The following is a 44876-nucleotide window of genomic DNA, read 5'->3' as shown; positions in this document are numbered from 1 at the left end:
AGGCTGGATGTTCCAGCCTCGCCGGCGTTTGAGGCGCGGGGGTCCGGGGGCAGCGCCCCCGGCAGCGGCGCCGCTATGGCCGGCCCTGGAGCTTCGCCGAGGCCGTGCGGGTGGGCGGAAGCTGCGCGTACAACCGCTTGCCCGGGCATTCCGTGGCGAAGCCGTCGCGGTGGCCCGAGATGACGTTCAGCTTGACCGACTGGCCCTTCGGGAAGCGGTTGCCGCCGCCCGACTTCAGGGTCGTCTTCGCCCGCGGGTCCACGCCGAAGAGGCCGAGCTTCCAGGCCGTGAGGCGGGCCACCGCGTCGAGGGCGGCCTTCGGCGGGGCCGTGGAGGTGTAGGTGCCGAGGACCGCGATGCCCATGCTGTCCGTGTTGAAGCCCATGGTGTGGGCTCCCAGGACCGGCTTGGAGACGCCGCCCGCGCGGCCCTCGTACACCGTGCCGCACTTGTCGACGGCGAAGTTGTAGCCGAGGTCGCGCCAGCCGCTGCTGACCACGTGGTAGCGGTACAGGCTGCGCAGCACGGCGGGGGCGTCCTTGCAGGCGTAGTTGTTGCCGGAGGCGCTGTGGTGGACGAAGGCCGCCTTGACCTTGCTCGTGTAGCCGAAGCCGGGCTCGCGCAGGCTCTCGTCGGCGCCCCAGCCCTTGCGGGTGACGATCCGCGGGCGCGGGCCGATGTAGGCGGCTTCGGCCTCGGCCAGGTCGCCGTCGCTCGCGAAGGCCGCGTCGGCGGTGGAGTCGGCCTTGTCCAGGGCGATGATCTCGTTCGCGCCCATCGGGGCGTGCGGGACGTTCGCGGCGGAGGCCTCGGCCATCTCCATCGTCATGCCCGGCACCACCTCGCCCTTGTCGTCGTCCGCGGGGCGGCCGTTCTTGCCGTCGGTGCCCGCGCCGGGCGAGGTGAGGCCGGGGTCGACCAGTTCGATGCGCAGGCCGGAGGGGAGCCGGCCGGGGGCGTGGCCGGTGGTCTCGGTGCCCGGTTCGGCCTGGACGCGGACCTCCACGCCGTCGGACTCGCCGACCCACAGGGGGGCGGTCGCGCCGCGGATCCGGCCGGAGCCGCGTTCGATGGCGTCGGGGTCCGCGGCGTGCTCGCCGTTGTGGGTCTCGACGTCCTGCCAGTCGGACCAGGCCGCGGTGGCCGTGGAGCGGGTGCGGACCTGGACCCGGCCGTGGAGCTGGGTGGCGACGTCGTCCCAGACGACGCCGACCAGCGAGAACGTCTTGACGTCGCGTGCGGCCAGGCCGCGGGTCTCGGGAAGGCGTGGCGAGGCGCTCATGCCGGGGACGCCGGGGGTGCGGTCGGCGGTGGCCGGTCCGATGGGGGCGAGTGGCAGTGACTGGGTGGACCCCGCGACCGCGTCCGGGGACACGGCGGCCAGGGCGGAGGTGGGAAGCACGAGGGGCAGGGCCAGGGCTGCTGCCGTCGCGACGCCGATCGAGGAAGCAAGGAATCCACGCATGAAAAGGATGTTGAGCACGCTCACCATCCGGCGCCATCCGAGAACTGACGCCCCGTCCGGTGCCGCTCGTACACCCCTCCCCCGTACGGAGGATCCGGTGGCCGCCGTACGAGGGACGGGCCCGCGTACCCTTTGGCGGGTGAACGCCACTGACCGCACCCCTGCCGACCTGCTGCGATCCGCGCTCGCCGCCGATCCGGGCCGCCCGCTCGTCACCTTCTACGACGACGCCACGGGCGAGCGCGTCGAATTGTCCGTCGCCACCTTCGCCAATTGGGTGGCCAAGACCGCCAATCTGCTCCAGGGCGACCTGGGCGCCGAGCCCGGGGACCGGCTCGCGCTGCTGCTCCCGGCGCACTGGCAGAGCGCCGTGTGGCTGCTCGCCTGCGCCTCGGTCGGGGTCGTCGCCGAGGTGGGCGGGGATCCGGGCGCTGCCGATCTCGTCGTGAGCGGGCCGGACTCGCTGGAGGAGGCGCGGGCCTGTTCCGGCGAGCGCGTCGCGCTGGCGCTGCGGCCGCTGGGCGGGCGGTTCCCGCAGCCGCCGGCCGGGTTCGCCGACTACGCGGTGGAGGTGCCGGGGCAGGGCGACCGGTTCGCGCCGTTCGCCCCCGTCGACGCGGACGGCCCGGGGCTGGTCGTCGGCGGCGAGGAGCTCTCGTACGCGGAGCTGACCGCCCGCGCCCGCGAGGACGCGGTGAAGCTCGGCCTCGGCGCGGGATCGCGGGTGCTGACCGGGCTCGGCTACGACACATGGGACGGGCTGTCGGCCGGGCTGTACGCCGCGCTGGCGTCGGGCGGGTCCGTGGTGCTGTGCCGGAACCTGGACCGGCTGTCGGAGCAGGCGCTGGCCCAGCGGGTGGAGAGCGAGCGCGTCACCCACACGGTTTAGGGAGAAGGGGCGGCCGTCACCCACACCGCTCAACCTCGACACCGGGCGATTTGTCACCCACATGGCCCTAGACACGCCGTCGCCCCCAGGCTGCCCCAGCGGCCCGGGGGCAGGATCGGCAGTGGCCGTACTCACCCGTACGGCTGGTTGTCGGAGCGGCGAGGGGATGACGCCAGTGACGGACAGCGCGGGCATACCGAACGGTGGGAGCGATGCGGCCGGAGGCGAACCACGACCTCCGCGCAGCCGCAGGCGTCGGCTGCTGCGCTGGATCGGCCTCGGGGTGGCTCTGCTGGTCCTGGCGGGGGCGGCCACCGGGTGGTGGCTCTACAACAAGCTCGACGGGAACATCACGGAGGACACCTCGGCGGCGGCCGAGCTGCGGCGCTACGAGCGCGACCGCCCGGCGAACTTCGCCACGGGCGCCCAGAACATCCTGCTGATCGGCTCCGACTCGCGCTCCGGCGAGGACAACGCCCGGTACGGGCAGGACGAGGGCACCCAGCGCTCGGACACCACGATCCTGCTGCACCTGCCGGCGGACCGGAAGAGCGCGACCGCGGTGTCGATACCGCGGGACCTGATGGTGGACATCCCCGCCTGCCTGAAGGCGGACGGCTCCCGCTCCGGCGAGCGCTTCGCGCAGTTCAACTGGGCCTTCCAGTGGGGCGGGGCCGCCTGCACGATCCGTACGGTCGAGAACCTCACCGGTATCCGCGTCGACCACCACATGGTGATCGACTTCGGCGGGTTCAAGCAGATGGTCGACGCCATCGGCGGGGTGGAGGTCTGCCTCAAGCGGCCGATGGACGACGCCGAGGCCCATCTGAAGCTGCCCGCCGGGCGGCAGACGCTCCGGGGCGAGGATGCGCTCGGTTTCGTCCGGGCCCGCTACAGCCTGGGCAACGGCAGTGACACGGAGCGGATGGAGCGGCAGCAGCAGTTCCTCGGCTCGCTGGTCAAGAAGGTGCAGAGCAACGGTGTCCTGCTCAATCCGGCCCGGCTGTACCCGCTGCTGGACGCGGCGACCTCCTCGGTGACCACGGACCCGGGGCTGGCCTCGCTGCGCGGGCTGTACGAACTCGTACGGGGCGTACGGGACATACCGACCGAGCAGGTCAAGTTCCTGACCGTGCCCCGCCGGCCGTACTTCGCCGATCCGAACCGGGATGAATTGGTCAAACCGGATGCGGCGCGGCTGTTCGGGCAGTTGCGGATGGACCAGCCGGTGACGATCACTCCGCCGAAGCCCGAGGTGGAGACGACCGAGGTCAACGGCGACGGGATCGAGCCGACGGAAGCCGCCGGGGGGCGGCCGACCGCGGGCCGGGTCCACGAGGGAACCGAAGCCACCCCCACCCCCGTCCCCACCTTTACGGGGACGACGGCGGGCACCGCCGACTGCCGGTAAAGCAATCCCAAAAGCCGGTGACCGAACCGAGCGGGATGGGGTGTTCGCCCCGTTATAAGGCCAGTGGAATTCATCACCAGCATGGTTTGCAGCCGCACCTGACGGATAAGGTGAGCGATCCGGTGCCCCGGCCGGACCAGAGGCCGGGCGCCTGCAGCCGGATCGTTGACCGGACGCCTTGGGGGAGGCGCGCCGCGAGGCACCGACGGAGGATCGAGCAACCGTGGATGCGCAAAGCCGTGGGCGGGCCGACGAGATCGACCCCGCAGACCAGTGGGTACTCAACCCCCGCACCGGCCACTACGAACTGCGACTGGGTGACTCCACACCGCAGCAGCGGCCCACGGTCGCCCCACCCCGCGGAACCCGCACGGCGCCGTCCCGTCCCGAGCCCCGCACCTCCCCCTCCGTACCTCAGCCACGACGCGGCGACGGGCCGCCCGGCGGCCGGCGCGGCGGCCGCTCCCGCAAGGGCGGGGGCGGTGGGCGCCGCAAGAAGGCGCTGCTCGTCACCAGCACGACGCTGGCGCTGCTGCTGGTCGGCGGCGGCATCGCGGGTTACCTCTACTACGACCACCTGAACGACAACCTCAGCGTCACCGACATCGCGGGCGCGGGCACCGGTGGGTTCAAGAAGGACCAGGCCATCAACATCCTGGTCATCGGCACCGACAAGCGCAGCGGTGCGGGCAACGAGGGCTACGGGGACAAGAACAGCGTCGGCCACGCCGACACCACGATCCTGTTCCACATCGCCAAGGACCGCTCCAACGCCACCGCGCTGTCCATCCCGCGCGACCTGATCACCGACATCCCGAACTGCCCGACGAAGCAGCCCGACGGATCGACGAAGGAGATCCGCGGCACGAAGGGCACGCGCTTCAACAACAGCCTGGGCCAGGAGGGCCGCGACGCGGGCTGCACGATGCGCACCGTCAAGGACCTCACCGGCATAGAGGTCGACAACTTCATGATGGTCGACTTCAACGCGGTGAAGACGCTGAGCACGGCGGTCGGCGGGGTGCCCGTCTGCCTGGAGAAGGCCGTCGACGACGAGGACTCCAAGCTGAAGCTTCCGAAGGGCGAGCACCGGCTGTCGGGCGAGCAGGCGCTGGCCTTCGTACGGACCCGGCACGCCTTCGGCAACGAGAGCGACCTGGACCGGATCAAGACCCAGCAGCAGTTCCTCGGTTCGATGATGCGCGAGATGAAGTCGAAGGAAACGCTGACCAGTCCGAAGAAGTTCTTCTCGCTCGCGGAGGCGGCCACCAAGTCGCTGACCGTGGACCAGGGTCTGGGATCCATCGGCAAACTCACCGATCTCGCGGGCGAGTTGAAGGACATCGACCTCAAGAACATCACCTTCACCACCGTGCCCGTGCTCGACAACCCGGCCGAGAAGGTCAAGGCGACCGTCGTGATCAACTCGGCCCTGGCCGACCCGCTGCTGCAGATGATTCGGGGGGACGTCTCGCTCACGGAGGTCGAGAAGAAGGAGCAGGCCGCGAAGGACGCGGCCGACGCGGACGCGAAGGCCAAGCAGGACGCGCTGCTCCAGGGCAACCGGGCGGCCGCCGCGGACGTCAGGGTGGACGTGTACAACGGCGGCGGCCCCAAGGGCTCCGCGTCCACCACCCTGAACTGGCTGCAGAACACCAAGGGCGTGCCCAAGGCCGACAACCTCGGCAACGCCCCCGCGAAGGTCGACGCCACACAGCTGGAGTACGCCCCCAACCAGGCGGACCAGGCCCGGGCGTTGGCGGACATGATGGGGCTGCCCGCCACGGCGCTGAAGATGGGGACGACCGACGCGGCGGCGAAGACGCCGATGAAGCTGACGCTGGGGCCGGACTTCCAGCAGCCGGGCGCCCCGCTGGCGCCGCCTGCTCCGCAGGAGCTGCCGAAGGACGTTCAGCAGGCGCAGGCCGACAAGGCAGTCTGCGCCAAATAACGCGCTACGGCCGGGCATACCGGCACAATGCCGAGTAATCAGGATCTTTTAGGGGGGGCTCGTGAGGCACAGCAGCATGCGGGGGGAGGGGGCGACCGCCCAGTCCGCCGGTGAGATATCCGACGGCGGGGCGGGCGCGCCCGGCGCCGTGCCACCACCGCGGGGCGGCTCTCGCCGCAGCCGCCGGTTGGAAGGCGCCCGTACCTCCCGACGGGGCAAGCGGCGCGTGCTGCGCTGGGTGTCGTCCGTCCTGGCCCTGCTCATACTCGGCACGGCCGGCGCCGGTTACCTGTACTACCGCTACCTGAACGGCAGCATCAAGACGGACGCGCTGAACCTCGGCGAGACCAAACTGGGCGGCTCCAAGCCCAACGCCTTCGGGCAGACCCCGCTGAACATCCTGCTCATCGGCTCCGACGCGCGCAACGACGAGGCGAACCAGGCCCTCGGTGGGGCCACTGACACCTTCGACGGCCCGCCGCTGGCGGACGTACAGATGCTGCTGCACCTGTCCGCGGACCGCAGCAACATGTCCGTGGTGTCGATGCCGCGCGACACGCTGCTGATGATGCCCAAGTGCACCGAGCCGAATGGCAAGGTGCACCCGGCCAGCAAGGGGCTCGTCCAGACGAACCAGTCCCTCAGCCGCGGCGGCCCGGGCTGCACGGTCGCCGCCTGGACCGAGCTGACCAAGATCCCCATCGATCACTTCATGATGATCGACTTCAAGGGCGTGGTCTCGATGGCCGACGCCATCGGCGGCGTCCCGGTCTGCGTCGAGGAGAACGTCCACTCCCGCACCCGAGACGGCAAGGGCTCCGGCCTGAAGCTGACCAAGGGCACGAACATCATCCAGGGCGAGCAGGCCCTGCAGTGGCTGCGCACCCGGTACGGCTTCGAGGACGGCACCGACATCGGCCGCACCCACGCTCAGCACCAGTACATGAACTCGCTGGCCCGCGAGTTCCGCAAGAACGCCAAGCTGTCCAACCCCGTGAAGATGAACAGCCTGGCGCAGGCCGCGATCGACGCCATGGTCGTCGACCCCGGCCTGAACAAGATCGACAAGCTGTACGACCTCAGCATGGAGCTCAAGAAGGTCCCGCCGGGCCGGATCACCATGACCACCATGCCGTGGGTGTACAGCACCCGCGAGGAGGGCCGGGTCGAGCCCGAGGCGGGCGCGGCGGAGGCCGTGTTCCGGATGGTCCGCGAGGACGTACCGCTCGACTTCAAGGGCCCCGGTGCCCCGGCGGACGGTGCCCCTCCCTCGCCGGGCGTCTCCGCGACCCCGACTCCTCCTGCCGCCCCGACCACGGCCCCGGCCTCGGCGCCCGCGAAGATCGCGGTGTCCGTCCGCAACGCCACCAGCGGCAAGGACGGCGCCCAGGCCAAGGTTAAGAACCGGGCGAGCGACGTCGCCGCACTGTTGACCGGCAAGGGCTTCACCAAGGCCACCGCCGAGACCCAGACCGCGGGCGAGGACACCACGGTGGTCCGCTTCGCCACCGACGCCCAGGCGGCCGACGCCGCCGCCGTGGCCACCGCGCTGGGCCTGCCGGCCACCTCGGTGCAGAAGTCCACGGACGTCTCCGGGATCGTCCTGTTCGTCGGCAAGGACTGGCGGACCGGTGACGCGCCGGCCCCGCCGCCGCCCGCGCCGACCTCGCTCCCGAGCTCCGCCCACGCGCTCAACGGCGACAACGACGGCGCCTGCATGCCGATCCAACCGGGCTTCACCTGGTAGCCCGTACGCACGCGGAAGGGGCCCGGTGCGAAAGCATCGGGCCCCTTCGTGCGTCGGACCGCGTCGCCCGACCGCGGATCAGACCTGCGAGGCGTCCCGGCGGACCGCCGGACGGCGGCTCGCGATGACCTTGTTCGCCAGCGCGCGCGGGCTCGTCAGGAAGCCGAAGCCCCAGCACAGGTGCATCGTCGCGAGGGCCACGGGGATCTGCGCCCGGGCCTTCAGCGAGAGGCCCTTGCCCGCCGGGACGGAGCCCGCGACGATCGCCGCGAAGTAGCCGGCCGGCACGACGAAGCCCAGGGGGGTGACGGCCACGCCCACGACCAGGCCGGCGGCCATCGCGCAGACGAGGGTCGGCGGGGCCAGGTAGCGCGGGTTGATGGAGCCGGCGTGGTACCGGGCCACCACGTGGCGCCAGCGCCCGTAGTCCTTGTACTGCTTGGCCAGGGCCTTGACCGAGCGCCGCGGGCGGTACTGGACCTTCAGCTCCGGCGAGAACCAGATCAGGCCGCCGGCCTCGCGGATACGGAAGTTCAGCTCCCAGTCCTGGGCGCGGATGAACTCCTCGTTGTACCCGCCCTGCTGCTCCAGCGCCTCGCGGCGGAAGACGCCCAGGTAGACGGTCTCGGCGGGGCCCGCCTGGCCGCCCGTGTGGAACGGGGCGTTGCCGACGCCGATCTTCGAGGTCATCGCGGCGGCGACGGCGTCTTCCCAGGCGTTCTGGCCTTCGGCGTGCATGATGCCGCCGACGTTCTGCGCGCCGGTCTCCTCCAGGAGGCGGACCGCGGTGGCGATGTAGTTCGGCGAGAGCATGCCGTGGCCGTCGACGCGTACCACGATCGGGTGACGCGAGGCCTTGATGGCGGCGTTGAGCGCCGCCGGGGTCCGTCCGGTGGGGTTGGGGACGGTGTGGACTCGGGGGTCCTCGGCTACCAGTTCGGCGGCGATCTCGTCGGTACGGTCCGTGGACGGCCCGAGTGCGATCACCACCTCCATCTCGCCCGCGTACTCCTGTTCCAGGATGTGGCGGACGGAATCGCGGAGGTAGTGCTCCTCGTCGAGCACCGGCATGATCACCGAGACTGCGGGCTGCTGGGCGGGCATGTGGTCCTTCAAGGTCGGGTATCTGTGTCACGTTACCGCGTACGGGGGAACCGGGTGCGCGCCGAGCGAGCGGTACGGACAGACGCTGATCGTATGGGCCTACTGTTCTGACGAATCAGCCGAAGCCTGCGTTGACCTTCCCGAACTCGTCGATCTTGCCGTTCTTGCGACTGTTCCCTGCTGCCCGCGGAGGTGTCCCCCGTGCCCCAGCCGCACCGTCCCCCCCGTCCCGCCGGGCCGCGCCCGGTGCAGCGCGCCCGGCGACGGGGCGACCGGCCCCGGTGGGGGGTGCGGATCTCGGCCGGACTGGCGGTGATGGTGCTGGGCTGCGGAGCCGTCGGGCACGCCGTGATGACCGGCCTGGACACCGGCATCGAGCGCGTCGACCCGTTCAAGGACATGAAGAACCGCCCGCAGGCCGGGCACGGCCTGAACTTCCTGCTGGTGGGCACCGACGGGCGGGAGAAGATCAGCCCGGAGGAGAAGCGCGAGTACCGCCTCGGCGGGGCGCCCTGCCACTGCACCGACACGATCATGCTGGTCCACCTCTCGGCGGACCGGGAACGGGCGAGCGTGATCAGCCTGCCCCGCGACAGCTACGCGGAGGTGCCCGCGCACCGGGACCTCGTCAGCGGCAAGGACCACAAGGCCCACCCGGTGAAACTGAACGCGGCCTACGCGGAAGGCGGGCCCCAGCTGACCGTGCGGACCGTCGAGAACATGACCCGGGTGAAGATCGACCACTACCTGGAGGTCGACTTCACCAGCTTCATGAAGACGGTCGACGCGATGGGCGGAGTGGAGATCTGCACCGCCAAGACCATGCGCGACCCGAACACCGGCCTGGACCTGCTCCCCGGCACCCACCGCCTCACCGGCGGACAGGCCCTGCAGTACGTGCGCTCGCGCCATGTGGACGGGGCCTCCGACCTCGGCCGGATGCAGCGCCAGCAGCGGTTCGTCGCCGCCCTGATCAAACAGGCCACCGGCGGCGGCGTACTGCTCAATCCGGTGAAGTTCAAGGAGCTCAGCTCCACGCTGCTCGGCTCGGTCCGGGCCGACAAGGGCTTCGGCTCGGAGCAGATGCTGGCCCTCGGGCAGGCGATGCGGGACTTCACCCCGTCCTCCTCGGAGTTCGCCTCGGTGCCCATCGGCAGCCCCTCGTTCCCCGTCAAGGGCATCGGCTCCACCGTGAAGTGGGACGAGCCGAAGGCCGCCAAGCTCTTCGATGCTATGCGCCAGGACCGGCCGCTCGCCCCCGTCCGGCCCGGCAAGGCCACCGCCCGGCCGGCGGCGGTGCCGGTGGACGTGCCGCCGCAGCAGATCCGGGTCCAGGTGGAGAACGGGACCCGGATCGACGGGCTGGGCGGCCGCGTCGACGCCGCGCTGCGCGCCACCGGCTTCGACACCACCGGGGCCCCGGGCAACGGCGCCAGCCGCGAGGTCCGGCGCACGGTGGTCACGTACGACCCGCGGTGGGACCGCTCCGCCCGGTCGGTGTCGACGGCGCTGCCCGGCAGCGAGCTGCGGGCGGTGCCGGGTCAGGGGCGGACGGTGCTGGTGATCGCGGGCGCCGACTACCGCAAGGTGGTGCCGGTGCGGGCGGAGGACCCGTACCAGGGCGGCGCCGTCGGGGTGGTCACCGGGGACCAGGTGGTCTGCGGGAGGTAGGGCCGGGGCGGGGCCGGTGAGCGGGCCGGCTGCGCCGGGGCCGGCGGCGGCTCAGTCGTCGAAGCCCTGGGCCGCCCGCTCCTCGCGCAGCGCCGTGATCGCCTGGCGGCGGGCGAGCCGGTGGGTGCGGCGGATCTGGGCCTCCTGGTAGCGCCGCTCGTCCTGCTCCGTCTCGGGCAGCACCGGCGGGACCTGGCGGGGCTTGCCCTCGGCGTCCACGGCCGCGAAGACGAGGTAGGCGCTGCCGACCTGGGTGGCGGGGGTGGACTCGTTCCACCGCTCCGCGAGGACCCGTACGCCGATCTCCATGGAGGAACGGCCGGTCCAGTTGCACTGGGCCTTCACGTGGACCAGGTCTCCGACGCGCACCGGCGCGAGGAAGGCCATCTCGTCCATGGAAGCGGTGACCGCCGGCCCCCCGGAGTGCCGGCCGGCCACGGCACCCGCCGCGTCGTCCACCAGCTTCATGATCACACCGCCGTGCACCGTGCCGAGGAGGTTGGTGTCGTTCGCGGTCATGATGTGGCTGAGGGTCGTACGGGAGGCCGCGGTCGGCTTCCCGGGCAGCTCGCCCGGTATCTGAGTCATACGGACACCTTAGATCCGTACCGGAGGCATCAGCTCTGCAACAGCCCCGGTACGGAACCCCGCCCGGGCTGTCGGACGACACGCCCGGGCAGGCATCCTTGGGCACATGAATGACTGGCCAGAAGGTCGTGACGGCGGGTACGGACGCGGCAGCGAGCAGCCGCAGCCCGAGGGTGCCCAGCGGATGCGGCACATCCAGCGGCAGCAGCCCCAGCAGCCGCCCCAGCCTCAGCGGCCCCCACAGGGCCCGCCGGCGCCCCGGCAGCCCCCGCAGCCGGGTCGGCCCGCGCGCCCGTCCGTGCCCCCGCAGCAGGCGCAGAGCCACGACACCTACGGCGGCTACGACAGCGGCTACAACACCGGCCAGGTCTACGGCACCCCCTCGGGCGGCGGCCCGGGCGGACCCGGTGGCTCCGGCGGACCGGGCGGGCCGGGCGGGCCCGGGCGGCGGCCGACGGGCCCCGCGCCGGACTGGCGCAAGCGGATCAAGATCGGCTCGATCGTGCTGGTCTCCGTGCTGCTGGTGACCACCGTCTCCACGTACTTCTGGGCCGACTCCAAGGTGCGCCGCGAGGTGGACCTCTCCAAGGTCATCGAGCGCCCGAAGGAAGGCGACTGCACGACCTACCTGATCGTGGGCTCCGACAGCCGCGAGGGCATGTCCGACGAGGAGAAGAAGAAGCTCCACACGGGCTCGGCCGAGGGCAAGCGCACCGACTCGATGATGATCCTGGCGAAGTGCTCCAGCGGGAACACGATGATCTCGCTGCCGCGCGACTCCGACGTGGAGATCCCCTCCTTCGTCGGCTCCCAGTCCGGCAAGAAGTTCCCGGCCCAGGGCCGTCGGGTCAAGCTCAACGCGGCGTACGCGGAGGACGGCCCCGAGCTGCTCGTGCGGACGGTGGAGCACAACACCGGCCTGCGCATCGACCACTACGCGGAGATCGGCTTCGCCGGCTTCGCGAACATCGTGGACGCGCTGGGCGGGGTGGAGCTGGACATCGAGCAGGGCTTCAAGGACGAGAAGTCGGGCGCCGACTTCAAGGCGGGCAAGCAGACGCTGAACGGCGAGCAGTCCCTGGCCTTCGTACGGACCCGGTACGCCTTCGCCGAGTCGGACCTGCAGCGGACGAAGAACCAGCAGAAGTTCCTGGCGGCGCTCGCCAGCCAGGCGGCGACCCCGTCCACGGTCCTCAACCCGTTCGAGCTCTACCCGCTGCTGGGCGCGGGCCTGGACACGCTGATCGTGGACAAGGACATGGGCCTGTACGACATGGGCCAGATGTTCTTCGCGATGAAGGGCGTCAACGGCGGTGACGGCGTCTCGATGAACATGCCGATCTCCGGCCAGCGCGGCGGCAACCTCGTCTGGGACAAGGCGAAGGTGCAGCAGCTGGTCAAGCAGATCCAGAACGACGAGAAGGTCACCGTCCGCGGGAACTGACCGCGGACGGGACCGGACCGGACGTACCGGACGGGCGTCCGGGTCGGGCGTACGGGATCAGGCGTCCGGGGAGAAGCGGATCGCGGCCGCGGGCAGCCGCGCCCCGCACCACACCCGGGCGCCGGCGCGCAGCTCGTTGTCCGCGCCCACGACGGCGCCGTCGCCGATGACGGCGCCGTCCAGTACGGTCCGCGCGCCCACACTGGCGCCCGCGCCGATCAGGCTGGCGCCCACCTGGGCGTCCGCCTCGATGACGGCGCCGTCGAGCACGATGCAGCCGTCGACGACCGCTCCGGCCTCGATGCGGGCGCCGGCGCCGACGACGGTGCCTCCCGACAGCTTGACCCCTGCCGCCACCTGGGCTCCGGGCAGCACCAGCGACTCGCCGCGGCGTCCGGGGACGGCCGGGGAGGGCACGACGCCGCGGACCAGGTCCGCGGAGGCCTGGATGATCGCCTCGGGCTTGCCGAGGTCCATCCAGTAGGTGTTCTCGGTGACGCCGTGCAGCCTGCCGCCGGAGGCCAGCAGGCCGGGGAAGGTCTCGCGCTCGACGGAGACCGGGCGGCCGACCGGGATGGAGTCGATCACGCTGCGGCGGAAGACGTAGCAGCCCGCGTTGATCTGATCCGTGATGATCTCTTCGGGGGTCTGCGGCTTCTCGGTGAAGGCCAGCACCCGCCCGTCGGGGTCGGTGGGGACCAGTCCGAAGGCACGGGGGTCGTCGACGCGCACCAGGTGCAGGGAGACGTCGGCATCGGCCGCCTTGTGCGATTCGACGAGTCCGGCGATGTCCAGGCCGGTGAGGATGTCCCCGTTGAAGACGAGGACGGAGGAGTCCGGGCCGCCGGTGAGCAGCTGCGCCGCGTTGCGGATGGCACCGCCCGTGCCGAGGGGCTCGTCCTCGACCACGTACTCCAGGTGGACGCCGAAGTCGGATCCGTCGCCGAAGTAGGGCTCGAAGACCTCGGCGAGGTAGCAGGTGGCCATCACGATGTGCGTGACCCCGGCGGCGGCGGCCCTGGCTATCTGGTGGGCGAGGAAGGGAACGCCTGCCGTGGGAACCATCGGCTTCGGCGTGTTCACCGTCACGGGGCGCAACCGCGTCCCCTGTCCGCCGACCAGCAGGATCGCTTCCGTCATTGCGTTCTCCCCAACCGATTCCGGCGTACGAAGGTCCAAATTTAGCCCATGCCGGTGGCACGTAAACGCCCGAGGCGGCCGGATGCCGGGAGCTCGTGAACCCGTACAGCCGTAGCGCCCGGCGTGTCATGAAATGACCGGCTGTAGTCGTCGATCTTGACTCCTACGATCCTTCGCGCGGGCCCCCGGCCGCCCCACCGCCGGGAGCGGACCGCGACCAGCTCTCCGGCGCCACCAGAAGGAGTCGTCCGCATGCTCACTTCGATCACCGGTCTCCGCAGAAGACTCCGCCTGACCTGCACGGCGACCGCCGCGGCCGTGGCGCTCGTCGTCTGTGGGCCGGGCGCGGCACTGGGGGCGTCGGGCGACCTGGACCTGACCTTCGGCGGGGGCGACGGGAAGGTCATCACCGACCTCGCCTACTACGAGGACAGCCCCGACATGGTGCTCCAGCCCGACGGCAAGATCCTCACCGTCGGGACCCTGACACCGGCCGAGGGCGGGGACCCCGCCTTCTCGCTGCTCCGCTACAACGCGAACGGCTCCCCGGACACCACCTTCGGCGACGGCGGCGCGGCGGCGACGACCATCAGCTCCGGCGATTCGGGCCAGGCGCTGGCGCTCCAGCCGGACGGGAAGATCGTCGTGGCCGGTCTCAGCATCGTCGAGCAGAACGGCATCAGCTGGGGGCAGTTCACGCTGCTGCGCTACCTCCCGAACGGCACCCTGGACACGACCTTCGGCAACGCCGGCCGGGTGTTCCCGGACTTCGGCCAAGGCTCCTCGGCGGCCGCGGTGCGGGTGCTGGGCAACGGCAGGATCCTCGCCGCCGGAGGGGCCCAGGGCGGCTTCGCGCTGGCGCGCCTGATGCCCGACGGCAGCCTGGACAACACCTTCGGCGGCGGGGACGGCCGGGTGACGACCACGTTCCCCGGCGGCGCATCGGTCCAGGACCTGGCGCTGCAGTCCGACGGGACGATCGTCGCCGTGGGCACGGCCGGGTACTCGCCCCCCGCCTACAGCACCGACGTGGCGCTGGCCCGCTACACCCCGGACGGCAGCCCCGACACCGGCTTCGACGGCGACGGACGGCTGCTCGTCGACTGGGGGACCGCGTACGACGCCGCGAACGGCGTGGTGCTGCAGGCGGACAACAGGATCGTCGTGTCCGGCTACAGCTCGGAGGGCTTCACCACGGCCCGCTTCAACACCAACGGCACCCCGGACACCACCTTCGGCGGTGACGGCCGGGTGGGCACCTCCTTCGAGGCCGGTTCCGGCATCGCCAATGACGTGGCACTCCAGTCGGACGGCAAGATCGTCGCCGCCGGAGGCGGGGCCGGAACCGGGGACCCGCACGACTTCGCGGTGGTCCGGTACAACACCGACGGCAGCCTGGACAGCACCTTCAGCGGCGACGGCAAGGTGACCACCGACGTGGGCCCCTTCTACGACGACGACTGGGAGCAGGGGCAGGCCCTCGTCATCCAGCCGGACGGGAAGCTCGTCGTGGCCGGCGTCACGGAGGACGGCACCGCGCGCGGTGTGATCCGTTACGAGGTCTCCGGAACCACGCCGCCCCCGGTGAACGCCGACCTCTTGGTGACGAAGGCGGGCGTCCCCGCCACGGTCGCCCTCGGCGACACGGTGACGTACACCGTGAAGGTGACCAACAAGTCCGCGTCGACCGCGACGGCCACCGGGGTCCAACTGACCGACTCCCTCACCGGCACCGGTACCGGCACGATCCTCTCCGCCACCACCAGCCAGGGCAGCTGCACCACCACGTCGTCCCAGGCCACCTGCGCCCTCGGCAGCCTCGCCCCCAACACCACGGCCACGGTGACGATCACCGCCGAGCCCTCACGGGTCGGCACCCTCACCGACACGGCGACGGCGAGCGCCACCCCGAGCGACCCGATCCCGGCGGACAACACGGCGAGCGTCACCACCACCGTCAACAACACGCGTGGCTGCACGATCATCGGCACCAGCGGCAACGACACCCTGAACGGCACCTACGCGAACGACGTCATCTGCGCCCTCAGCGGCAACGACACCGTCAACTCCTCCTTCGGCAACGACACCGTCCACGCCGGCCCCGGCAACGACCGCGTCGACGGCAGCTACGGCGACGACACCCTGAACGGCGGCCCCGGCGCCGACAACCTGATCGGCAACTTCGGCAACGACCGCCTTGACACCGTCGACGGCGTCTTCGGCAACGACACCGCCAACGGCGGCTACAACACCGACACCTGCACCACGGACGCGGGCGACATCCGCATCAGCTGCCCCTGACGGGCTCCCACATGCGCGTAGGACCCCCGGCGGCACGCCGGGGGTCCTACGCGTACATCGGTCGACGTGCGACCCGTCGGAGCCGGACGTCAGGAAGCGAACGGGTTGGCATGCCCGGGGAGCTGCCGGCCGGGACGGAGGAAGCGCTGCCTGCCGTGCTCGTCGCGCACCGGGACGAACCCGGCGCCGATCAGCCGCCGCGCGATCCGCTCCCGCCGGACCGCCCCCAGCTTGAAGCAGCCGGCCAGGAACGCCGCGAGTGCCGCGCCGCCCGCCAGCGCGCCGACCGGCATCCCGGCGATGAGCAGGACGAGGACGAGCGCCCCGCACATTCCGTAGCCCTTCAGCATCAGGCGCTTGTCCGCGGCCTGGGCCATGACGTCGAGCTTGATCATGTCCGTCAGGTGGGCGACGGCTTCGGCCGCCTCGGGAAGGGGCTTCAGCGTCCCCGGCAGCATCCCCGGTGCGGCCCCGCCGTTGCCCGCCCGCGGGTAGGCGGAGAGGGTGGCGGCCTCGCGGGCGCGGGCGTCCGGCCGGGGGTCCCGGTACATGCGGACGAGGACCTGCGACCCGTTGTGCCCCGTCCGGTACGCCGCCTCGTACTCGAAGCCGTAGTGCTCGGCCACGTGGGCGAGGGCCGCGGGCCCTCCCACCCCCGCGGCGGGGCCGATCTCGATGACGTCCTGGCGGGCGATCTGCTGGAGCATCCCCGATATCCGGCTATCCACGGACAACTTGTCTCCCCTGCCGCAACCTCGCGCCGATGACTGACCGGCGCACAGCCTAGGGCACGCGCAAGACCCCCGGCCGCAGCCGGGGGTCTTGGGTGTTCGTGCAGGTCAGAGCGGTGCCGCTACGGAAGGTTGCGGGCCATGACGATGCGCTGGACCTGGTTCGTGCCCTCGTAGATCTGCGTGATCTTGGCATCGCGCATCATGCGCTCGACCGGGTAGTCGCGGGTGTAGCCGTAGCCGCCGAGGAGCTGGACGGCGTCCGTGGTGACCTCCATGGCCACGTCGGAGGCGAAGCACTTGGCGGCGGCGCCGAAGAAGGTGAGGTCGCCGTCGACGCGCTCCGACTTGGCCGCGGCCGCGTACGTCAGCTGACGGGCGGCCTCGATCTTCATGGCCATGTCCGCGAGCATGAACTGCACGCCCTGGAAGTCGCCGATCGGCTTGCCGAACTGCTTGCGCTCCTGGACGTAGCCCTTGGCGTAGTCCAGGGCGCCCTGGGCGATGCCGAGCGCCTGGGCGGCGATGGTGATGCGGGTGTGGTCGAGGGTCTTCATCGCGGTGGCGAAGCCGGTGCCCTCGGCGCCGATCATGCGGTCGGCGGGGATGCGGACGTTGTCGAGGTAGACCTCGCGCGTCGGGGAGCCCTTGATGCCGAGCTTCTTCTCCGGGGCGCCGAAGGAGACGCCCTCGTCCGACTTCTCGACGACGAAGGCGCTGATGCCCTTGGAGCGCTTCTCCGGGTCGGTGACGGCCATGACCGTGTAGTACTCGGAGACGCCCGCGTTGGTGATCCAGCGCTTCACGCCGTTGAGCACCCAGAAGTCCCCGTCGCGCACGGCGCGGGTCTTCATGCCGGCGGCGTCGGAGCCCGCGTCCGGCTCGGAGAGCGCGTACGAGAACATCGCGTCGCCCTTGGCCAGCGGGCCGAGGTACTTGGCCTTGAGCTCCTCGGAGCCGGAGAGGATCACCGGGAGCGAGCCGAGCTTGTTGACGGCGGGGATGAGGGAGGAGGACGCGCAGACGCGGGCCACCTCCTCGATCACGATCACGGTGGCGAGCGCGTCCGCGCCGGCGCCGCCGTAGGTCTCGGGCACGTGGACGGCGTGCAGGTCGCTGGCGACCAGCGCGTCGAGGGCCTCCTGCGGGAAGCGGGACTCCTCGTCGACCGCGGCCGCGAACGGCAGGATCTTCGCCTCGGCGAGCGAGCGGACGGACTCGCGGAGCATGTCGTGCTCCTCGGCCGGGCGGTACAGGTCGAAGTCGGCAGAACCCGCCAAGATCTCTCACTCCCCAAGGGTGATGCGTGATGCTAACTACCGTTAAGTAACCCAAGCTTAGTCGTCGACGCAGGGGCAGCGATATGGACGGCCCGCGTGAGTTGCGTGACAGAGGGGGAACGTCCCCCGCCGCGGGCCCGACTATGCTCAGTGGCCGCAAACGGCCCCGCACCTCTGGAGCACCCATGGCCCCCCTCAGGATCACTGTGATCGGCACCGGATACCTCGGCGCCACCCACGCCGCGGCGATGGCGGAGCTGGGCTTCGAGGTGCTGGGGCTGGACGTGGTCCCCGAGAAGATCGAGCTGCTGGCGTCCGGTCGGGTGCCCATGTACGAGCCCGGGCTGGAAGAACTGCTGGCCAAGCACGTGGCCGGGCTGCCGGGATCCAGTGGGCGGCTGCGGTTCACCACCTCCTGGGAGGAGGTCGGGGAGTTCGGCGACGTCCACTTCGTCTGCGTGAACACGCCGCAGAAGCACGGGGAGTACGCGTGCGACATGAGTTACGTGGACGCGGCGATGGCCTCGCTGGCCCCGCACCTGACGCGGCCGGTGCTGGTCGTCGGCAAGTCGACGGTACCGGTGGGCTCGGCGGAGCGGCTGGCGGCGAAGCTCGTGGAGCTGTCGCCCGCGGGCGCGGACGTGGAGCTGGCCTGGAATCCGGAGTTCCTGCGGGAGGGCTTCGCGGTGCAGGACACCCTGCACCCCGACCGGATCGTGATCGGCGTCCAGGGCGAACGCGGCGAGAAGCTGCTGCGGGAGGTGTACGAGACCCCGATGTCGGAGGGGACCCCGCTGGTCGTCACGGACTTCCCGACGGCCGAGCTGGTCAAGACCGCGGCCAACTCCTTCCTGGCGACGAAGATCTCCTTCATCAACGCGATGGCGGAGGTGTGCGAGGCCGCCGGCGGTGACGTGGCCAAGCTGGCGGAGGCCATCGGCTACGACGAGCGGATCGGCGCGAAGTTCCTGCGGGCCGGGATCGGCTTCGGCGGCGGCTGCCTGCCGAAGGACATCCGCGCCTTCATGGCGCGGGCCGGCGAGCTGGGCGCCGACCAGGCGCTGACCTTCCTGCGGGAGGTCGACTCGATCAACATGCGCCGCCGCGGGCACATGGTCGAGCTGGCGCGGGAGGCGGTCGGCGGGTCGTTCCTGGGCAAGCGGGTGGCAGTACTCGGAGCCACCTTCAAGCCGGACTCGGACGACGTACGGGACTCGCCCGCGCTGAACGTGGCGGGGCAGATCCACCTCCAGGGCGGGCAGGTCACCGTCTACGACCCCAAGGGCATGGACAACGCCCGGCGCGTCTTCCCGACGCTGGGGTACGCGGACTCCGCGCGGGAGGCGGCGCGGGGGGCGGAGGTCGTCCTGCACCTCACGGAGTGGCGCGAGTTCCGTGACCTTGATCCGGCGGAGCTGGGTTCCGTCGTCACGGACCGGCTGATCCTGGACGGCCGCAACGCGCTGGACCCCCAGGTGTGGCGAGCGGCGGGCTGGACGTACCGCGCGATGGGGCGCCCCCGGGCCTGAGGCCTGGCCGGCCGGGTCGGGGGCGGCGCCGTTGCCGGGGCTCCGCCCCGGAACCCGCGCCTCAAACGCCGGCGTGGCTGGATTTTGGCTGATGCCGTCCGCCAGACGCCGCAGGATCGCCCGCAGGGGGCAATTCCAGCCCCGCCGGCGTTTGAGGTGTGGGGGTCCCCCCGGACGGAGTCTGGGGGAGGATCTGGGGCGGAGCCCCAGGGCTTTGAGCCGCGCCGGCGATCTAGGCGCGGGCCCGGTACGTGCGCATCTTGGCTCGGCTGCCGCAGATCGACATCGAGCACCAGCGGCCGCGGCCCGCGGGGCTGCGGTCGTAGTACGCCCACTGGCAGTCGTCCGCCGCGCAGGCCTTCAGGCGGGGCCAGGTACCGGCGGCGGATGCTTCGGCCAGGGCCTCGGCGATGCGGGTGAGCAGGGTCGGCTCGCCCAGGGGGGCGAGGGTCGCGGCGCCGGTCGCGTCGATGCGTACCGTCAGCGGGGCCTCGGCGAGGAGCCGGTTCAGGCCGTCCTCGGCGCCGGGGCGGAGGTCGTGGCCCGCGTGGGCCAGCAGCGCCCCGCGCAGCGCCTCGCGGAGCTCCACCGCTTCCGCGAGGGCCGCTCCGGACAGGCCGAACTCGGCCGCGAGGCGGTCGTCCCCCGTGTCCACGCTCAGCGTGTTGACGAGGCTTTCCACCAGCGCGAGACCGCCGGGTGCCGGTGCGCGTCCACTCATGGCCTCGACGTTACCTCTTGGATCGGCGTAGGGGTAACGCGTAGGGTGGGGGTTACCGGCAAGAGCCGCTTACCGGTAACCCCAAGGAGAGAACCATGGCCGTCGCCAAGCTCGGCACCGTCGTCCTCGACTGTCCCGACCCGCTCGCCCTCGCCACCTTCTACGCCGGCCTGCTCGGCGGCAGCCCGAGCTCCGAGGACGAGACCTGGGTGGACCTGGAAGGCCACGAGGGCACCCCGCTCGCCTTCCAACTGGCCCCCGGACACGTCCCGCCGAACTGGCCCTCCCCCGAGGGCTCGCAGCAGTTCCACCTGGACCTGACCGTCGAGGACCTCGACGTCGCGGAAGAGCGCATCCTCGCGCTGGGCGCCAAGCCCCTGGACGCGGACGACCGCGGGCGCTCGTGGAGGGTCTACGCCGACCCGGCCGGGCACCCCGTCTGTCTCTGCGCCTGTTAGGTCCGGCGGTGTCCGGCGGCGCGGGCCGTGAATTCCGCGTCGCGCACGACCCGCTGGGCATTGCCCCAGGTCAGCAGGGCCAGGTCGGACTCCGACCAGCCGCGGTCCAGTAGCTCCGCGAGCAGCTTGGGGTAGCCCGAGGGATCGGTGAGGCCGGTCGGGCGGGGGATGCCCGGTTCGGAGCCGAAGGCGGCACCGAGCCCGACGGCGCCCACGCCCGCGACGGCCCGGACGTGGTCGATGTGGTCGGCCACCGCGTGCAGCGAATCCCCGGTGCGGGCGGTGTCGAAGGTGACCATCGCCAGACCTTCGGCCTCGCGCAGGGCGAGCAGGACCTCGTCGGTCACGTTCCCGGGATGCGGGTTCAGGGCGGCCGCCCCCGTGTTCGAGATGACCACCGGCGCCTTGGAGTCCTCCGCGATCTGGCAGGCGGCCGCCGGATCGCAGCCGGCGAGATCCAGCAGGATCGCGAGCCGGTTCGCCTCGCGGACCACCTGGTGACCGAAGGCCGTCAGGCCCTCCGTCGCCCAGGCCGCTCCTGCGGGAGCGAGGATCCGTACGCCCAACGTGTGGAAGGCGCGCAGTGCGCCGAGGGAGTCGGTGAGCGTGCTGCCGGGCACGGGGCCGAGGAACGAGGCGATCCGGCCGCGGTTGCGGGCGTCGGCCATGTCGTCGGCGCTCAGCGCGAGGAGCAGGCTGTCGGGGTAGCGGCGCATCAGGGCCAGCGCCACGTCGATCTGTTCCAGGGTCTCGGACACCGCGTCCTCGGGCGGCCGGCCCGAGGGGACGAGCAGGGACCAGAACTGGGCCCCCACTCCCCCGGCGCGCAGCCGGGGGATGTCGGTGTCCACACCGGCTTCCGGGGTGTCGATGTCGTGGTACGGGCTCTGGCGCAAGGTCCAGACGAGCGTGTTGCACCCGTCCGCGACGGGATGGACGGACAGCAACGCGGCGGCCCGGTCCAGCGCGCCGGTCGCTGCCGCGGGGGTGGTGGGGGCCGGGGGGTCTTCGGCTCCGATGCCCGCGGAGTGGGGTTCGTCCTGCAGGTCGGCCATGGCGTTCGCTCCGGTCTCGGCGGCAGCAGGGAGAGATGGTGCCACCGTGACACGCGGGGCGTGTGTGTTGCTTGGTGGGTGTGGCGTTCGGGTGGCCGCTGCCCTGGGCGGGCGGGGCGGGCGTGCCGTTGCCCTGGCCGGGCCGTGCCGGGTGCCGTGCCCTGGCCGGGCCGTGCCGGGTGCCGTGCCCTGGCCGGGCCGTGCCGGGTGCCGTTGCCCTGGCCGGGCCGTGCCGGGTGCCGTGCCCTGGCCGGGCCGGGTGCCGCGCCCTGGCCGGGCTGGGCGCGGGTCGCCGCTGCGCGGAGCTGCTCCCCGCCCCGCCCTTCCTCCGTTCCCCGGGCTCCGCCCGGACCCGGTCCTCAAACGCCGGACGGGCTGAAACACCCGGGGCTGGATTTTGGTCGCTGCCTGCCGGTGGGCAATTCCAGCCTCGCCGGCGTTTGAGGCGCGGGGGTTCGGGGGCAGAGCCCCCGACGACGGCGTCGCACCCGGTGGGGATCCCTACAGCACCGCGTTCGACGGGCCCCGCGTCGCAGACAGGTCGCGGGCTACCGACTCCGCGTCGCGGAGGGCGCGGACCGCGTTCGACCAGGTCAGTTTCGCCAGGTCGGGCTTGGACCAGCCGCGGGTCAGGAGTTCCGCGACCAGGTTCGGGTAGCCCGCCACGTCGTCCAGGCCGGACGGGGTGAAGGCCGTGCCGTCGTAGTCGCCGCCGATGCCGATGTGGTCGATGCCGGCCACCTCGCGCATGTGGTCCAGGTGATCGGCCACCGTCGAGGCCGTCGCCACCGGGCGGGGGCTCGCCGCCTCGAAGGCCCGGTGCAGGGCCATCGCCTCCGGGGTGGTGTCCAGGTGGTGGAAACCGTGGGCGCGCAGGTTCTCGTCCGCGGCCAGGGTCCACTCCACCGCCGCCGGGAGGATGAACTTCGGGACGAAGGTGGCCATGGCGACCCCGCCGTTCGCGGGGAGGAGCGCCAGGACGTCGTCCGGGATGTTGCGCGGGTGGTCGCACACCGCACGCGCCGAGGAGTGCGAGAAGACCACCGGGGCCACGGACACCGCGAGCGCGTCGCGCATCGTCGTCTCGGCGACGTGCGAGAGGTCCACCAGCATGCCGATGCGGTTCATCTCGCGGACGACCTCGCGGCCGAAGTCCGTGAGGCCGCCGTGCCGGGGCTCGTCGGTCGCCGAGTCCGCCCAGTCGATGGTGTCGTTGTGCGTGAGCGTCATGTACCGCACGCCCAGCTGGTGCAGGGCGCGCAGGGTGGCGAGCGAGTTGTTGATGGAGTGGCCGCCCTCGGCGCCCATCAGCGAGGCGATCCGGCCGTCGACGCGGGCCGCCTCCATGTCGTCCGCCGTCAGCGCCCGCACCAGGTCGCCGGGGTAACGGTCGATCAGCTGGGCGACCACGTCGATCTGCTCCAGCGTGGCGCTGACCGCCTCGTCGCCGGCGTAGTCGGAGCGGACGTAGACCGACCAGAACTGCGCACCGACCCCGCCGGCGCGCAGCCGGGGGATGTCGGTGTGCAGGTGGGCGGACTGGTCGCCCGCGATGTCCCGCTGCGCCAAGTCGTAGCGGACCTGCTCGCGCAGCGCCCAGGGGAGGTCGTTGTGGCCGTCGACGACCGGGTACGCGGCGAGCAGCTCGCGCGCCTCGTCCAGGCGCTGCGCCGCGCTCACTTGGCGAATCCGAAGGATTCCGCGCCCGCGACCTTCGTACGCAGCCGCTTGCCCTTCTCGGTGGCCTGGTCGCCCAGCTCCTGCTGGAAGTCGCGCATGCGCGCCAGCAGCTCGGTGTCGTGCGTGGCCAGGATGCGGGCGGCCAGCAGCCCGGCGTTGCGGGCGCCGCCGACGGAGACGGTGGCGACGGGGACTCCGGCCGGCATCTGGACGATCGACAGCAGGGAGTCCATGCCGTCGAGGTACTTCAGCGGTACCGGCACGCCGATGACCGGGAGCGGGGTGACCGAGGCCAGCATCCCGGGCAGGTGGGCGGCCCCGCCCGCGCCCGCGATGATCGCCTTCAGACCGCGCTCGGCGGCCTGCTCCCCGTACGCGATCATCTCGCGCGGCATCCGGTGCGCGGAGACGACGTCGACCTCGTAGGGGATCTCGAAATCGTCGAGCGCCTGGGCGGCGGCCTCCATGACGGGCCAGTCCGAGTCGGAGCCCATGACGATGCCGATGATCGGACCTGCGGCGGAGGTGCTCATTCCGTGACCGTTCCTCTGAGGTAGTCGGCTGCGTGGCGTGCGCGCTCCAGCACATCGTCCAGGTCGTCGCCGTAGGTGTTGACGTGGCCGACCTTGCGGCCGTGTTTCACGTCCTTGCCGTACATGTGGATCTTCAGCTGCGGGTCGTGGGCCATGCAGTGCAGGTACGCCGCGTACATGTCCGGGTAGTCCCCGCCCAGTACGTTCGCCATGACGGTCCACTTGGCGCGGGGGCGCGGGTCGCCCAGCGGAAGGTCCAGGACCGCGCGTACGTGGTTGGCGAACTGGGAGGTCACGGCCCCGTCCTGGGTCCAGTGGCCGCTGTTGTGCGGGCGCATCGCCAGTTCGTTGACCAGGATCCGGCCGTCGGTGGTCTCGAACAGTTCCACGGCCAGGTGGCCGGTCACGTCGAGTTCCTTGGCGATGCGCAGGGCGAGGGCCTGTGCCTCGCCCGCGAGCTCCTCGGAGAGGTTCGGGGCGGGCGCGATGACCGTGTCGCAGACCCCGTCCACCTGGACGGACTCCACGACGGGATAGGCCACGGCCTGGCCGTGGGGGGAACGGACGATGTTGGCCGCGAGTTCGCGGACGAAGTCCACCTTCTCTTCGGCGAGGACGGGGACACCGGCCCGGAAGGGCGCGTCCGCGTCCTCCGGGGTGCGTACGAACCACACGCCCTTGCCGTCGTAGCCGCCTCGCACGGTCTTGAGGATGACGGGGAACCCGCCGACCTCCGCCGCGAAGGCCTCCACGTCCGCCGGATCGCTCACGATCCGGTGGCGGGGGCTGGGCGCGCCGATCTCGTCGAGCTTGGCGCGCATCACCCCCTTGTCCTGGGCGTGCACCAACGCGTCGGGCCCCGGGCGGACGGGGATGCCGTCCGCTTCCAGGGCCCGCAGGTGTTCGGTGGGTACGTGCTCGTGATCGAAAGTGATCACGTCGCAGCCGCGCGCGAAGGCGCGCAGCGTCTCCAGATCGCGATAGTCGCCGATGACGACATCGCTCACGACCTGGGCCGCCGAGTCCTGTGGGGTGTCACTGAGGAGCTTGAATCTGATGCCGAGGGGGATACCCGCCTCGTGGGTCATGCGGGCGAGCTGTCCGCCGCCGACCATGCCGACTACCGGGAACGTCACTCCTCCAGGGTATCCGGCGAGATTCCGCCATATGGACGTGGCCTGGCTCGGACCCGTCGGTGATCTCCGCGGTGTGTGCCGTGCGTCGCACGCGGCCGGAAGGCACAGACGGAGCACAGGGGGGACACTTAGCATGGGTGGGTTGACGGAGAACACCGGACGCCCCTGGTGGGGGCGGTGACCGACAGGACTGACCTACTGATGAGCACGCCTGGGAACGGATCTGTTCTCGAACGCGTACGCGGTCTCCTGCGGGAGGTCGCCAAGTTCGGGGCGGTCGGCGGTCTGGGCGTGCTGGTCAACCTGGGTGTCTTCAACCTGATCCGCAACACCACCGACCTCCAGGTGGTGCGCGCGAGCGTGATAGCGACCGTCGTCGCCATCGCCACGAACTACCTCGGCTTCCGCTACTTCGCCTACCGCGACCGCGCCCAGAGCGACCCCGCCGGGCGCACGCGCGAGCTGGTCCTGTTCGTGGCGTTCAGCGCGATCGGCCTGGTCATCGAGAACGGTGTGCTGTACGTCGCCACGTACGGCTTCGGCTGGGGCGGTCCCGTCGCCAGCAACGTGTTCAAGTTCATCGGCATCGGGACGGCCACCGTGTTCCGTTTCTGGTCCTACCGCACCTGGGTGTTCAAAGCGCTTCCCGTGGCGGCCACGCCCGCCGAGCCCATGCCCGACCCGGCGCCGCTGCCCAAGCCCGAGCGCAAGCCCGAGCCCGAGCCGCTGCCCGAGCCGGAGCCCGCGAACAGCTAAGGCGGCCGGCTAGCGGACCGTCGCCTCGGGCTCGGTCCGTTCCGGCGCCGTGCGGCTGAGGAACAGCGCGAAGACCGGCGGCTGGGCCTGGAGCAGTTCGAGGCGTCCGCCGTCCGCCTCCGCGAGGTCCCGGGCGACGGCGAGGCCGATCCCGGTGGAGTTGCGGCCGCTGATGGCCCGCTCGAAGATCCGGTTGCCGAGGTCGGGCGGGACCCCGGGGCCCTCGTCGGTGACCTCCAGCACCGCCTGGTTGCCGACGACCCGGGTGCGCAGCGCGACCGTGCCGCCGCCGTGCATGAGCGCGTTCTCCACGAGGGTCGCCAGGACCTGTGCGACCGCGCCGGGGGTGCCGACGGCCCGTACGCCCTGCTTGCCGGAGCGCACGATGGCCCGGCCGGCGCTGCGGTAGGCGGGCCGCCACTCCTCCACCTGCTGTTTGACGACCTCGTCCAGGTCGAAGGGGACGGCGGATCCCGTGCGCGGGTCCCGCGAGTTCGTGAGCAGCCGCTGCACCACGTCCGTGAGCCGCTCCACCTGGGTGAGGGCGATCGTCGCCTCCTCCCGCACGGTCTCCAGGTCGTCGGTGACGGTGATCTCCTCCAGCCGCATCGACAGCGCCGTGAGCGGGGTGCGCAGCTGGTGCGAAGCGTCGGCGGCGAGGCGCCGCTCGGCGGTCAGCATCCGGCCGATCCGCTCGGCGCTGGAGTCGAGGACGTCCGCGACCCGGTCCAGCTCGGGCACCCCGTACCTCCTGTGCCGGGGCCTGGGGTCGCCCGAGCCGAGGCGTTCCGCGGTCTCGGCCAGGTCGGTGAGCGGGGAGGCGAGCCGGTTCGCCTGTCGTACGGCGAGCAGTACGGCCGCCACGACGGCGAGCAGCGCCACCGCGCCGACCACGGCCAGGGTCCGCCCGACCTCCTTGGTCACGGTGGAGCGGGAGGCTTCGACGACGACCGTCTCACCCTGCTCTCCGCGCGCGGTGCCGCGGATGACGTCGTCGGCGATCCGGGCGCCGACCTCCACGGGCGGCCTGCCGGGGAGGGTGATCCGGGCGTAGTGGCCGGCGTCGAGCTGTTCGGCGAGCGCGCCGTCGTCGACCGGCGTCTTCTCCAGGACGTTCGCCTCGACGATGCCGACCAGGCGCAGCGCCTCGGACTCGATGCGGTCCTGGGCGCTGTTGGTGATCGTCCGGGTCTCCACGATGACCAGGGAGACCCCGAAGACGGCGATCACGACGAGCACCACGGCGAGCGTGGAGTTGATCAGGCGGCGGCGCATGGCTCAGTACGCACCAGTGCTGCGGCCGGAAAGGTTTGCCGGGCCACGGTGTCCGGTGCGGTGCATCGCAAGGCGGAGGGACGCGGCTCGTACTGGACGTACTCGCGCGGTCCGACGACGCGGCGAGGTGCCGTGCCGGACGCCGTGACCCGGTGAACCTTTACGGTCACAGCACTAGCTCTTCTCGAAGCGGAAGCCGACGCCCCGGACGGTGGCGATGTAGCGGGGGTTCGCCGCGTCGTCGCCGAGCTTCTTGCGCAGCCAGGAGATGTGCATGTCTAGGGTCTTGGTGGAGGACCACCAGGTGGTGTCCCAGACCTCGCGCATGAGCTGGTCGCGGGTGACGACCCGGCCCGCGTCGCGGACCAGGACCCGCAGCAGGTCGAATTCCTTGGCGGTGAGCTGGAGCTCCTCCTCCCCCATCCACGCGCGGTGCGATTCCACGTCGATCCGCACGCCGTGGGTGGCGGGGGGCTGGGCGGCCTCGTTGGCGCCGCGCCGGAGCAGGGCCCGGACGCGGGCCAGCAGCTCGGCGAGCCGGAAGGGCTTGGTGACGTAGTCGTCGGCGCCGGCGTCGAGGCCGACCACCGTGTCCACCTCGTCCGCGCGGGCGGTCAGGACCAGGATCGGGAAGCCGTGGCCCTCGGCGCGCAGCCTGCGGGCGACTTCCAGGCCGTCCATGCCCGGCAGGCCCAGGTCCAGGACGACGAGATCGACGCCGCCCTGCAGTCCCGCGTCCAGGGCGGTGGGGCCGTCCTCCCGGACCTCGACCTCGTACCCTTCCCGGCGCAGGGCGCGGGCCAGGGGTTCCGAGATGGATGCGTCGTCCTCGGCGAGCAGTACACGCGTCATGTGGGTGATGGTAGTCCGCGGTGAGTGAATCGAGGGGCCTGCCGTCATACCCCTGCCGAACTGGCCTTATGGACTACTGACGGCCTTCGAATATGCCCAAACGGTTCCCGGTTAACCTGTGATCCATCTCTCAAGTCCTTTCATATGCCGCACTGTCGTGTCGTATGGTGGCGAGACGCCTGATGCACTACCTCAGGGACCTTTGTGCCAAAACGAGCCGAAGGTCTCTATTTCTGTCCTGACCGGACAGGCAGTCTTGATGGACTCACCTGTCCGAGCTCGATGACAGTGAATGACCTATGGGCCGGGCCCGTCGCGCGAAGGTGCGCGAGCGGGCGTGGATCCCGGTTACGGATGTTCCTTCGCCCCCCACCTCGGGGCGAGACCCCTGGGCGTGGGGTGGGAGGTCCGCCGCCGGTGCCGGCCACTCGTCCCGGGCGCTGTTCCGCTCACGAAGCGAAGCGTCCCGAGCAAGCAAGGATCGACCCATGGCTTCCAGCCTGACGAGGGACGCGGCGGACACCTCCGCCGAGAAGACCTTCCTCGGCCACCCCAGCGGCCTCGCCTTCCTCTTCATGACCGAGATGTGGGAGCGCTACAGCTTCTACGGCATGCGCGCGCTGCTCGTGCTCTACCTGGCCACGAACGTGGCCGACGGTGGTCTCGGGATGAACGACGCGACCGCGGTCGCGATCTACTCCGTCTACAACGCGATGGTCTACCTGCTCGCCCTCCCGGGCGGCTGGCTCGGTGACCGCGTGTGGGGCGCCCGCAAGGCCGTGGCCGTCGCCGGTGTCGTGATCATGACGGGTCACTTCCTGCTGGCGGTGCCCTCGTCCGTCTCGTTCTTCATCGGTCTGGCGCTGATCGCCGCCGGTTCGGGCGTGCTCAAGGCCAACATCTCCACGATGGTCGGCCAGCTGTACCGGGACAAGAACGACCCGCGCCGTGACGGTGGCTTCACGATCTTCTACATGGGCATCAACCTCGGTGCCTTCGTCGCCCCGCTGACCATCGGCTACGTCGGCCAGGAGGTCAACTGGCACCTCGGGTTCGCGATGGCCGGTGTCGGCATGGCCCTGGGTCTCGCCTTCTACTTCTTCGGCTTCCGCCACCTCAACCCGGTCTCGAACACCGTTCCGAGCCCGCTGAGCGCCGCCGAGAAGTCCTCGGTCGTCAAGAAGGGCCTGATCTGGCTCGGTGTCGCCGTCGCCGCCTACGCGGCCATCGGTCTGGCCGGCATCTTCACGATCAACTACGCGCTGTGGCCGCTGACCATCGCCGGTCTGGTCCTGCCCGCGTGGGCGATCCTGCGGATCAAGCGCGACAAGGACCTCTCCGACGTCGAGCGGTCCCGCATGTCGGCGTACGTCTGGTTCTTCGCCGCCGCCGCGATCTTCTGGGCGATCTACGACCAGACCGGCTCCACGCTGTCCCTGTTCGCGAAGGACAGCACGGACAGCACGCTGTTCGGCTTCAACTTCCCGGAGAGCTGGTTCCAGTCGCTGAACCCGCTGTTCGTGATGGCCCTCGCCCCGCTCTTCGCGATGCTGTGGGTGGCCCTCGCCAAGCGCTCCAAGGAGCCGACCACCCTGGCGAAGTTCTCCTTCGCGCTGGTCATGATCGGCGCCTCCTTCGGCGTCATGATGGTCGCCCAGGGCCTGGCCGGCGGCGACGCGAAGGTCAGCCCGATGTGGCTGGTCGGCGTGTACTTCATCCAGACCGTCGGTGAGCTCACCCTCTCCCCCGTCGGCCTGTCGCTGACCACCAAGCTGGCGCCGCAGAAGTACGGCTCCCAGATGATGGGCGTCTTCTTCCTCGCGGTCACCGCCGGTGACTCGGCCATCGCGCTGCTCCAGCTGATCGGCGCCCCGACGGACACCCAGGGCTGGTTCGCCAGCCAGGGCGTGCTCGCCATCCTCGCCGGCATCGCGATCTACATGTACCGCAAGAAGGTCCAGCCGCTCATGGGTGGCGTGCACTGACGCACCCCCCGCGACGGCGAACGGCCCGGCACACCGGAAGGTGTGCCGGGCCGTTCCCTTTGCCGTACTACCGGCGCGTGCCGCCTACTGGCGCGTGCCGCGCAGGCGGCGCCACGGGGTGAAGGTGAACACCGCGCCGCCGAGGAGGATCACGGTGCCGGCGACCAGGGCGAGGGCCTTGATGCCGCCCTCGTCCTCGGCACCGGTCTCGGCGAGACCTCCCGAGGTGGTGGTGCTGGTGCTGGTGGTGGAGGAGCCGGAGCCGCCCGGCTGGGCGGTGGTGTCCAGCTCCAGCGAGACGCCGCTGCTGGTCGCCTTGCAGGGGACGTTGATCGGCGTGGCCCCCGGGGCCATCGTGACGTCGATCGTCAGCTGGTCCGGGCTCAGCGTCACCTTGCCGGACTTGCCGGGCTTGTAGGTGCCGGTCATGTCGCTGAGGCTGACCGGGGCCTTGTCCGGGATCGGCTCCGCGTTGGCCGGGCCGGAGACCTTGACCGTGCCGCTGTCCGCGCCGCCGAGCTTGACGTCCATCGAGGGCTTGAGGGCCCCTGCGGGCAGCGCCATGGGCGCGGCCATCGCGCCCTTCGCGGTCTTGACCGTCAGGTCGTAGCTGCCGCCGTTCTTCTTGGCGTTGATCGTGACCGGGGTCTTGATGCCGCCGGGAACGACCGGACCGCAGTCGAAGGCCACCTCGACGGCCTTGCCCGGGAAGTCGGTCTGGCCGCCGTTTCCGGCGGTGGTACCGCCTGAGCTGGTGCCGCCGCCGCTGGTCGTGGTCCCTCCGGTGGTGCCGGCGGTGCCGGTCGTGCCGCCGCTCGTGGTGCCGCCACTGGTCGTGCCGCCGCTCGTGGACCCGGCCGACACGTCGATGGTGGCCCCGACGCCCACGTCACCGGTCGGCGCGCACTTGGTGACGAACGTGCCGAAGGAGAAGGTGACGGCCACGTCGTACTTGCCGGGGGTCAGGGTGATCTTCCCGGCCTTGGTCAGCTTGAGCTTGCCCTTCATCGGCGACATCTGCATGGGCGCCTTCTTGGGGATCGGCGGGTTCTTCTTCTCCCCGACGACCTTGAGCTCGCCCATCCCGCTGCCCAGCGCGATCCAGCCGGTGGGCTGGACCGCGTTCTCCGGGATGTCCATCAGGTCCGTGTTGTTCGAGGCCGGCTTGACGGTCTCCCACACCACGTCGACCTCGTCACCGACCTTCGCGGTGGCCGGGGCCGTGATCTTGGCCGTGGTCTCGCCCTCGACCGGGCCGCCACCGCCGGCCGGCGGAACGCACTTGACCTTGAACGTGGTCTCCGCTGCCTGGGCAGGGGAGGCCGCCATGGCGATACCCGCGCCGCCGAGCAGCAGCGCGACCACTGCCGCGCTCACCCTCCGTTGGGTCTTCACGCTTGTCCCTTCGTCGTCGAACGGTTCTCAGACGGTGCGGACGTCTGTGGTGCTGTCTCCGGCGCGCTGTCCGGGGTGAACCACGGCAGGACCGCCGTGGTGGTCTGGGGGGTTTCCGCGGGCGGGACGGATGCCGCGCGCGCGGATCCTCGTAGCGGCGGGATCCGGGGCAGCCTGGTCGTCACGGCCGAGGGCGACTCGGGGGGCACGCCCCGGTGGCGGCCGCCCGTGGGCGTCTCGCGCGGGCGGACCTTGTCGACGACGGCCATGCCGATACGGAAGACCGCGGCCGGGATCACCAGCAGGAGCAGGCCCCAGAAGAGCAGCACCCCGTACGGGCGGTCCACGCCCCACGGCTGGGTGGCCACGACGGTCTCGCCGTACTTGAGGGAGATGGTGTAGTCCCCGTAGGCGCCGGCCGTGAGGGCCACGTCCAGGGCGATCTCCGCCTTGCCGCCCGGCGGGATGGTCCCCTTCCAGCGGGCCTCCTCCCACAGCGGCGCGAACACGCCGTGGGCGGTGCCGAGTTGGAAGACCGGGTCCTTGACGGGGGCCGAACCGAGGTTGCCGACGGTGACCTTGAACTTCCGGGTGGGCGGGGCGCCGAACCAGGTCAGCACCCCGTCCTCGCCCTCCAGCCGGACCCCGGTCAGCATCGCGAGGCGGGCCGTGCCCGATTCGGCCGGCAGCTCGGCCACCTCGTGGTCGGTGATCTTCAGGGCGGCGGCGACGGTGGACTGGTCGCCGTTGACGGAGGTGACGTTGACGACGCACGGGCAGGGCTTGGGCGGGGCGACCACCGGCAACTGGGCGGTGAAGTGCCCGTCGTCGGCCACGGAGACCGCCGTTCCGTCGGCGTTGGCACAGCTGTTGGTGCCGCCGATCATGTTCTGCCCGCAGACCAGCAGCATCACCAGCGACTTGGGGCGCCAGCCGGTGCCGGTGACGGTGAGCTGGGTTCCCTTCGCGGCCTCCTGGAGCGAGAGCGCCACGCCCGGTTTGACCTCCGCGGCGCTGGTCGGGGCCGCCGGGAGCAACGCGAGGGCGCACGCGGCCAGCGCGCCGGCGAGGAGCGTGCGGAGGGGGCGGAGGGGGCGGATCGTGCCGCCGGCCTTGGCGCTCACCTGGCTGCTCCCGTCAGTTCGTATTCCGGTTCGGGTACGGGCGTCGCCCCGGCGGGAGGGTCCCGTCGGGCGCGCCGGCTGCGTACGAGGTACAGCGCGCTCAGCGTGGTCGCGCCGAGGGCGAGCAGGGCGCCGCCCAGCGGGCCCGCGAGCCGCCAGGGCAGGAACCACGCCGAGGTGGCGGCGGTGGCGCGGGCGCCGCCGGGTGCGGTGACGGTGAGGGTGAGGCGGACCCGGTCGAGGACGGGCGCGCCGGGCCAGGGCTCGGTCAGCTCGACCCGCTGGCCCGGGAGCAGTTCCAGAGGCAGGGTGCGGGCGCCGCGCCCGGGGACATCGCCGAAGCGGCCCTCGGCTCGGATCGACAGCTCGGGGGCGAGGGCCACGTTGCCCCGGTTGACCAGGGTGTACGCGACGACGGTGGCCGCGCCCCTGCCGCGTACGGAGACGTCCTCGACGGTGAGGGCGGCCAGGGTGGGGCCGCCGACCCGCAGGTGGACCCGTACGCCCACCTCGTGGCCTTCCTCGGTGGCGACCACGGCGGCGGGGTGGTCCCCGGGCGGGGACGCGGGCGGCACGGTGACGGTGAACGGGACCACCGCGCGGGTGTGCGGCGGGACCTTCACCGTGGCCGCGGCGCCGAAACTGATCCAGGACCCGGCGCCGGTGGACTCCCGGGCCGGCCGCACCGCGAAGGCGCCGTCCGCGGTGTTGTAGGCGTCGGCCCCGCGCAGGGTGACGGTGCGTTCCCCGTCGGTGGTGTTGGTGATGGCGAGCCGGTCCTCCAGCACGGTGCCGGCGGTGCCCGAGAGGTAGAAGTACGGGCGGCCGCCCCCGGGCCGGACGGCGGCCGTTCCGGCGGCGGGCTCGGCGGTCCAGCCGGGCTCGTCGGCCGCCGCGGGGTGCGCGGGGGTCGCGTACAGCGCGGCGGCCGTGAGCAGCAGGACGCCTGCGCGCTTGAGGGAGTGGAGCACGGGCATGGCCGGGGGCGCTCCGTTCAGGACCGGGCCTGCCGGCCGCGCCGGGTCAGCCAGAGCACACCGACGGCGCCGCTGAGCAGCACGGTGCCGCCGAGGGTGCCCAGCGCGAGGGCGGAGTCGGTGGGTCCGGTCTGCGGGAGGGTCTCGCCGCCGCCGGAACCGCCGGACTGCGTGCCACCGTCCCCGGCTGCCGTGACGTCCAGTTCCAGGGACGGCTTCGGGCTGTTGCCGGGGGTGCAGGTGGTCGTGGTCCCCAGCGCCTTGATGGTCAGGACCCCGGCGGTGAAGGTGACCTTGCCGCTCTTCTTGGGCTTGAAGGTGCCCGAGAGGTCGGTGATCTTGATGGGCGTGTTGGCGGGGACGGCCTCCGGGTTGGACGGTCCGGAGACCGGCACGGAGGCCTTCTCGGCGCCTTCGACGAGGATGACGGCGCTGGGGCTCATCGCGCCCTTGCCGAGCTCGACGGGGCTGGACGAGACGCCCTTCTGGAAGGACATCGTCAGCTTGTACCCGTCCCCCTCCTTCACGGCCTTGATGTCGATGGGCGATACCGCGGACTTGTCCCCGATCGGGGTCTTGCAGTCGTAGGCCACGTCGATGACGGCGGCCTGCGCCGCAGGGGCGGCCAGCAGGACCGCCGATCCGGCTGCCAGCGCGGAGGCCAGCGCGAGCGCGGTGGAGCGTTTCCGGTCGGACACCTTCGTCTTCCCCTCGAACCTCGGGCCACAAGTTACTGACGACACATCAGATTGGTGGCTCAAGGTACGCCCGGGGTCTTGCGGAGGGAAGACAAAGGACGGGCTGGAATTGACCCCTTGTCAGTAACCCGTCAGTGCGCGCGGACACCCTTCTGCCACACGGCGGAAACCAGCGGAACGCCGGGCCGGTAGGCCAGGTGGACATGGCTGGGGGCGTCCAGCAGGGCCAGGTCCGCGCGCGCTCCGGGGGCGATCCTGCCGATGTCGGTACGGCGCAGGGCGCGGGCTCCACCGGCGGTGGCGGACCACAGGGCCTCGTCCGGGGTCATCCGCATGTCGCGCACGGCGAGCGCGATGCAGAACGGCATCGAGCTCGTGTAGGAGGAGCCCGGGTTGCAGTCCGTGGACAGGGCGACGGTCGCACCCGCGTCGATCAGGCGCCGGGCGTCGGGCCACTGGGCACGGGTGGAGAACTCCGCGCCGGGCAGCAGGGTGGCGACGGTGGTGTCCGCGGCCTGGGCGAGCGCGTCCACGTCGGCGTCGGTGAGGTGGGTGCAGTGGTCGGCGGAGGCCGCTTCGAGCTCGACGGCGAGCTGGACGCCGGGGCCGTGGGAGAGCTGGTTGGCGTGGACGCGCGGGATCAGGCCGGCGGCGGCGCCCGCGGTGAGGATCGCGCGGGCCTGCTCCCCGTCGAAGGCGCCCTTCTCGCAGAAGACGTCCACCCAGCGGGCGTACGGGGCACAGGCCTCCAGCATGTCGCCGGTGACGAGGTCCACGTAGCCGGCGGGGTCGTCGGCGTAGTCCGGGGACACGATGTGCGCGCCGAGGTAGGTGACCTCCTCGGTGTGCGCGGCGGCGATCCGCAGGGCGCGGGCCTCGTCGGCGACGGTGAGTCCGTAGCCGGACTTGGTCTCGAAGGTGGTGGTGCCCTGGCGACGGGCCTCGTCGAGGTGGCGCAGCAGGTTGGCCTCGAGCTCGGCGTCGGTGGCGGCGCGGGTGGCGGCGACGGTGGTGCGGATGCCACCGGCGGCGTAGCTGCTGCCGGACATGCGGGCGTTGAACTCGGCGGTGCGGTCGCCGGCGAAGACGAGGTGCGAGTGGGAGTCGACGAAGCCGGGGATCACGGCGCGGCCGTTGGCGTTGAACGCCCTGTCCGCGGCGGGGGCCTCGTCGGCGGGGCCGACCCAGGCGATGCGGTCTCCGTCGATGACGACCGCTGCGTTCTGGAAGATGCCGAGGGGGGTTCCGTCGCCTTGGGCGGGGTCGTTGGTGACGAGGCTGCCGATGTTGGTGATGGCGGTGGTGGTCATGGTTCCTCGGGGTGGTCGAGTGGTTTGTTTCCCCCACCCCGCCCTTTCTCCGTTTCCGGGGCGGAGTCCCCGGTTTCGGGAAGGGGCGGGGTGGGGGAAGGCCCGCCGCAGGCGTGCCCGTCAGGAGCGGAGGGCGGCGATGGACTCGGACAGGGCGGACGGGACATCCGGGACCAGGGTGTGGGTGCCGTCGCGGACGATGTGGCGGCCCCCGACCACCGTGTGCCGGACATCGGCGGCCGTCGCCGCGAACACGGCGGTCTCCGCACCGAGGCGGGGTACCGGACCGGCCGTGCGTACGGAGTCCAGCGCGATCGTCGCGAAGTCCGCCGGCGCGCCCACCGCCATGGTGCCCGCATCCGGCCGCCCCAGCGCCGCGTGCCCGTCGGCCGTGGCCGCCCGCAGCAGCGCCGCCGCCGTCCAGTGGCCGCGCGTACGGCTCGCCAGCCGCTCGTTGAGTTCCATCGCCCGGGCCTCTTCCAGCAGGTCGATCACCGCATGGCTGTCGCTGCCGAGCGAGAGCGGGCTGCCCGCCCGCTGGAGGCGCACCGCCGGGCCGATGCCGTCCGCGAGGTCGCGTTCGGTGGTGGGGCACATGCAGGTGCCGGTGGTGGTGCCGCCGAGGAGGGCGATGTCCGCGTCGGTGAGGTGCGTGTTGTGGACGCCCGTGGTGCGCGGGCCCAGCACGCCGTGGTCGGCGAGGAGCTGGGTCGGGGTGCGGCCGTGCGCGGCCTGGCAGGCGTCGTTCTCCGCGGTCTGCTCGGAGAGGTGCACGTGCAGCGGCACCCCGCGCTCCTGCGCCCACGCGGCGACCGTGGCCAACTGCCCCGCCGGGACGGCGCGGACCGAGTGGATCGCGGCGCCGATCAGGGCGTGGTCACGCCCCTTGAGGGCGGAGACCCTCTCCGCCCAGGCGTCGGCGGTGCCGTCGGAGAAGCGCAGCTGGTGCTGGTTCGGGGCCTCGCCGAAGCCCGCCGAGAGGTAGGCGGTGTCGAGGAGGGTGATCCGGACGCCGGCCTCGGCCGCGGCCTCGATCAGGGCCTCGCCCATGGCGTTCGGGTCGGCGTACGGGACGCCGCCCGGCGCGTGGTGGACGTAGTGGAACTCGCCGACGTTGGTGATGCCGGCCAGCGCCATCTCCGCGTACACGGCGCGGGCGAGCGCGAAGTACGTGTCGGGGGTGAGGTTCTGGGCGACCTTGTACATGAAGTCGCGCCAGGTCCAGAAGGTGCCCGAACCGACCTGTACGAGGGAGCGCAGCGCCCGGTGGAAGGCGTGGGAGTGCGCGTTGGCCAGGCCCGGGATGGTCAGGCCGCGCAGCACCTCGGCGCCGGGGGGCGGGGCCTCGACCCCGGTCCGCACCGAGGCGATCCGCCCGTCGGCGGACACATCGAGGGCCACGCCCGGCTCGACATGGGTGTCGAGCCAGGCGTGCTCCAGCCAGTACGTCGTCGTCACCGGCACGCGAGTCCTTCCAGTACGTCGGCGAGGGCGAGGACGCCTGCCACGCAGTCGTCCTCTGCGGCGAACTCCCGCGGGGAGTGGGAGACGCCGGTCGGGTTCCGTACGAACAGCATCGCGGTCGGGACGGCGGCGGAGAGGATTCCGGCGTCGTGTCCCGCGCCCGTGCCGAGGACGGGGACGGCCCCGCCCAGGATGCGGTTCATCTCGTCGCGCAGGGCGTGCTCGAACTCGACGACCGGGGTGAAGGACTCCCGGACGACGGCGAGGTCGATGCCGTCCTGGTCGGCGCGCTCGCGGGCGGCCTTCTCGATGGCGGTGACCACCGTGTCGAGGGTCGCCTGGTCGGCGGCGCGCGAGTCGAGCCAGCCGCGCACCAGGGACGGGATGGCGTTGACCCCGTTGGGCTCGACCGCGATCTTGCCGAAGGTGGCGACGGCCCCGGCGAGGGCCGCCTCCTGGCGGGCGGCCAGTACGGTCGCCGCGTACGTGAGCATCGGGTCTCGGCGGTCGACCAGGCGGGTGGTGCCCGCGTGGTTGGCCTCGCCGTGGAAGTCGAAGCGCCAGCGGCCGTGCGGCCAGATCGCGGAGGCGATGCCGACGGAGTCTCCCGACAGGTCGAGGGCGCGGCCCTGTTCCACGTGGAGCTCGACGAACGCGCCGATGCGGGCCAGGCGTTCGGGGTCGGCCCCGATGGCGTCGGGGTCGTACCCGGCGGCCTCCATGGCCTGCGGGAGGGAGATCCCGTCGGCGTCGCGGAGCTCGTACGCCTTCTCCTTGGTCAGCTGCCCGGCGGCGAGCCGGGAGCCGACGCAGGCGAGCCCGAAGCGGGCGCCTTCCTCGTCGCCGAAGTTGGTGATGGCCAGGGGCCTGGCGAACTCCGCGCCCCTCCTGCGGAGTTCGTCCAGGGCCGCGAAGGAGGACACCACCCCGAGGGGGCCGTCGAAGGCCCCGCCGTCGGGTACGGAGTCCAGGTGCGAGCCGGTGACCACGGCGTCCCCCGCGAGGGGGTCGCCGAGCCACGCCCACTGGTTGCCGTTGCGGTCGGTCTCGTACGTCAGCCCGCGGGCCTCGGCCTGCGCCTGGAACCAGGTCCGGCAGTCGGCGTCGGCGCCGGTCCACGCGTAGCGGCGGTAGCCCCCGGAGTCGGCGTGGCGGCCGATGTGCGCGAGCTCGGCCCACATGCCGTGGAACGATGCGGCGTCGCTCACGCGTCGTCGCCCTCGCGCATGGGGACGCGGACGCCGCGCTCGTCCGCGACGGACTCCGCGATGTCGTAGCCGGCGTCGACGTGGCGGATGACGCCCATGCCCGGGTCGTTGGTGAGGACGCGGCGGATCTTCTCGCCGGCCAGCGGGGTGCCGTCGGCGACCGTGACCTGGCCCGCGTGGATGGAGCGGCCCATGCCGACGCCGCCGCCGTGGTGGATGGAGACCCAGGAGGCGCCGGAGGCCACGTTGACCATGGCGTTGAGCAGCGGCCAGTCGGCGATGGCGTCGGAGCCGTCCAGCATGGCCTCGGTCTCGCGGTACGGGGAGGCCACCGAGCCGCAGTCGAGGTGGTCGCGGCCGATGGCCAGCGGGGCGGCGAGGGTGCCGTCGGCGACCATGTCGTTGAAGCGCTCGCCGGCCTTGTCGCGCTCGCCGTAGCCGAGCCAGCAGATGCGGGCGGGCAGGCCCTGGAAGTGGACGCGCTCGCCGGCCATCTTGATCCAGCGGTGCAGGGACTCGTTCTCCGGGAAGAGCTCCAGCATCGCCTTGTCGGTCTTGTGGATGTCCGAGGCCTCGCCGGACAGCGCGGCCCAGCGGAAGGGGCCCTTGCCCTCGCAGAACAGCGGCCGGATGTAGGCGGGGACGAAGCCGGGGAAGGCGAAGGCGCGGTCGTAGCCGGCCAGCTGGGCCTCGCCGCGGATGGAGTTGCCGTAGTCGAAGACCTCGGCGCCGGCGTCCATGAAGCCGACCATGGCCTCGACGTGCTTGGCCATGGACTCGCGGGCCCGCGTGGTGAAGCCGGCCGGGTCCTTGGCGGCGTACGAGGCCATGTCGTCGAAGTCGACGCCGACGGGGAGGTAGGCGAGCGGGTCGTGGGCGGAGGTCTGGTCCGTCACGATGTCGATCGGGGCGCCTTCGGCCAGCATCTGCGGGAGCAGCTCCGCGGCGTTGCCGAGCAGGCCGATGGAGAGCGGCTTGCGGGCGTCGCGGGCCTCGACGGCCAGCTGGAGGGCGTGGCGCAGGTTGTCGGCCTTGACGTCCAGGTAGCGGTGCTCGATGCGGCGCTCGATGGCGCGCGGGTCGACGTCGATGCAGATCGCGACGCCGTCGTTCATCGTCACGGCCAGCGGCTGGGCGCCGCCCATGCCGCCGAGGCCGGCGGTGAGGGTGATGGTGCCCGCGAGGGTGCCGCCGAACTTCTTGGCGGCGACGGCGGCGAAGGTCTCGTACGTGCCCTGGAGGATGCCCTGGGTGCCGATGTAGATCCACGAACCGGCGGTCATCTGGCCGTACATGGTCAGGCCGAGGTGCTCCAGGCGGCGGAACTCCTCCCAGTTGGCCCAGTCGCCCACCAGGTTGGAGTTGGCGAGCAGGACGCGCGGGGCCCACTCGTGGGTCTGCATCACGCCGACCGGGCGGCCGGACTGGACGAGCATCGTCTCGTCCTGCTTGAGCGTCCGGAGGGTGCGGACCATGGCGTCGTACGAGCGCCAGTCGCGGGCGGCCTTGCCGGTGCCGCCGTAGACGACGAGCTTGTCGGGGTGCTCGGCGACCTCGGGGTCGAGGTTGTTCTGGAGCATCCGCAGCGCGGCCTCCTGCTGCCATCCCAGGGCGCTGAGCTCGGTACCTCGCGCGGCACGTACGGGGCGGGGTCCTGACATGGCGTTGCCTCCTCCGATGTTGGTCAATCCATTCACATCCTGACCCCCTGAATAGATTCAGTCAACAGCTGCGGGCCGCTCCTTCGGATGATGGGATGGCGGACATGGACAGGGATCCGGTCGTACGAGCCGCCGTCGAACAGGGCCTACTGGACTCCGAGCCGCTGGCCTGCCTGCTGGACATCGCCGGCATCCGGGCCTCCGCCGCCGCCCTGACCGGCGCCTTCGCCGCCGCGGTGGCGCCCGGGACCCCCGTCCTGCACGCCTTCGCCGTCAAGGCCGCCCCGCTCGTGCCCGTACTGCGGCTGCTCGCCGACGCCGGGCTCGGCTGCGAGGTCGCCGGCCCGGGCGAGCTCGCACTGGCCCGGGCGGCCGGGCTGCCGGCCGAGCGGATCGTGCTGGACTCCCCCGCCAAGACCGGGGGCGAACTGCGCGAGGCCCTGGCGCTGGGCATCGCCGTCAACGCCGACAACAGGCAGGAGCTGCAGCGCCTCGACGCGCTCGTCGGCGCCGGCCCCACCCCGCCCTCCTCCCCGATCGGCGTGCGGATCAACCCGCAGACCGGCGCGGGCACCATCGGCGCGCTGTCCACGGCCACGGCCACCTCGAAGTTCGGCATCGCCCTGCGCGATCCGGGCGCGCGCGAGTGGCTCGTACGGGCCTTCGTGGACCGGCCCTGGCTGACCCGGCTGCACACCCACTCCGGCTCGCAGGGCGTCCCGCTGGCCCTGATCGCCGAGGGGGTACGGGAACTGCACGCGCTGGCCGAGGAGATCAACGCGGCGGCCGGGCGCCGGCAGGTCGACACCCTCGACATCGGCGGGGGCCTGCCGGTGAACTTCTCCTCGGACGACGCGGTCCCGACGTACGAGGAGTACGTGACCGCCCTGCGCGAGGCGGCCCCCGCGCTCTTCGACGGCTCGTACGGGCTCGTCACGGAGTTCGGGCGGTCCCTGCTGGCCAAGAACGGCCTGGTCCTGGCCCGGGTCGAGTACACCAAGACCAGCGGGGGCCGCGCGATCGCCCTCACCCACGCGGGGGTCCAGCTCGCGACCCGTACCGCCTACGCGCCGGCGTCCTGGCCGGTGCGGATCCTGCCGTACGACGCGAAGGGCACGCCGAAGACCGGGGCCCCGGTGGCACAGGACATCGCGGGACCGGCCTGCTTCGCGGGGGACCTCCTGGCGGCGGGGCGTTCGCTGCCGGCGCTGGCCGCGGGCGACGTGATCGGGGTGCCGGACACGGGGGCGTACTTCTTCACCGCGCACTACGGGTACAACAGCCTGCCGCGGCCGGCGGTGCACGGCTTCGCGCTCACCCCGTCCGGGGAGGTCCGCTTCACCCTGGTCCGCCCGGCGCAGGGCCTCGCGGAGATCGTCGCCGAGGCGGGTGCCGCACAGCGCGACGCGCTCCTCTAGTGCTGTGACCGGAAAGGTTTGCCGGGGCGCGGTGTTCGGTGCGGTGCATCGCAAGGCGGAGGGCCGCGGCTCGTACTGGACGTACTTGCGCGGTCCGACAACGCGGCGAGGTGCCGTGCCGAGCGCCGTGACCCGGTGAACCTTTCCGGTCACAGCACTAGGCCGCTGCGGGGCGGACCGTGCCCGGGCGCGGCGCCGTTGCGGGGGCTCCGCCCCCGAGCCCCCGCGCCTCAAACGCCGGCGGGGCTGGAATTGCCCTGCGGGGTCGACAGGGTGGCCGCCAAGGCCGGGGCCAGGCCCGCCACGACCTCGGCAGGGGTCAGCGACACGACCCCCGGCAGGCGCAGCAGATACCGGGTCAGGGCCAGGCCCAGGAGCTGGGCGGACACCAGGCCCGCCACCCGCCCGGCCCGCTCCGGGCCGAGGGCGGCCGCCAGCGTAGGGCTCACCTGCGCCGTGAACACCTCCCGCATCCGCGCCGCCGCCTGCTCGTTCGTCACCGCGGAGCGCAACAGCACCAGCAGCGCGTCGTCCGCCGGATCGCCCTCCCAGCGCTCCACGAAATGCCGCACGAGGGCCGCGGGCAGCTCCTCCACCGGCACGCCGCCCAGATCCGGCAGCCGCAGGTCGATGGCCAGGGTCGCGCCGAAGAGCTGCTCCTTGCTGCCGAAGTACCGCATGACCATCGACGGGTCGATCTCCGCGTCGGCGGCGATGGCGCGGATGGTGGTGCGCTCGTAGCCCTGCACCGCGAACCGCTCGCGCGCGGCCCGCAGGATCGCCGCCTTGGTCCGGTCGGAGGTGCGTCGTACCGTCATGCCAACAACCGTAGGCCAACAACTGTTGACACACCAGACCGACAGGAGCATCCTCATGTCAACAACCGTTGGCCAACGAGCGTTGGCCCGCCGGAGGAGGCCCGCCATGACCAGCACCGCCGCACTCCCGCTCCCCGCCACCACCGACGTCGCCATCGTCGGCGCCGGCCCCACCGGCCTCTCCCTCGCCGTGACCCTGGCGGAGGCCGGCATCGACTTCGTGCTGCTCGACCGGCTGGCCGAGGGCGCCAACACGTCCCGCGCCGCCGTCGTGCACGCCCGCACCCTGGAGGTGCTCGACGAGATCGACCCCTCCCGCGCCCTCTCCGCCGAGCTGATCGACCGCGGCACCCCCATCGGCACCTTCCGGGTCCGCGAGGGCGCCCGCTCGCTCGCCACGGTCCGCTTCGACGACCTGCCGACCGCCCACCCGTACGCGCTGATGGTTCCCCAGGACCAGACCGAGGCCGTGCTCCTCGCCCGCCTGCGCGCCCTCGGCGCCGACGTCCACCGCCCGTACGAGGTCACCGCGATCACCCAGGACCCGGACGGGGTCACCCTCACCACCGCCACCGGCGAGACCCTGCGCGCCGCCCACGCCGTCGGCGCCGACGGGATGCACAGCGCGGTCCGCGCGGCCGCCGGGATCGGCTTCACCGGCTCCGCCTACGAGGAGTCCTTCGTCCTGGCCGACATCGCCATGGACTGGGCGCCCGGCGCCCGCGAGGTCTCCCTCACCCTCGGCGCCACCGGGCTCACCGTGGTCGCCCCGCTGCCCGGCGGGCGCCACCGGCTGGTCGCGAGCGTCGCCGAGGCCCCCGCCGAGCCGGACCTCGCCTTCGTGCAGGGGCTGTTGGACGAGCGCGCGCCCGGCCAGGCCACCGTCCGCTCGCTCGCCTGGTCCTCCCGGTTCCGGATCCACCACCGGGTCGCCGACCGCTACCGGGCCGGCCGGCTGCTGCTCGCCGGGGACGCCGCCCACGTGCACAGCCCGGCCGGCGGCCAGGGCATGAACACCGGCATCCAGGACGGGTACGCGCTGGGTCGTGCCTTCGCGGACAAGGACCTGGACGGCTACGAGGCCCGCCGGCGGCCCGTCGCCCTGCGGGTGGTGGCCCTCACCGACCGGATGACCCGGGTCGCGACCACCCGCAATCCTGTCCTGCGCGCCGTGCGCAACACCCTGCTCCCCGTCCTGTCCCGCATCCCGGCACTGCGGCGCCGCCTGGCCACCGAGCTCGCCGAGCTCAACTACCGCTGAGGACTCAGTCCACGAACAGCCCGCGCGCCGCGGCCCGCGCGTCGAAGGCCTCCAGCCGCGCCTGCGCGTCGGGCAGCGCGTCCGCCATCGCCTCCAGCAGCACCCGGCCCAGCAGCATCGGCGCGCACGCCGTGTCGAAGGCCAGACCGGTGCCGACCGGGGCCGGGATCAGCAGGTCCGAGTGACGGGCCACCGGGGCGAAGGCCGAGTCGGCGACGGTCACCACGGTCAGGCCCGCCCGCCGGGAACGCTCCAGCGTCTCCACGACCTCCCGGGGATGCCGGGGCAGCGCGAAGCAGAGCAGCGTGCTCGCACCGGCGGCGACGGCCGCGTCGATGCGGTCGTCCATCATCGAGCCGCCCTCGTCGAGGAGCCGTACGTCCGGGTGCACCTTGGCGGCGAAGTACGCGAACCCCCGCGCCTGCGAGGACGCCGCGCGCAGCCCGAGCACCGGCAGCGGGGTCGAGGCGGCGAGCAGCCGGCCGGCCTCCTGGACGGGCGAGGGATCGGCGAGCATCGCGGACAGCTGCCGCAGGTTCTCGATCTCCCCCTGGACGGCCTGCTGGTACTCGTTGTACGCGTCCTCGTGCGCGGCCTCGGTCCGCTCGGCGGGCGCCACCTCGCGCAGGTGTCGGCGGAGTGCGGGATACCCGTCGAAGCCCAGCGCCACCGCGAACCGGGTCACGGACGGCTGGCTCACCCCGGCCAGCTCGGCGAGCTCCACGCTCGACAGGAAGGGCACCTCCGCGGCCCCGCGCACCATGCAGTGCGCGATCCGCCGCTGGGTCGGCGTCAGCCGGTGCCCCTCGAACAGCTTCTGCAGCCGCGCTGCCGGGCTGTCACTCATGCCGCCCCCTCCGTCCCGGTGAGATATTCAGTCACGGAGCACTCTGCATGCGGTTATGCACGCGGGCAAGCCGTGCCCGCTATCCGGATACGGGGGCTAGCCCCAGTGCGGGGGCCTCCGGCGGTTCCTAGCGTGGGGGGATGGACTCGCACGCCCACACCCATGAGCTGAAGAAGGAACTCGACGCCACCCTGGACGCCCGGCGGGAGCTGGGTCAGGAGTACGAGGCCGCGCTGGTGGACTCGTTCGTCGAGAAGGTCGACACGCAGGTCCGGCGCCGGCTCGCGGAGGAACGCCTGTCCGCGGCCCGTGGCTCCGCCGGTCCCGCCGTGGCGGACGGGAACTTCGGCGAACGCTTCGGCTTCGCCATCATCACGCTGGTGCTGGCGATCCCGCTCTCGGCGATTGCTGCTGCGCAGGCTCAGCTGGCGGGGCTGGTGGTGGCCTGGGCCGGGATCGTGGGCGTGAACTTCATCCACGCCCATCGCCTCCGGCGCGGGGACCGGGACACCTCGGCCTGATCCGTCCCGCTGCCGCGTGCGGCGCCGTTGCGGGGGCGCTGCCCCCGAGCCCCCGCGCCTCAAACGCCGGCGGTGGGGCTGAAATCGCCCAGCAAAAGAGATGGGCGGGGACCGCCGCACCCCGGTTGCCCGGGGGCGGGACGACGGCGGTCCCCGCGAAGGACACGGGCCGGGTCAGGGCCGTTCCGCGTCCGTGGCGTCCACGCGGTCCGGGAGCCGCTCCGGGGGTGCGTTGGCGCCGTTCGGTGGTGTCGGCCGGGTTCTCCTGCCGACAACCACCACTGTGCCGGAGCCGTGTTAAGCCGGTGCTGCCGTCACGTGTCGGGCCCGTACCGTTTGCGCGACTTCCCCGCCGAACGCCTGCCGAAGCCGGGGACGGGTGTGTGCCGGGGCGTCCCCGCAGGGCGCCGAACACCACCGCCCTCGGCCCTCCGACCCCTGGAAACGTTCGGCGCCCGAGGAGACGCCCCGG

The 44876-nt window shown here is 72.1% G+C and carries 37 protein-coding genes; 14 read left to right on the top strand and 23 right to left on the bottom strand.

Going from position 1 to position 44876, the window contains the following annotated elements; genetic code table 11:
* Positions 1 to 73: 73 nt before the first annotated feature.
* Positions 74 to 1465, bottom strand: coding sequence for a peptidoglycan recognition protein (locus tag ACFV9H_RS31095; protein ID WP_385404722.1), 1392 nt, complete (start codon positions 1463 to 1465; stop codon positions 74 to 76).
* A gap of 139 nt (positions 1466 to 1604) precedes the next feature.
* Here ACFV9H_RS31095 and ACFV9H_RS31090 point away from each other — a divergent pair, with 139 nt between their 5' ends.
* The 4 genes from ACFV9H_RS31090 to ACFV9H_RS31075 all read left to right on the top strand — a co-directional run bounded on the left by ACFV9H_RS31090 (position 1605) and on the right by ACFV9H_RS31075 (position 7463).
* Positions 1605 to 2354 (top strand): TIGR03089 family protein, encoded by a 750-nt coding sequence (locus ACFV9H_RS31090; protein ID WP_385404720.1) that lies wholly within the window; start codon positions 1605 to 1607, stop codon positions 2352 to 2354.
* Between the two features lie 175 nt (positions 2355 to 2529).
* The gene (locus ACFV9H_RS31085) at positions 2530 to 3765 is read left to right on the top strand and encodes an LCP family protein (protein ID WP_385404731.1); all 1236 of its coding nucleotides are present in this window, start codon (positions 2530 to 2532) and stop codon (positions 3763 to 3765) included.
* Between the two features lie 223 nt (positions 3766 to 3988).
* Positions 3989 to 5716, top strand: a complete 1728-nt coding sequence (locus ACFV9H_RS31080; protein WP_385404718.1) for an LCP family protein — start codon at positions 3989 to 3991, stop codon at positions 5714 to 5716.
* A 76-nt stretch (positions 5717 to 5792) separates the two neighbouring features.
* Positions 5793 to 7463, top strand: a complete 1671-nt coding sequence (locus tag ACFV9H_RS31075) for an LCP family protein (RefSeq protein ID WP_385404729.1) — start codon at positions 5793 to 5795, stop codon at positions 7461 to 7463.
* A gap of 78 nt (positions 7464 to 7541) precedes the next feature.
* On the opposite strand, the gene ACFV9H_RS31070 is transcribed toward ACFV9H_RS31075, so the two are convergent.
* Positions 7542 to 8567 carry a glycosyltransferase family 2 protein gene (locus ACFV9H_RS31070; protein ID WP_385404716.1) on the bottom strand — a complete coding sequence of 342 codons (1026 nt, stop codon included), beginning with the start codon at positions 8565 to 8567 and terminating at the stop codon, positions 7542 to 7544.
* A gap of 288 nt (positions 8568 to 8855) precedes the next feature.
* Between ACFV9H_RS31070 and ACFV9H_RS31065 the strand changes: the two genes are divergently transcribed.
* Entirely contained in the window at positions 8856 to 10238 is a 1383-nt protein-coding gene (locus ACFV9H_RS31065; protein ID WP_385404727.1) for an LCP family protein, read from the top strand.
* A gap of 51 nt (positions 10239 to 10289) precedes the next feature.
* On the opposite strand, the gene ACFV9H_RS31060 is transcribed toward ACFV9H_RS31065, so the two are convergent.
* Positions 10290 to 10826, bottom strand: coding sequence for an acyl-CoA thioesterase (locus ACFV9H_RS31060; protein WP_385404714.1), 537 nt, complete (start codon positions 10824 to 10826; stop codon positions 10290 to 10292).
* Between the two features lie 106 nt (positions 10827 to 10932).
* Between ACFV9H_RS31060 and ACFV9H_RS31055 the strand changes: the two genes are divergently transcribed.
* Entirely contained in the window at positions 10933 to 12270 is a 1338-nt protein-coding gene (locus ACFV9H_RS31055; RefSeq protein WP_385404711.1) for an LCP family protein, read from the top strand.
* Between the two features lie 57 nt (positions 12271 to 12327).
* On the opposite strand, the gene ACFV9H_RS31050 is transcribed toward ACFV9H_RS31055, so the two are convergent.
* Entirely contained in the window at positions 12328 to 13410 is a 1083-nt protein-coding gene (locus ACFV9H_RS31050; RefSeq protein WP_385404710.1) for a sugar phosphate nucleotidyltransferase, read from the bottom strand.
* Between the two features lie 252 nt (positions 13411 to 13662).
* Between ACFV9H_RS31050 and ACFV9H_RS31045 the strand changes: the two genes are divergently transcribed.
* On the top strand, positions 13663 to 15711 hold the full coding sequence (locus tag ACFV9H_RS31045; protein ID WP_385404707.1) for a calcium-binding protein: 2049 nt from the start codon (positions 13663 to 13665) through the stop codon (positions 15709 to 15711).
* Positions 15712 to 15800: 89 nt separating this feature from the next.
* Here ACFV9H_RS31045 and ACFV9H_RS31040 read toward each other — a convergent pair whose 3' ends face one another.
* Both ACFV9H_RS31040 and ACFV9H_RS31035 read right to left on the bottom strand, forming a co-directional pair.
* A complete protein-coding gene (locus ACFV9H_RS31040; RefSeq protein ID WP_385404705.1) occupies positions 15801 to 16439 on the bottom strand; it encodes a hypothetical protein in 639 nt (212 codons plus the stop codon).
* 125 nt (positions 16440 to 16564) lie between these two features.
* Positions 16565 to 17722, bottom strand: coding sequence for an acyl-CoA dehydrogenase family protein (locus ACFV9H_RS31035; RefSeq protein WP_030716523.1), 1158 nt, complete (start codon positions 17720 to 17722; stop codon positions 16565 to 16567).
* A gap of 185 nt (positions 17723 to 17907) precedes the next feature.
* On the opposite strand from ACFV9H_RS31035, the gene ACFV9H_RS31030 reads away from it, so the two are divergent.
* Positions 17908 to 19251 carry a UDP-glucose dehydrogenase family protein gene (locus ACFV9H_RS31030; RefSeq protein ID WP_385404703.1) on the top strand — a complete coding sequence of 448 codons (1344 nt, stop codon included), beginning with the start codon at positions 17908 to 17910 and terminating at the stop codon, positions 19249 to 19251.
* Positions 19252 to 19483: 232 nt separating this feature from the next.
* Here the strand turns inward: ACFV9H_RS31030 and ACFV9H_RS31025 are convergent, their stop codons facing one another.
* Positions 19484 to 19972 carry a CGNR zinc finger domain-containing protein gene (locus tag ACFV9H_RS31025; RefSeq protein WP_385404700.1) on the bottom strand — a complete coding sequence of 163 codons (489 nt, stop codon included), beginning with the start codon at positions 19970 to 19972 and terminating at the stop codon, positions 19484 to 19486.
* Positions 19973 to 20067: 95 nt separating this feature from the next.
* Between ACFV9H_RS31025 and ACFV9H_RS31020 the strand changes: the two genes are divergently transcribed.
* The gene (locus ACFV9H_RS31020) at positions 20068 to 20430 is read left to right on the top strand and encodes a VOC family protein (RefSeq protein WP_385404698.1); all 363 of its coding nucleotides are present in this window, start codon (positions 20068 to 20070) and stop codon (positions 20428 to 20430) included.
* Here ACFV9H_RS31020 and ACFV9H_RS31015 read toward each other — a convergent pair.
* The 4 genes from ACFV9H_RS31015 to ACFV9H_RS31000 all read right to left on the bottom strand — a co-directional run bounded on the left by ACFV9H_RS31015 (position 20427) and on the right by ACFV9H_RS31000 (position 24834).
* On the bottom strand, positions 20427 to 21485 hold the full coding sequence (locus ACFV9H_RS31015; protein WP_385404696.1) for a membrane dipeptidase: 1059 nt from the start codon (positions 21483 to 21485) through the stop codon (positions 20427 to 20429). The two genes, ACFV9H_RS31020 and ACFV9H_RS31015, sit on opposite strands and share 4 nt — an antisense overlap.
* A 501-nt stretch (positions 21486 to 21986) precedes the next feature.
* On the bottom strand, positions 21987 to 23165 hold the full coding sequence (locus tag ACFV9H_RS31010; RefSeq protein ID WP_385404693.1) for a dipeptidase: 1179 nt from the start codon (positions 23163 to 23165) through the stop codon (positions 21987 to 21989).
* A complete protein-coding gene (gene purE / locus ACFV9H_RS31005) occupies positions 23162 to 23698 on the bottom strand; it encodes a 5-(carboxyamino)imidazole ribonucleotide mutase (RefSeq protein ID WP_385404690.1) in 537 nt (178 codons plus the stop codon). The genes ACFV9H_RS31010 and purE overlap by 4 nt, the downstream gene beginning before the upstream one ends.
* The gene (locus ACFV9H_RS31000; protein ID WP_385404688.1) at positions 23695 to 24834 is read right to left on the bottom strand and encodes a 5-(carboxyamino)imidazole ribonucleotide synthase; all 1140 of its coding nucleotides are present in this window, start codon (positions 24832 to 24834) and stop codon (positions 23695 to 23697) included. The genes purE and ACFV9H_RS31000 overlap by 4 nt, the downstream gene beginning before the upstream one ends.
* Before the next feature lie 201 nt (positions 24835 to 25035).
* On the opposite strand from ACFV9H_RS31000, the gene ACFV9H_RS30995 reads away from it, so the two are divergent.
* Entirely contained in the window at positions 25036 to 25590 is a 555-nt protein-coding gene (locus ACFV9H_RS30995) for a GtrA family protein (RefSeq protein ID WP_385404685.1), read from the top strand.
* 9 nt (positions 25591 to 25599) lie between these two features.
* Here the strand turns inward: ACFV9H_RS30995 and ACFV9H_RS30990 are convergent, their stop codons facing one another.
* Together ACFV9H_RS30990 and ACFV9H_RS30985 are read right to left on the bottom strand one after the other, a co-directional pair.
* Positions 25600 to 26865 carry an ATP-binding protein gene (locus ACFV9H_RS30990; RefSeq protein ID WP_385404682.1) on the bottom strand — a complete coding sequence of 422 codons (1266 nt, stop codon included), beginning with the start codon at positions 26863 to 26865 and terminating at the stop codon, positions 25600 to 25602.
* A gap of 174 nt (positions 26866 to 27039) precedes the next feature.
* Positions 27040 to 27717, bottom strand: coding sequence for a response regulator transcription factor (locus ACFV9H_RS30985; protein ID WP_030659823.1), 678 nt, complete (start codon positions 27715 to 27717; stop codon positions 27040 to 27042).
* Positions 27718 to 28205: 488 nt separating this feature from the next.
* Between ACFV9H_RS30985 and ACFV9H_RS30980 the strand changes: the two genes are divergently transcribed.
* The gene (locus tag ACFV9H_RS30980; protein ID WP_385404679.1) at positions 28206 to 29702 is read left to right on the top strand and encodes a peptide MFS transporter; all 1497 of its coding nucleotides are present in this window, start codon (positions 28206 to 28208) and stop codon (positions 29700 to 29702) included.
* 84 nt (positions 29703 to 29786) lie between these two features.
* Here ACFV9H_RS30980 and ACFV9H_RS30975 read toward each other — a convergent pair whose 3' ends face one another.
* The 8 genes from ACFV9H_RS30975 to hutU form a co-directional block, all read right to left on the bottom strand.
* Entirely contained in the window at positions 29787 to 31079 is a 1293-nt protein-coding gene (locus ACFV9H_RS30975; RefSeq protein WP_385404677.1) for a hypothetical protein, read from the bottom strand.
* Between the two features lie 14 nt (positions 31080 to 31093).
* Positions 31094 to 32221: a hypothetical protein gene (locus tag ACFV9H_RS30970; protein ID WP_385404674.1), complete on the bottom strand. Its 1128-nt coding sequence runs from the start codon at positions 32219 to 32221 to the stop codon at positions 31094 to 31096.
* On the bottom strand, positions 32218 to 33198 hold the full coding sequence (locus ACFV9H_RS30965) for a hypothetical protein (RefSeq protein ID WP_385404671.1): 981 nt from the start codon (positions 33196 to 33198) through the stop codon (positions 32218 to 32220). The genes ACFV9H_RS30970 and ACFV9H_RS30965 overlap by 4 nt, the downstream gene beginning before the upstream one ends.
* 17 nt (positions 33199 to 33215) lie before the next feature.
* Positions 33216 to 33896, bottom strand: coding sequence for an LPXTG cell wall anchor domain-containing protein (locus ACFV9H_RS30960; RefSeq protein ID WP_385404669.1), 681 nt, complete (start codon positions 33894 to 33896; stop codon positions 33216 to 33218).
* A 131-nt stretch (positions 33897 to 34027) separates the two neighbouring features.
* The gene (gene hutI, locus ACFV9H_RS30955; RefSeq protein ID WP_385404667.1) at positions 34028 to 35206 is read right to left on the bottom strand and encodes an imidazolonepropionase; all 1179 of its coding nucleotides are present in this window, start codon (positions 35204 to 35206) and stop codon (positions 34028 to 34030) included.
* A gap of 120 nt (positions 35207 to 35326) precedes the next feature.
* Positions 35327 to 36664 carry a formimidoylglutamate deiminase gene (locus ACFV9H_RS30950; RefSeq protein WP_385404665.1) on the bottom strand — a complete coding sequence of 446 codons (1338 nt, stop codon included), beginning with the start codon at positions 36662 to 36664 and terminating at the stop codon, positions 35327 to 35329.
* The gene (locus tag ACFV9H_RS30945; RefSeq protein WP_385404724.1) at positions 36661 to 37851 is read right to left on the bottom strand and encodes an allantoate amidohydrolase; all 1191 of its coding nucleotides are present in this window, start codon (positions 37849 to 37851) and stop codon (positions 36661 to 36663) included. Before ACFV9H_RS30945 ends, ACFV9H_RS30950 begins: the two co-directional genes overlap by 4 nt.
* Positions 37852 to 37874: 23 nt before the next feature.
* Positions 37875 to 39539: a urocanate hydratase gene (gene hutU / locus ACFV9H_RS30940; protein WP_385404663.1), complete on the bottom strand. Its 1665-nt coding sequence runs from the start codon at positions 39537 to 39539 to the stop codon at positions 37875 to 37877.
* 95 nt (positions 39540 to 39634) lie between these two features.
* On the opposite strand from hutU, the gene ACFV9H_RS30935 reads away from it, so the two are divergent.
* The gene (locus tag ACFV9H_RS30935; RefSeq protein WP_385404662.1) at positions 39635 to 40957 is read left to right on the top strand and encodes a diaminopimelate decarboxylase; all 1323 of its coding nucleotides are present in this window, start codon (positions 39635 to 39637) and stop codon (positions 40955 to 40957) included.
* Between the two features lie 230 nt (positions 40958 to 41187).
* On the opposite strand, the gene ACFV9H_RS30930 is transcribed toward ACFV9H_RS30935, so the two are convergent.
* A complete protein-coding gene (locus tag ACFV9H_RS30930) occupies positions 41188 to 41775 on the bottom strand; it encodes a TetR family transcriptional regulator (RefSeq protein WP_385404660.1) in 588 nt (195 codons plus the stop codon).
* A 106-nt stretch (positions 41776 to 41881) separates the two neighbouring features.
* Here ACFV9H_RS30930 and ACFV9H_RS30925 point away from each other — a divergent pair, with 106 nt between their 5' ends.
* On the top strand, positions 41882 to 43036 hold the full coding sequence (locus tag ACFV9H_RS30925) for an FAD-dependent oxidoreductase (protein WP_385404658.1): 1155 nt from the start codon (positions 41882 to 41884) through the stop codon (positions 43034 to 43036).
* A 4-nt stretch (positions 43037 to 43040) separates the two neighbouring features.
* On the opposite strand, the gene ACFV9H_RS30920 is transcribed toward ACFV9H_RS30925, so the two are convergent.
* A complete protein-coding gene (locus ACFV9H_RS30920; protein ID WP_385404655.1) occupies positions 43041 to 43883 on the bottom strand; it encodes a MurR/RpiR family transcriptional regulator in 843 nt (280 codons plus the stop codon).
* A gap of 140 nt (positions 43884 to 44023) precedes the next feature.
* On the opposite strand from ACFV9H_RS30920, the gene ACFV9H_RS30915 reads away from it, so the two are divergent.
* Complete coding sequence (locus ACFV9H_RS30915) at positions 44024 to 44404, top strand: hypothetical protein (protein WP_385404653.1); 381 nt, start codon at positions 44024 to 44026, stop codon at positions 44402 to 44404.
* Positions 44405 to 44876 lie beyond the last annotated feature (472 nt).

This window comes from Streptomyces sp. NPDC059874, assembly GCF_042731135.1.
Taxonomy (GTDB): domain Bacteria; phylum Actinomycetota; class Actinomycetes; order Streptomycetales; family Streptomycetaceae; genus Streptomyces.
The sequence above is the reverse complement of the archived record's forward strand: the minus strand, read 5'-3'. Positions and strand labels throughout refer to the sequence as shown.

Bases quoted from the DNA above. Each gene is read 5' to 3' on its own strand.
- ACFV9H_RS31095 (WP_385404722.1), bottom strand. From the start codon at position 1,465: ATGCGTGGATTCCTTGCTTCCTCGATCGGCGTCGCGACGGCAGCAGCC.
- ACFV9H_RS31075 (WP_385404729.1), top strand. From the start codon at position 5,793: ATGCGGGGGGAGGGGGCGACCGCCCAGTCCGCCGGTGAGATATCCGAC.
- ACFV9H_RS31070 (WP_385404716.1), bottom strand. From the start codon at position 8,567: ATGCCCGCCCAGCAGCCCGCAGTCTCGGTGATCATGCCGGTGCTCGAC.
- ACFV9H_RS31060 (WP_385404714.1), bottom strand. From the start codon at position 10,826: ATGACTCAGATACCGGGCGAGCTGCCCGGGAAGCCGACCGCGGCCTCC.
- ACFV9H_RS31055 (WP_385404711.1), top strand. From the start codon at position 10,933: ATGAATGACTGGCCAGAAGGTCGTGACGGCGGGTACGGACGCGGCAGC.
- ACFV9H_RS31050 (WP_385404710.1), bottom strand. From the start codon at position 13,410: ATGACGGAAGCGATCCTGCTGGTCGGCGGACAGGGGACGCGGTTGCGC.
- ACFV9H_RS31045 (WP_385404707.1), top strand. From the start codon at position 13,663: ATGCTCACTTCGATCACCGGTCTCCGCAGAAGACTCCGCCTGACCTGC.
- ACFV9H_RS31030 (WP_385404703.1), top strand. From the start codon at position 17,908: ATGGCCCCCCTCAGGATCACTGTGATCGGCACCGGATACCTCGGCGCC.
- ACFV9H_RS31025 (WP_385404700.1), bottom strand. From the start codon at position 19,972: ATGAGTGGACGCGCACCGGCACCCGGCGGTCTCGCGCTGGTGGAAAGC.
- ACFV9H_RS31020 (WP_385404698.1), top strand. From the start codon at position 20,068: ATGGCCGTCGCCAAGCTCGGCACCGTCGTCCTCGACTGTCCCGACCCG.
- ACFV9H_RS31015 (WP_385404696.1), bottom strand. From the start codon at position 21,485: ATGGCCGACCTGCAGGACGAACCCCACTCCGCGGGCATCGGAGCCGAA.
- purE (WP_385404690.1), bottom strand. From the start codon at position 23,698: ATGAGCACCTCCGCCGCAGGTCCGATCATCGGCATCGTCATGGGCTCC.
- ACFV9H_RS30995 (WP_385404685.1), top strand. From the start codon at position 25,036: ATGAGCACGCCTGGGAACGGATCTGTTCTCGAACGCGTACGCGGTCTC.
- ACFV9H_RS30990 (WP_385404682.1), bottom strand. From the start codon at position 26,865: ATGCGCCGCCGCCTGATCAACTCCACGCTCGCCGTGGTGCTCGTCGTG.
- ACFV9H_RS30985 (WP_030659823.1), bottom strand. From the start codon at position 27,717: ATGACGCGTGTACTGCTCGCCGAGGACGACGCATCCATCTCGGAACCC.
- ACFV9H_RS30980 (WP_385404679.1), top strand. From the start codon at position 28,206: ATGGCTTCCAGCCTGACGAGGGACGCGGCGGACACCTCCGCCGAGAAG.
- ACFV9H_RS30965 (WP_385404671.1), bottom strand. From the start codon at position 33,198: ATGCCCGTGCTCCACTCCCTCAAGCGCGCAGGCGTCCTGCTGCTCACG.
- hutI (WP_385404667.1), bottom strand. From the start codon at position 35,206: ATGACCACCACCGCCATCACCAACATCGGCAGCCTCGTCACCAACGAC.
- ACFV9H_RS30945 (WP_385404724.1), bottom strand. From the start codon at position 37,851: ATGTGGGCCGAGCTCGCGCACATCGGCCGCCACGCCGACTCCGGGGGC.
- hutU (WP_385404663.1), bottom strand. From the start codon at position 39,539: ATGTCAGGACCCCGCCCCGTACGTGCCGCGCGAGGTACCGAGCTCAGC.
- ACFV9H_RS30935 (WP_385404662.1), top strand. From the start codon at position 39,635: ATGGCGGACATGGACAGGGATCCGGTCGTACGAGCCGCCGTCGAACAG.
- ACFV9H_RS30930 (WP_385404660.1), bottom strand. From the start codon at position 41,775: ATGACGGTACGACGCACCTCCGACCGGACCAAGGCGGCGATCCTGCGG.
- ACFV9H_RS30925 (WP_385404658.1), top strand. From the start codon at position 41,882: ATGACCAGCACCGCCGCACTCCCGCTCCCCGCCACCACCGACGTCGCC.
- ACFV9H_RS30920 (WP_385404655.1), bottom strand. From the start codon at position 43,883: ATGAGTGACAGCCCGGCAGCGCGGCTGCAGAAGCTGTTCGAGGGGCAC.
- ACFV9H_RS30915 (WP_385404653.1), top strand. From the start codon at position 44,024: ATGGACTCGCACGCCCACACCCATGAGCTGAAGAAGGAACTCGACGCC.